The sequence below is a fragment of the Undibacterium sp. Di26W genome, assembly GCF_049340265.1.
Classification (GTDB): domain Bacteria; phylum Pseudomonadota; class Gammaproteobacteria; order Burkholderiales; family Burkholderiaceae_D; genus Undibacterium.
The window spans coordinates 57672-115342 of the sequence record NZ_JBMPOR010000001.1 but is presented as its reverse complement, the minus strand read 5'-3'; the positions used below and the strand labels follow the sequence as shown (position 1 = coordinate 115342).

Below are 57671 nucleotides of genomic sequence, written 5' to 3'. Positions count from 1 at the left end.
CTCAGCGCTGCGGCACTGATCCAGCAGCCTCAAAGCAAGAATGAGGCAGCACCGTTGTCACCGAGCGCCATCTTTACTTCGGTACCGGCGGGTCTGGTGAAGTCGGCCAACCTGATCTTCATGATCCTGCTGCTGGGTGGCCTGCTGGGGGTGTTTCGCGCCACCGGTGCCTTCGACGCCGGTATTGAGCGGCTGCTGGGTTTGACTGGCGGTCGGGTGGTGGTACTGACGCCGGTGGTGATGGTGATTTTATCGGCTGGCAGTACCTTCCTGGGCATGATCACCGAATACCTGATCTTCATCCCGGTGGTGATTGCGATTGCCGAGCGCCTGGGCATGAGCCGGCTATATGGCTTTACCCTGCTAACCCTGGCTGCCAAGGTCGGTTACCTGGCATCGGTATCGAATCCGCTGGCTTTGCTGATTGCCCAGCCCATCGTTGGCGTGCCGGTATTCAGCGGTGCACTGGTGCGTTTGACTCTGTGGGCAATTTTCCTGACGCTGGCTATCTTGTTTGTACTACGCATGGAACCGCGCCCGGCCAAGGCTGCCGTGTTTGAAAGCAAGCCCTTGTCCAAACCACACTTCCTGGTGATCGTGATTGTCTGCATTGCACTGGCTGTATTGGTGTATGGATCAACCGCGCTGGGCTGGCGTGATTCGCAGTTTGCCACACTGTACATGGTGACTGCACTATGCATCGGGCTGGCCTATCGCATGAGCGCACGGGTCGGTGCGCATGCCTTTGTCGAAGGCATGAATTCGATGACGCTGGCGGCGCTGCTGCTGGGCATGGCGCGGGGTGTCGAGATTGTGCTGCGTGAAGGCCGCATCCTGGACACCATCATCGCCTATGCTTCCGCCCAGGTTGAACATCTGTCACCGATACTGGTCGCGCCTATCATTATGGGGCTGGAAATGGTCTTGACGCTGTTGATACCGTCTACCTCTGCCAAGGCCGCACTCAGCATTCCCATCCTGGGTCCTATCGGTGAAAGCGTGGGCGTCAGCGGGCAAACTACTGTGCTGGCCTTCATCCTCGGGAATGGCCTGGTCAACATGTTCTCGCCGACTTCGGGCATGCTGCTGGCATTCCTGGCGGCCGGTGGTATTCCTTACGGTCGCTGGTTCCGTCTGATCTTGCCGCTGTTCGGGGTGTTCACTGTGATTGCCGCAGTCGCCACCATGCTGGCCGTGGTATTGCACTACTGATCGCCATGAAAGAAGACTTGCTCAATCTAAAAGCCCTGCGGGCGTTTTACGAGATCGTCCGTACCGGTTCTGTGACTGCCGCTGCGACACGCATAGGCATGTCGCAGCCGGCCGTCAGCCGCCAGTTGGCTCAGTTGGAAGCGCTGATCGGTTTCGAATTATTCCATCGTGATCATGGCCGGCTGGTGCCAACGCAGGACGGGCTGCTGCTGTACGAAGAAGTGTCATTGTCGCTGAATGGATTCCAGCGCATCCAGAGCCTGGTCAGCGACATTTCCGGTTTCCGTATCGGGCACTTGAAACTGGTGGCACCACCGAGTTTTTGCGAAGGCATCTTGCCCGATATCGTCGCCGCATTCAGCGCCCGCTTCCCTCGCGTACGCATTTCGGTAGATTCGCACAGCCGTGAAGTAGCGAAATCGATGATCGCTACCCGCACAGTTGATGGCGGTTTCCTGATCGTGCCGGTCAATCGTGATGACTTGCACGAAGACCCGGTCTGCGCCAATGAAACAGTATGTGTGTTGCAGACAGACAATCCGCTGGCCCGTCACCGTACCTTGACGCCCAAGCTGTTACGCGGTGAGCCGCTGATCTTGCTAGGCTATGGACAAAATTCACGCGCCACCATTGATGCCACGTTTTCGCGCGCGGGTGTACAGCCGGACGCCCGCATCGAAACACATACGGTCAGTTCGGCCTGTGCCTTTGCCGCACGCGGGCTGGGCGTGGCGCTGGTCAACCGCTTGCTGGCCGCGTTTTACATGCGGCCAGGCCTGGTCATGCGCCGCTTCGAACCGACACTGAGCAATGAATATGCGTTCGTCACATCATCCCTGTCGACACCCAGTCGTCTGGCTACAGAATTCCTGAAAGAGACCAAGCGTTACTTTGCCAACAAGAATTTGCCGGAACTGTGATGCACAAGCATTTTCCTTGATTTCCGTGGCTTTGCTGTACTCGAACAGAACCAAATATTTGAAAGTATCTATGTTATTCAGACCCACCCATACCGCAGCCGGCCATACCGTCGCTGATGTGGTGCCGGTTGTCAGCCCTACCTCTGCCTCGATGGCATCTGACGCAATCACCGTAATGCGCAGTGTCATGGTGAGCATGCGTGACGGCATCCAACTGGCGACCGATATCTATCTACCTGAAACCAGCGGCCAGACACAAGGCTTTCCGGTCATACTGGAACGCACACCCTACGGCAAGACGCAACCCAGTCGCAGCGAACGTACGCTGACAGAGCAGCAAGCCATGGACCGTGCGACCATCGCCGCATTCTTCGTGCGCCATGGCTATGCCGTGGTCTACCAGGATTGTCGCGGGCGTTACGAATCAGAAGGGGTATTCGTCAAGTACACCAGCGATGGCGAAGATGGCTACGACACCTGCGCCTGGATAGTCGCACAGCCGTGGTCGAATGGGCGTATAGGCACCAAGGGCCTGTCGTATGCCGCGCACACCCAGGCAGCGCTGGGCAGTATGAATGCGCCTGGCGTGGTCGCCATGTTCCTCGATTCTGGCGGTTTTTCCAACGCTTACCAGGGTGGCATACGCCAGGGTGGCGCCTTCGAGCTGAAACAGGTCACCTGGGCCATCAAGCGGGCGATGGAAAGCCCAGGCATACTTGGCGACAAAGAAAAATATGAGGCGCTGGCCTCATTGGATATCGAAGCATGGTTTCATCGCATTGCGCAATGGCAGCCCGGTGCATCGCCGCTCAGTCTGGCACCCGAGTATGAAGATTATCTGTTCGACCAGTGGCAGCGCGGCCGCTTTGATGACTACTGGCGCCAGCCTGGTCTGTATGCAGAAGGGTATTATGCACAGTTCCCAGCGGCAGCCACGGTCCACATGTCATCCTGGTATGACCCGTATTCGCGCACTGCCTGCACCAATTACGCCGGTCTGATAGCAGCCGGCAAAGGGCCAGCCTGCCTGATCCTCGGCCCCTGGACGCATGGCAACCGCTCGCAGACTTATGCTGGCGACGTCGACTTTGGCCCTGCCGCAACGCTGGACAATAATCTGGCACCAGATTTCCTGAGCCTGCGCCTGCAATGGTTCGAACGCTATCTGAAAAATAAAGTGTCAGGCAGTGACGATGTCATGCCCAAGGTGTGCATCTTCGTGATGGGTGGCGGCAGTGGTCGCAAAAATGCAGAGGGACGCATGGAGCACGGTGGCAACTGGCGTGTTGAATCCGAATGGCCGCTGCAACGAGCACGTCAAACTGCCTATTACCTGCATCAGGATGGCAGTTTGTCGACCACCATGCCACGACAAGCACAAACGCAGGCGCAACTCGCCTATGATTACGACCCGCAACAGCCGGTGCCAACCATAGGTGGAGCTGTCACCTCGGGCGAGCCATTGATGGCAGGTGGTGCCTATGACCAGCGTTGTGGCCCCGGTATCTTCTTTTGCAATGGCTCCAGTGCGCCACTCCGGGAACGTGACGACATACTGGTATTCCAGTCGGCACCACTGAGCGCAGATGTTGAAATCACCGGCGCTGTCAGTGCAGTCTTATGGATAAGTTCAGATTGCGTAGATACCGATTTCACGGTCAAGCTGATCGACGTCTATCCACCCAATGCGGACTATCCGGATGGTTACGAAATGATACTCACCGATGGCATACGGCGCGCCCGCTACCGCGACTCATGGGAGCAACCTGAAATGATGGTGCCGGGCACCACCTATCAGGTCACGGTTGATGCCTTCCCTGTCAGTAATGTCTTCAAGGTAGAGCATAAGATACGCATCGATATTTCGAGCAGCAATTTTCCCAAGTTCGACTGCAATCCCAATACCGGTGCCGCAGAAGGTGTCAGCGGACCGGTAAAAATTGCTCATAATGTGGTATTTTGCGGCAACGAACGTCCTTCGCATGTCGTGCTGCCCATCATTCCCGCATAAAGACGATTTATGAAACAGCCTACGCGCTTCGCACGGTCCACCCTTTCTACGCTGGTACTGGTACTGGGCCTGATCTGCCAGGCCAGCCCGGCGCAGGCAGATGACAAACATGTCTTGTTGACTGGCCAGGTGATGCTACAACACAAGCTGGCCACCTATGACGCGCCTGAGTTTGCCAATAACGTCGAATTGCAAAAGATCAGGCATCAACTGGACCAGGTATTTGCTGTCATGCGCAGCAGCGACACCGTGATCCTGGAACTGGAATCAGCACTAAAAATTGGCGCAGAACGGGTAACAGAACCCGGACGCGACAAGGACAGTGACTTCTTTCACGAAGTGGACGGTGACAGCATCGTCGATCTGATTACCCAGAAAATCCGCTTCGCCCCTAATCAGGTGATGTTCACCGCTGCCAACAACCATGTCAGTGACAATGGCGTGGCAGGCATCACCTCGCTGATCACCCTGTTTCAGGATTTAAAAATCCCCCTGGCAGGTGTAGGTGATGAAACTGCCGCCAGCGCAGCGCGCTATTTGCCGGTTAAGTCCATTAATTCCATGAAGTCCAGCAAGTTGCCGGGTCAGCAGCTTACCTCAGTTGCCTTGCTTGCCTTTGCCACTGACAAGGTAAAACTGCAGGCAAAGAAAACAAGCGTGGGCGTGAATACTCTGTCCGTTGCTGACGATGCAGCCAACACCATCAATAGCGATGACCTGCAGCGCATAGAGCATAGCATTGCCGAAGCACGCAAACAGCAGGCAATGGTGATTGCCTACCACCACAACCACCACTGGAACCAGAAACAGGTCAACACGGCCGGTGGCATCGAGCAATGGCGTATAGACTTTGCACATCGTTGCATAGAACGCGGTGCCGACGTGTATTTTGCGCACGGTGAACCACGTTTGCAGGGGATAGAAATTTACCGGGGCAAACCGATTTTCTATGGTTTGGGCAATTTCTTTTTCCAGACCAGGAAACTCAATTTTTATCAGTCAGAAGTGTGGGAGTCGGTGATGGCTGAACTGGAATACGATGACCTGAATCCACAAGCCATCAAGTCCATCAAACTGACACCTGTTGTCCTCAATGAACATGGTGCCGAACCAGTGTTCATGCAAACGCGCGGCTTACCGGCACTGGCGAACAGTGCCCAGGCCAGAAAAATCCTTGTTACATTGCAATCGCTGAGCGAAAAATTTGCTACCCGCATCGACATCGACGACCGCAATCCGGCAGCCATCGTGGGACGTATCCACATAGCCAACTAATCTCGTCGCCAATACAGCACGCAATAAAAAAGCGGTTGATCTGTCCATATTCATGGACAGATCAACCGCTCACGGTATTACTAAAGCTTATTGTTTTAACTTATCTCAATCCCGGACATCTAGTGTATTGCTGCGGTTTTTTCCTTGTCTCAACGAAAAATTCGCGATTTTATAAGCGGCAATCTGCGTGCCACACTACACTAGTTAAAGGTTTTGCCTTCTGCCGCCAGTTTGGCCAGCAAGGGAGCTGGTTTCCAGGCATCGCCATGGCGACCTTTGGCATATTTTTCCATGGACATGACCACATTCGTCAAGCCCACTGTGTCAGCGTAGAACATAGGGCCGCCAGTATGCAGAGGGAAGCCGTAACCGGTCAGGTAGACCATGTCGATATCCGATGCCCTGGTCGCAATACCTTCTTCCAGGATATACGCCGCTTCATTCACCAGCGAGAAGATCAGGCGTTCGACGATTTCCTGGTCAGAAATCTTGCGACGCTCCACACCCAGATCAGCAGAATGCTTGATGATCATGTCATTCACGACAGTTGAAGGATAGGCTTTGCGGTCGCCCGGTTTGTAGTCATACCAGCCAGCGCCGGTCTTTTGACCGTAACGTCCCATTTCGCATAACAGATCAGCCGTCTTGGAATAAGTGATCTGTGGTTTTTCCACGTAACGACGCTTGCGGATATACCAGCCGATATCATTACCGGCCAGGTCACCCATACGGAACGGTCCCATGGCAAAACCGAGTTTTTCGACCGCCTTGTCGACCTGTTCCGGGGTGCAGCCCTCTTCCAGCAAGAAGCCGGCCTGACGGCTGTATTGTTCTATCATGCGGTTGCCGATGAAGCCATCGCAAACGCCGGATACCACACCAGTTTTCTTGATTTTCTTGGACAGGCCCAATACCGTTGCCAGCACATCTTTGGCGGTTTTCTTGCCGCGTACGATTTCCAGCAATTTCATGACATTGGCCGGGCTGAAGAAATGGGTACCGATCACATCTTCAGGGCGCTTGGTAAAGTCGGCAATCTTGTCGACATCCAGTGTAGAGGTATTCGATGCCAGAATGGCACCGGGCTTCATGACTTCGTCCAGTTTTTTGAAGACCTGTTCTTTGACGCCCATGTCTTCGAACACGGCTTCAATCACGATGTCTGCCTGTGCAATGTCTTCATACGCCAGCGTGCCAGTGATCAGGCCTACGCGCTGTTCAAACTTCTCTTGCGTCAGCTTGCCCTTCTTCAGGGTGTTTTCATAATTTTTACGAATGGTGGCCAAACCTTTTTCCAGCGCTTCCTGTTTCATTTCCAGGATTTGTACTGGTATGCCAGCATTCGCAAAATTCATTGCAATGCCGCCACCCATGGTGCCGGCACCAATGACAGCAACCGATTGAATCGGACGTGTCGGCGTATCTTCCGGTACATCAGGTAATTTGCTAGCGGCACGTTCGCCAAAGAAGGCGTGGCGCAAGGCCTTGGATTCGGTAGTCTGTACCAAGTCAATGAACAATTCACGCTCAAACTTGATGCCATCATCAAATTTCCTGGTAACAGCTGCGGCTACGGCTTCCACGCATTTCAAAGGCGCGGGGAAAGGCCCTGCCATGGCGCGCACGGTATTGCGCGAGAACTGCAGGTAAGCTTCATAGTTGGGGTAATCGATCTTGATATCACGCACACGGGGCAAGGGGCGCACATCAGCCACTTTGGCTGCAAAAGCCAGGGCCGCGGTCAGTACGTCGGCTTCCACCACTTCGTTGAAAATGGCTGTTTTCGCCAGTTTTTCGGATGGTACAGGTGTACCGGAAACGATCATGTTCAAAGCCATTTCCAGGCCCAGTACGCGTGGCAGGCGCTGTGTACCACCGGCACCTGGCAAAATGCCCAGTTTAACTTCAGGCAAGGCAATTTGCGCACCTTTGGCGGCAACACGATAATTACAACCCAGTGCCAGTTCCAGGCCACCGCCCATACAAACAGTGTGGATGGCCGCAACCACCGGTTTGGTGGAGCCTTCGACCACATTAATGACAGTGTGCAGGCTAGGTTCAGCAGATGCTTTCGGGGAATTGAATTCCTTGATATCCGCACCGCCAGAAAACGCCTTGCCGGCACCGGTAATTACAATCGCCTTGATGGCATCATCATTCAGGGCCTGTTTCATCCCGTTAACGATGGCTGTACGCGTGGAATGACCGAGGCCATTCACGGGGGGATTATTCAGGGTAATGACGGCAATATTGCCATTCACTTGGTATTCTGCGCTCATGTCTCTTCCTATATTAGAAATGCGGTTTGGATGCCCTTGGCCTGGCTTCATGGCTGGTTAACTGTCTGGTATCTGTAAAGCAGGATATAAAAGCGATGCTGTCCTTACTATACCTCAAAATAGAACGATCGTATTATTTTAATCTAAAATTTTTTGATAGCTATTCAATAATACGTCTGGCAAGTTTGAAGTGACCAGGGCAAGTTGACCTGGAACGCAGGCATCCGCATCGTCCAGACATGGCTGAATCCGACATGTCTGGACGATGCGGACAACAAACAGCCTGTCCCTGAACCCGAGGTCTACACCTCCAGCCACTCCTTGCGTATGTTTTCATTCGCCCGCAAATCTGCCGGGCTGCCTTCAAATACGATACTGCCATGTCCCATTACATACACCCGTTGCGAAATTTCAAGGGCAATCGCCAGTTTTTGCTCCACCAGCAAGACAGAGATGCCGCGATTTTTCAATTCTTTCAGATATTCAGCCACCTGCTCCACAATCTTTGGTGCCAGGCCCTCGGTCGGTTCATCGATCATGATCAGGTCCGGGTCCCCCATCAAGGTGCGGCACAGTGTCAGCATTTGCTGCTCGCCCCCAGACATGACGCCGGCCTGGGTGTTTCTGCGTTCACGCAGGCGTGGGAACATCTGGTACATGTCTTCCATGCTCCAGCGTGGTTTGCTGTTTTTATCACGACCGGATTTCTCACCCAGCATCAGGTTTTGTTCCACCGTCAAAGTTGGAAAAATATCCCTGTTTTCCGGCACATAACCCAGACCACGATGGGCAATCTGGAAGGCTTTCAAGCCGATGATCTCTTCCCCTTTGAATAGGATGGAACCCGTTGCATCCACCTGGCCCATGGTCGCTTTTACCGTGGTCGAACGCCCTACCCCGTTGCGCCCCAGCAAGCTGACGATTTCACCGGGGTTGATGTGCATGTCCACCCCATGCAGGACATGGCTCTTGCCGTAAAAGGCATTCAGATTTTTTATCGTTAGCAGGCTCATTCAACCTCCGCCGGTGCATGCCCACCTAAATAGGCATCTTTGACTTTTTGATTATTGCGGATATTGGCTGGTGTGTCGCAGGCAATGATTTCACCATATACCACCACGGCGATTTTATCGGCCAGGCCAAACACAACGCTCATGTCATGTTCGACCATCAACAGTGTCTTGCCGACGGTGACTTTGCGTATCAATTCCACTGCGGCATCCGATTCAGAGCGGCTCATACCGGCGGTTGGTTCGTCCAGCAAAATGGCGTCGGCGCCACCGGCAATAGTGATGCCGATTTCCAATGCCCGCTGTTCAGCATAGGTCAGCAAGCCAGCGGTGATATTGCGCCGGCGTTTCAAGCCGATTTGCTCCAGCACTGCTTCTGCCCGTTCGTGTGCATCTTTCAAGCCGCCCAGCCGGTGCCAGAAAGAATATTTATACCCAAGCGACCACAATACGGCACAACGCAGGTTTTCATATACCGACAGCCGATGAAAGATATTGGTGATCTGAAAGCTGCGTGACAAACCACGACGGTTGATTTCATACGGTTTCAGCCCGCTGATGCTTTCGCCATTCAGCAGTATATCGCCCGAGCTAATCGGGAAACGGCCTGAAATCAGGTTGAACAGCGTGGACTTACCCGCGCCATTCGGACCAATGATGGCAAAACGCTCGCCTTTTGGTACTTGTAAAGTGGCGCCACGAATAATTTCTGCACTTCCAAAAGACTTGCGTACCTCTTTTAATTCCAGCGAAAAGCCACTCATGCTTGCGCCCTCCGCATCTGTTCTTCAATCTCCGTATTCACGTCGCCCCAGTGATGGCTAAAGCCTCCTTTAAGTCTGATGCAGGCAAAGATACCCACTGCAATGATGACGACAGTGACCAGCCATGCCGTGTGGCTGGCCGTATCCACGGTTACGCCAAACAGGTTGATGACAGAGCTTTGGGTAGCTTCCAGCGTGCGCTGATACAGCATTTCCACCCCGAGCACCACACCAAAGGCAGTGAATGCAGCGGCCAGTACCAGTTTCCACATGGCAGGCCAGACCCGTTTGAACATGCCAAACTTGGCCACCCGCAGATTCATCATGATCAGGCTGGCGACACCGCCGGGGGCATACATCACGATCAGGATGAAAAACACACCCAGGTACAACTGCCATGCCTTGGTCAGGTCAGACAACATGACCGTCAGGAACACACCCAGCACCGCACCGATCATGGGACCGAAGAAGAAACCTACACCGCCGATGAAGGTGAATAGCAACACTGCACCGGAACGCACGGCACTGACATTTTCAGCAGTGACAATCTCGAAATTAATCGCTGACAATCCGCCCGCAATACCGGCAAAAAATGCAGACAAAATCAAGGTCAGATACCGTACCCACTGAGTGTCATAGCCGACAAACTCCACCCGTTCAGGGTTATCACGTACCGCATTCACCATGCGCCCCAATGGCGTTTGGGTAAACGCATACATGCCGATGGTGCTGATAAACAACCAGAAAGCAATCAGGTAATACACCTGGATTTGCGGTCCATAAGTGATGCCCATGAATGACTGGCCAATCACCCTGTTGGTGGAAATACCGCCTTCACCACCAAAGAAGCTAGGGAACATCAACGAGCAGGCAAACACCAGTTCCACCATACCCAGGGTAATCATGGAAAACGTGGTCCCTGACTTTTTGGTCGTAACATAGCCAAACAGGATGCCAAAGCACATGCCGGCAATACCACCGATCAAAGGTATCAGGGTAATGGGAAATACCATGCTGCCAGCCGCGACCAGATTCATGGCGTGGATGGCAAAAAAAGCACCCAGTCCGGAATACACGGCATGGCCAAAAGACAGCATGCCACCCTGTCCCAGTAACATATTGAACGACAGGCCAAATATCATCAGCGTGCCGATCTGGGACAACAATGACAATGAGCCACCAGTACTGAAAACCACAGGGGCGATAACCAGCAGGATTGCGAAGCTGCTCCAGATCAGCCAGCGGGCAATATTGATGGGTTTGAATACTAAAGGTTTGCTCATCTTTTATCCTTCACGCGTACCGAGTAAACCTCTGGGCCTGAAAATCAGGATGAGTACCAATAACAGATAGGGCAATATGGGCGCGACCTGGGCGATGGTCAGGCTCAGCAGTGAATAGCCTGGTGCACTGCTGGTAATCAACATGCCAAACTTGGCAAACAGCGACACAAACGAGTAATCCAGTGCCACGGCAAAGGTTTGCAAGACTCCAATCAGCAAGGAAGCCACGAAAGCACCTGCCAGCGAGCCCATACCACCAACCACCACTACCACAAAAATGATGCTGCCCAGCGTGGCCGCCATGCCCGGCTCAGTGACAAAGGCATTGCCACCCACCACACCGGCCAGCCCTGCCAAAGCACAGCCACCGCCAAATACCAGCATGAAAACCCGTGGCACATTGTGCCCCAGTGCTTCTACCGTATCCGGATGGGTCAGTGCTGCCTGTATCACCAGACCAATGCGGGTACGGGTCAGCAACAGGTAAATCGATACCAGCATCAATAAGGCCACCAGCATCATGAACCCGCGATACATGGGAAAGGTCGTGGTATACAGCGTGAACAAAGGCCCATCCAGCGCCGCCGGAATAGGATACGGCACGGTTGAGCGCCCCCAGATCAGCTGCACCAGTTCCACAATCACATACGACAAACCGAAAGTGAACAACAGTTCCGGGATGTGACCGTATTTATGTACTGAACGCAGACCATAACGTTCCACCATGGCCCCGAGAAAACCAACCACCAGTGGTGCGAGAATCAAGGCAGGCCAGAAACCGATTTTGACACTGATGGCATAGGCAAAATAGGCTCCCAGCATATAGAAGCTGGCATGGGCGAAATTAAGTACGCCCATCATGCTGAATATCAGGGTCAGTCCGGACGACAGCATAAACAACAGCAGGCCGTAACTGACGCCATTCAACAAAGTGATCAGTGTGAATTCCACAGCAAAGATCCTTTTCAGAAAATTCTTGAACGATCGTACTATTTATAGGAAAAAAAAGAGAGTGCACTCTACAAGTGACTCTCTCTTTTTGCGTTACTTAGCCAGGTCGTTTCATTTGGCAAGAAGATGGTTGAGACGCGACAAAAGAATCGATCTTCTGATTGGTTTTCCAACCCATGCCGGTATTTTCCTGATCAAACTTGACATCCTTGCCATTGGTTTTGACCCAGGTGGCAATATACAGCGGCTGCTGGATCTGATGATCCAGCTTGCGCATCACGTCGTCGCCATTAAGGCTCTTGAAATTCAGGCCTTCCAGGGCAAAGGCCACTTTCACAGGGTCAATGGTCTTTGCCTGTTTGACAGCCTGAGACATTGCCGAGATCACCGAATAGGTTGCAATGGCGTAGTAATCATCCTTGTACTTGGTCTTGAAGCTTTCAACAATATCCTTGCCAGAGAAAGTTTCGTTATTCGCATTCCAGTACGCCACGTATTTCACGTGATCTATGCCGGCGGCACCCATGGCAGTTGCCACGCCGGTCGTGGCTGCATAGTAAGTATAGAAGTTGGCTTTGAGGTCAGCATCTTTAGCTGACTTGATCAACAGGGCCAGATCGGCACCCCAGTTACCGGTAATGATCGTGTCAGCACCGGACGCCTTGATTTTCGCTACATAGGGAGAGAAATCCTTGACCTGGCCGATAGGATGCAAATCGTCACCAACGATTTGTATGTCCGGACGCTTGCGCGCCAGGTATTCTTTGGCGGCACGTGTTACCTGATGGCCGAAGGAATAGTTTTGGCCGATGATATAGACTTTTTTAATGTTCTTGTCGGCCGCCATGAAGGTGGTCAAGGCTTCCATCTTCATGTCCGAATTGGAATCGAAACGGAAATGCCAGAAACTGCATTTGCTGTTGGTCATGTCCGGGTCGACCGCAGCATGGTTAAGGTAGACAATTTCCTTGCCTGGATTACGTTCATTGTGTTTGTTGACCGCATCCAGCAGCGCCAGGCCTACGCCGGAACCATTACCCTGCGTAATATAGCGAAAACCTTTGTCAATGACGGTTTTCAGCACGTTCAGGGATTCCTGTGTGCTGCCTTTGTTATCGAAACCGACTATTTCAAATTTATGCTCGCCAGCCCATTTCTCTGCATTCGCTTTATCCGCAATGAGTTGGTAAGAATTAAGGATGTTTTGCCCTACTGGTGCAAACGCACCTGACAGTGGATCGATATAGGCGATCTTGATGGTATCTGCCATGACCGCTGGTACGGCGAAGGTTAAAGCAACTGCTGCAAGGCTTGCACGTAAAGGAAATTTCATTTGTCTCTCTCCGGTATTCTCGTAGTTTGGAATCTAGATTTTTTTCGTTTTATCGCCACTTCACAGGCCGCAACAGAGTTCAAAGAACCACGTACAGCCTGCCACTTCCTATGCAGTTGGTAGTTTATATTCCTTGAATTGCTCCCTGAGTTTATTTTTCAAAATTTTGCCGGTCGCGCCCAAAGGCAGGCTGTCGATAAATACCACATCATCCGGCAACCACCATTTTGCGACCTTGCCATCAAAATATTGCAATAGCTCTTCTTTGCTGACTTCCGCTCCCGGCTTTTTCACTGCCAGCAACAATGGACGCTCATCCCATTTGGGATGGAACACACCTATGCATGCTGCCTGCAAAATTGCAGGATGTGACACCGCCACATTTTCCAGGTCTATCGTGCCTATCCATTCTCCGCCAGACTTGATTACGTCCTTGCTGCGGTCAGTGATCTGCATGTAGCCATCACCATCTATGGTTGCCACGTCACCGGTTGGGAACCAGCCATCTTCAAGTACGTCACCACCTTCGTTTTTATAATAATGGTCAATAATCCATTGTCCCTTGACCAGCAAATTGCCATAGGTTTTACCATCCCATGGCAATTCCTTGCCAGCGTCGTCCACGATTTTCATGTCAACGCCGTACAATATGTGTCCCTGCTTTTCCAGTATGGACTGTTTTTCGTCTTCACCCAGATCTGTGTGCTTGGCCATCAGCGTGCCCGCCGTGCCCAATGGCGACATCTCTGTCATCCCCCAGGCATGTACCACTTCCACACCATAGGTATGGCGCAGGGTTTTCATCATCGCTGGCGGGCAGGCTGAACCGCCGATCACCGTACGCTTGAAACTGGAAAACTGCAGCTTGTTTTGTGCCACGTAAGTCAGCAGACCCAGCCACACCGTTGGCACACCAGCCGAGAACGTCACTTTTTCCTGCTCAAACAATTCATACAGGGATTTGCCATCCAGATGCGGGCCGGGGAATACCAGTTTAGAGCCATTCAGCGGCGCAGAATAGGGCAAGCCCCAGGCATTCACATGGAACATCGGCACGACCGGCAAGATGGAGTCACGCGCAGAGACGTTCAAGCCGTCAGGCAATGAAGAAGCATAAGAATGCAGGATGGTGGAACGATGTGAATACAGTGCCCCCTTTGGGTTACCCGTGGTGCCCGAGGTATAGCACAGGCTGGAAGCAGAATTTTCGTCAAATATTGGCCAGGTAAAATCATCGCTATTGGCGTCGATGACATCTTCATACGCCATCAGATTAGGTATTTTGCTGTCCGCCGGCAGTTTGTCACGGTCACACATCATGATGTAGCCCTTGATGCCGGGACAATGGCCGACGATAGCCTGCACGATGGGCAAGAAAGTCATGTCGAACAGCAGATACTGGTCTTCGGCATGATTGGCGATGTAGGCAATCTGTTCGGGATGCAAGCGCGGATTGATGGTATGCAGGACAGCACCCGAGCCAGATACGGCGTAATAGGCTTCCAGGTGGCGGTAGCCATTCCAGGCCAGGGTGGCAATACGGTCACCCATTTTGACACCCATGCCGGCAAACGCGTTCGCCAGTTTTTTGGCGCGCTTGTGACACTCGGTGTAGTTATAGCGATGGATATCACCTTCAACGCGACGGGAAACGATTTCGTTTTTTCCGAAATAACGATCTGCATGCTCGATAAGGCTGGAAATAAGCATGGGCTTGCTCATCATTTGCCCCATCAAAGGGCTCATCGGGTAAGACGACATTTGTTCTCCTGAAAGATGCGACGTTATGGATTGCTTTGCTGATCACCTGTTAGGTTGAATTTTATTCTTTACCGATTTTTGTACGACCGTACTAATTCGTCAATCAGTATTTCTTTTGCAATGCACAACCAGGCCTCTCCATGAGTTTCCGGTTTCTCGTTCTCCATAACAAAAATGCGGAAGAATCTATCTCCCGCATCGCAACAATCATGAATTTGGACTTGTATCGCAAAAGCGAGTTTTACTCTTTTGCCTGTCGTTTTTTGCCCGCTTCCACCGTACTTAATTTAGCATCTATTTCTTTTAGAACGTGGTTACGATCTGTAGCGAGCGAGCGTCAGCGGGGTGAAGAGCCGCGCAGAAAGCGGAATGGTCTTAAGACCATGAGCATTTTGAGCAGCGCATGAGCCCCGCGTGGACTACGATTGCGCCCGCGCAGTAAGATCGTAAACAGGTTCTTAGCGCTTGCTTAACACTGGTCCGTCACCGGACTCCAGCACAAAGCTGGCGCTGCCATCCCTGCCCAGTACGCTGACCAGGTAGGGCATGACTTCCTTCAGCGTAGCAACCAGGGTCCACGGTGGATTGAGGATGAACATGCCACTGCTGTGCAAGCCAAAACCGTCTGGTGATGGACCGCTGATGGACAGTGTCACGTTGAGCCAGCTATTCGCCTGCAGGCGTTTGAGTTTTTCGGGCAGGCTGCGTGACTCCTGTCTTTGCAATACTGGATACCAGACGGCAAACGTACCTGTAGGGAAACGCTTCAGTGCATCCTCCAGGCACACCTTGACGCGGCGGTAGTCATCCTTGACTTCGTAGGGCGGGTCGATCAGCACCAGGCCGCGACGTGACGGTGGTGGCAACAAGGCCTTCATGCTTTCATAACCGTCACCGGCAGAAATGATCACACGCTTGCCGCGCACGGTTGGACGCCTGCCCTGCTCGGCAGCATGGGCATCAAGCTTGCGGAAATTTTCTGCGAGTATCTTGATTTCGCTGGGGTGCAATTCGAACAGGCGCAAACGATCCTGCTCGCGCATGATGCTATTGGCGCAATACGGCGACCCCGGGTAATAGCGCATCTTGCCACTGGGGTTCAGGTCCTTGATCAGCTTCATGTAGGAAGCCATCGCTTCGGGCAGGTCTTTCCTGTCCCACAAGGGGGCGATACCGGTTTCAAATTCTGCATTCTTGCTGGCATAGCCGCTGTCCAGTGAATACAGGCCAGCCCCCGCATGGGTGTCGATATACGTATAGGCCGTGTCTTTTTGCCCCATGTATTCCAGTAACTGGATCAAGACAAAATGTTTAAGTACATCGGCATGATTGCCAGCATGAAAGCCGTGACGATAGCTGAGCATATTGAAAAACCTTTAAAAAATAAGAAACAATGACTTGCATCGCAAGTCATTCCTAAATGACAACAAGCAGAAGTTTCTGGAGCCGTGTGGACGATACAGACAGGCTCAGGCTACACGCTTGCCAAGAATGATTAAATCGCACTCTATGCCATCCAGTGTGGCGACGCGTGGCATATTGGCCCAGGTTTCAAAGTCAAATGCAGCGAATAATTTCAGGCTGGGTACATTATGACCGAATATAAAACCAAGCAAGGTATGCACATGAATGGAAGGTGCAAAGGCGATGGCCTGGCTTAAAAAATATCGCCCCAGCCCTTTCCCTCTGGCTGCTTCATGCAGGTAAATCGACAATTCGGCAGTACCTGAATAAGCCGGCCTGCCGTAAAAGTTGGAAAACGACAGCCAGCCTACGACCTGCCCATCCTGCTCGCAGACCCAGAGCGGGCGCGATTCAGGGTGATGATCATGAAACCAGGCATGCCGGGATTCAACACTGACCGGTTCGGTATCGGCAGTGACCTCACGCGAGGCTACTGTGGAATTATAAATGGCAACGATTTGCGGCAAGTCTTCAAAGCATGCCAGACGGTGTGTAAATGCTTGCGACATCTGCTCAGACTCAAAGGGTATGGGTCGCTCTGGACGAACGTATCGCTGCGCCAAGCAGTTCTTCCACACGCAGCCGTATGCGGGTACCACTTTCATCATCCGGAAAATGCACGCCTATGCCTTGCGACTTGTTGTTACCAGCTCCGGCTGGCGTAATCCACGCCACTTTGCCAGCGATAGGATATTTGCTCGGGTCATCAAGCAACGTCAAAATCAGGTAAATCTCTTCGCCCAGGCGATAGGTTTTATTGGTAGGAACGAAAATCCCGCCATTTTTCAAGAATGGCATATAAGCAGCGAACAGGGCTGCCTTTTCCTTGATGGCCAAAGACAGCACTGAAGGACGATTGGGTGAAGGTGCACTGAGCGGAACACTGGGATCTGCTGGTAAATCTGACATTTTCTGGCTTTCGCGATGCTTTAATCAAATACTGCCGAGTATTCCAGCAACATATCTTCCAAAAATAATTTGGCAGATAAAGGGTGGCTGGCAATGGCCTGTCTTTCATTACAATTCTTGATGAGTTTCTGCAAAACAGCTTCATCCGCCTGCAATGACAAGGCGCGCAACTCCTTTTCATAGCGAGGATGATACCGGATTCTGCCACTTTGTTTATAGGAAAATATATCGTACAGCCAACGCTGTAGCCATCCAACGACGACCGGCATGTCCATTTTCTGCATTTTATCGGCGGCCCTGAGGCTAAGTTCTGTACTTGGCTTGCTCAGATACCCCAAAAACTCATCCAGATCCGCACGCAAATCCGATTGCGCCATCTCAAAGGCAGCTAACGGTGCCCCGCCCTGCTGCGCCAGCCACACATCGGCTTCCCTTACACCTTGCTGTTGCAACCATTGCAGGGCAATGGCTGGATCGGGCAAGCCCAGCGGAAATTTATGGCAGCGCGACAGTATCGTCGGTAACAAACGGTCTATGCTGTTTGATATCAGGATAAACACGGTATTCGGATTCGGCTCTTCCAGCGATTTCAACAAGGCATTGGCCGCCGGCACATTCAGCGCCTCTGCCGGATACAGCACAATCACCCGCCTGCCACTGCGATGCGTGGATATATTCATGAAATCCGACAAGGCGCGAATCTGATTGATGACGATCTCTTTCGATGGTGCCTTGCTGGCTTTGGCCGATTTGCTGACCGGTTCTGCTTCTGCCTCGCCAGACTGGGCTTCATCTTCGTCCAGCAATTCTGGTCGCACGCGGCGATAATCAGGGTGGCTGTATTGTGAAAACCAGCCGCAGGAACCGCATTGCTGGCAGGCGTGACCGCCCTCGCCCGGATTTTCACATAACAGTGATTGCGCCAGATGTTCAGCAAATACGGTCTTGCCTATGCCTTGCGGGCCATGCAACAGAAAGGCATGCGGCAGACGCTGGCCCAGAGCCTGCAACTGCTGCCAGGCATCTTGCTGCCAGCTGTAAAGTGGGTGGGTCATGATGTCAACCGAGCGCTATCCAGCAACGCATCCATCAATTGATCAAGTTGCAGACGGATGTCAGCAATGCTTCGGGTCGAATCGATTATTCTGAAGCGTTGCGGAAATTCTGCCGCACGACGCAGGTATTCCTGTCGGGTAGCGGCAAAGAAATCTGCTTTTTCCTGTTCAAACTTGTCCAGGTCGCGGGTGGCGTCAAGGCGCGCCCTGGCGACCTCCAATGGTACATCAAACAACAGGGTTAGATCTGGTTGCAAATCGGGATGCACCCACTGTTCCAGTGCATTCAATTTATCCAGGGGCAATTTCCTGCCACCGCCCTGATAGGCAAAGGTGGCGTCAGTAAAGCGGTCAGAAATCACCCAGTCACCACGTTCCAGCGCTGGTTGTATCAATTGCGCCAGGTGTTCACGTCTTACGGCGAACATCAACAGCGCTTCGGTTTCCAGATGCATCTTGTGTTGCAACAGCAGTTCGCGCAGAGTTTCACCCAGGGGTGTGCCGCCGGGCTCGCGGCTGCAAATGACTTTTATGCCACGCTCTTGCAGCTTTTCCTGCAGACGCCCGGCGACATAGGCGATATGCGTCGATTTGCCGGCACCGTCTATGCCTTCAAAGGTAATGAATTTTCCTGTTTGGTTCTTGCTCTGCATATTTCTGATAGTTATCTGGCATTGATACTTCAACGCCGGTGTTTCAACGTTGGCATTTCAACGCTGGTACTTCAACGCTGGTACTTCAACGCTGATATTTATTCACGGCCCGGTTATGCTCATCCAGATTATTTGAAAACTGGCTGGTACCATTGCCACGTGCGACAAAGTATAAGGCATCACTCCTGGCCGGGTTAAATGCGGCTGCCAGCGACTCCATTCCCGGCAAGGCAATCGGGGTGGGTGGCAAACCGGCACGGGTATACGTGTTATAGGGGGTGTCCGTCAACAAATCACGTTTAAAGATTTTGCCCTGGTAACGCTCACCCATGCCATAAATGACCGTAGGGTCCGTCTGCAACAGCATGCCAGTTCGCAAGCGGTTGATGAAAACTGCAGCGATCATATTACGCTCCGACTTTTGGCCTGTCTCTTTTTCTATGATAGAGGCCATGGTCAGCGCTTCGTAGCGGTTTTTATATGGTAAATCAGATTGACGCTTCTTCCAGGCCTCATCGAGTTTCTTCAACAACTGCGTATGCGCCTGCTGATATAGCTGCACATCCGAGCTGCCTTTGGCAAACCGGTAAGTATCAGGAAAAAACAAACCTTCCGCCTGACTGAATTCGGGGCTGATCTTGCGCATCAGTTCGGCTTCGCTCAAGCCCACAGTCTCATGCTTGATCGAAGGATGGGCATCGACCAGCTTGCGCATCTGCTGGAAGGTCCAGCCTTCGATGACCGCCAGACTGGCCATGGAAAATTCGCCATTGACGATTTTATTCAGCAAATCCTGCGGGGTCTTGCCCGCTTCGATCTCATATGATCCGGCCTTCATCTTGTTGGCTTTACCCAAAACGCGGGCCAGCGCTTCCAGCAAGATGGGATTCACCGGCACACCGGCATCCCGGATCTGACGTGCAGAAGCGCGCACACTGCTACCCGGTTTGATCGCAAATTCTATCGTCGGCCCGTTCTCAAACAGGGCTTGCTGCATCCAGGAATAAAATCCGTAGCCGGCAGCGCATGCCAGCAGTATCAGCAAGAAAAAAAGTTTTTTTATGAATCCCATGCAGGCAGCTTATTTAGAAATTGAGTGTGTTCTGACGCAATTTGGCGGACGCTACTATAATTCGCCTGAACAGGTGCAGGCGGTATTGTAAAGCCAGTGCGGACAATAAGCGAATAAGCAAAGAAGAGTGAGTATATTGATATGACATGGGAAGAGTTTTTGTCCAGCCAAGGTGGCGTTATTGAAAACGGCGATACCCGGGGATTTGCGCCTCACTGGCAATCCCATGCCTTGCAAACCGGTTTTGTCGCCCCTTTGACAGATCTGGGCCTGATTCTGGCCACCGGCGAGGATGCGGCCAGCTTTCTGCACAATCAATTAAGTAATGACGTTGAACACCTGAATGCTACGGATGTGCGTCGCGCTGCCTATTGCACCCCCAAAGGCCGCATGCAAGCCAGCTTCCTGTACTGGAAAAACCAGCAAGGCATTGTCTTGCAGCTATCCCGCCCTCTGCAGCCTGCCCTGCAAAAACGCCTGCAAATGTTTATATTGAGAGCCAAAGCCAAACTGCTGGATATCAATCCCGAACAAATCGTGCTTGGTCTTGGTGGCGCCGCCGCTGCCGCTGTGTTGCAAAACTGGTTTCCCCAGCTACCTGCCGCCGTCAATACGCAGGTCACGAATGCAGCGGGCAGCCTGTTGCGTTTGCCTGATGCTGAACAGCATGCGCGTTTTCAATGGATCACTTCGCCGGAATTGGCGCAGCAAGCCTGGGCCACGCTCAGCAGCCAGTTGCAGATCGTGAACACGGCAGCTTGGCGTCTGACCGATATCCAGGCCGGCATTGCGACCATCCTGCAAAGCACGCAAGAGCAATTTGTTCCGCAAATGGTCAACTTTGAATTAATAGGTGGCGTTAACTTTAAAAAAGGATGTTATCCCGGGCAGGAAATTGTGGCACGCAGCCAGTATCTGGGCAAGTTGAAGCGCCGCATGGGCCTGGCCAGGATAGCCGCTGAGCAGGTGTTGCCGGGCACGGAAATTTTCCACAGCGATGATACCAGCCAGCCTTGTGGCATGGTGGTCAACGCCGAACAAGAGCAGGCAGGCAGCAGTCTGGCATTGGTAGAAATGAAATTGAGTGATCAGCAAGAAGGCAAGCTGCACCTGACTTCTGCTACTGGCACAGAGATTGCATTGCTACCCTTGCCTTATGAAATTTTGGACATTACGCAATAACTAACAACACTGACCACACTGACTGCATCCATGAAGCATGCGACAGCAAAAACGATAAAGACCGCCGATATGGATTGTTATATCTATTTTAAAACCATGAGCAGCCAGGAAACTGAAGTCATCCTTCAGGAGCAACTGTTGCAGTCCCATATGCAGCAACAATCCGGGCTTGCCCATGGCGTGCAAAGACGGCCCTCTGCACAAGATGGCCTGCACACCTGGATGGAAATCCATCGTCAGGTCAGCCCTGATTTTGAACAGCAACTGGCACAGGCCTATGCCCAGACCCGTTTATCCGAATTGCTGCAGGGTGAACGACACATGGAATATTTTATGGACGTGAGCTTATGTGCCTGATTGTTTTCGCCTGGAAGCTGATACCTTGCACGCCGCTGATTTTTGCCGGTAATCGCGATGAATTTTATGAACGCCCCGCTGCCGCTGCGAGATGGTGGGAAGACAATCCCCATATTTTTGCAGGCCGTGATCTGCAGTCGGGCGGCACCTGGATGGGTATCACCAGCCAGAACGGCGCGGACAGCCTGACCACCAAATTTGCCGCCATCACCAATATCCGCGCCCCTGGCGAACGTCGCGAAGACGCGCCGTCGCGTGGTGAGCTGGTCGCCAATTACCTGAATAGCGCGCTCAATGCCAGGGACTATATCGCCAGCATCCGTGACGAGGTAGCTGACTATAACGGCTTCAACCTGGTGCTGGGTGACCAGGAAGATTTGATCTGGTTTTCAAATCGCCATCAGGATGATGTCCGCAATGGCCAGCCACTGCCGCCCGGCATTTACGGCATTTCCAATGCTGCGCTGGATACGCCCTGGCCAAAAGTTGTCAGGACCAAGGCAGAATTTGCCAGCATGATTTGTCAGCGTGCGCCGGTAGATGCCTATTTTGAAGTATTGGCCAACACCACACCTGCACCTGACTGCCGCCTGCCGGATACCGGTGTTTCGTTTGAGATGGAAAGATTATTGTCATCGCCCTGCATCGTGTCACCTGACTATGGCACCAGGGTCACGACCGTGCTGAAGGTCCACAAGGACTACCCGGCAGAATTTCATGAGAAACTGCTGCGCTGATACCATCTGGCGTGCAGCTTCAGACCGTTCGCAAGGGCGCACGCCACAGCAGGACGGCGGCAATCAGCTTCAACATGCAGGGTAACACTGCATAAGCGACGGTCAATGCCTGCAAGCCAGTTTGGGTGCTGATGCCTGGGACATAACCCAGGAATTCCAGCAAGGGCAAAGACAGCCCGGCAGCAAGGGCGAGATTCATTTTTGTAGCCCAGTTCCACACACCAAAATAACTGGCTTCGTTCTTTTCACTATGGCCTGCCGCGTGGATCACACCTGCCAGGATGGCAGGTGGCAAGGCCAGGTCAGCCCCCAGGCTCATACCAGAAAAAATACAGATGACTGAAAATGCCAGGCTGTCACCCGCGCCCAGGCCAACCACACCCATGAAACTGACGATGGACAATAGCATGGCCATCAACCACGTCCTGACCTCCCCCTGCTTTTTTGCCAGATAAGCCCACAGCGGCATGGACAGGGCCGCCGCCAGAAAATACAGTAAAAGCAGGATGCCGGATAAATGCACGATCTGCAATCTGTCTCTGGTAAAGAATAAAAACAGGGTTGCCGGTATCGCGGCGGCAATGCCGTTCACCACGAAAACCGAAAATAATGCACGAAAACTGCGGTCCGCAAATAATTCCCGCAGTGTCAGTGCACTGTGCGCTGCCGTCTGGCTTCTGGTTATGACAGGTGTCTTTTTGGTCAACAGCCAGCCTGTCGCCAGCAAGGCCAGTGTCAACACTGCTGCCAGCATACTGACATTGGCGAATTGCGTGATCAAGGCAGTGACAATGACACCACACAAGCCGAAAGCTTCGCGCAACGCGGTCAGTCTGACCCTTTGTCCTGACTCCTGGGTCAATGCGGCACCCCAGCTTTGATGTGCAATGCTGGCAATGCTAAAACCAAAATAAACGACGATCAGGGTCAGGAAAAACCAGCCAAAGGCCAGACGCTGAATAACAGGCGGCGGATGAAACAGACCAATAAAACCCAGTATCAGCAAAGGCAATGCCACCACAATATACGGGGCAAAACCACGTCCATGCGGACGGCGGTCTATCAGCTTGCCGATATACGGATCAATGAAAGCATCCATTACCCGGGTCAGCAGCAAGGCTGTTCCTATCATAGTCAGGGACATGCCAAAACGGTCGGCATAAAATTGCGGGACGTAGACATAAATAGGCAGTGCCACCATCGCCAGCGGGAAACCAAACAAGGCATAGGCCAGCAAATGGAACAGCGAAAGATTTTTCATGTCATCCAGTCTGGAAAAGAAAACGGCGTGACCATTATTTCATGGTCACGCCGTTTTGGCAGAATGCAATTGACGGCCATGTCTTGCGTGGCCACTAGTAACTATCAGCTCAACTCTTCCAGACGCAATTTGGTGACGGCACCAAAGATCGTATCAAGCTTCTCGATTTTTTCTATCGCTGCAACGATATTTTTCTCTTTGGTCTGATGCGTCAAGATGATGATGTCGGTCTGGGTTTCGCCTTCTGCCGGTTCTTTTTGCAGCATGGCGTCGATAGAAATCGTCAAGTCAGCCAGGATGCGCGTGACATCGGCCAAGACACCCGGCTTGTCCGCAACATGCATGCGCAGGTAATAGCTGGTAACAATCTCTGCCATCGGCAACACTGGCAAATCACTGAGGGAATGCGGCTGGAATGCCAGGTAAGGAACCCGATGTTCCGGGTCTGCCGTAGCCAGGCGGGTGATATCCACCAGATCGGCAATCACCGCCGATGCCGTTGGTTCAGAACCTGCACCTTTACCGTAATACAGGGTGGCACCGACCGCATCGCCCTGCACCAGGACGGCATTCATTGCACCTTCGACATTGGCAATCAGGCGTTTTTCCGGAATCAGCGTAGGATGCACGCGCAGTTCGATGCCGGCGTCAGTACGTTTGCTGATGCCCAACAATTTGATGCGATAACCGAGTTCTTCAGCGTAACGGATATCACTGGCTTGCAGCTTGGTGATACCTTCGATATGGGCTTTGTCAAACTGCATCGGGATACCATAGGCGATCGATGCCATGATGGTCGCCTTGTGTGCTGCATCCACCCCTTCGATATCAAAGGTAGGGTCAGCTTCGGCATAGCCCAGTTCTTGCGCCTGTTTCAGTACAGTGGCAAAGTCCAGGCCCTTGTCCCGCATTTCAGACAGGATGAAGTTGGTGGTGCCGTTAATGATACCGGCGATCCACTGTATGCGATTGGCGGTCAGGCCTTCGCGCAAAGCCTTGATGATGGGAATGCCGCCAGCGACCGCTGCTTCAAACGCCACCATGACAGATTTTTCTTGTGCTGCCTTGAAAATTTCATTGCCGTGAGTCGCCAGCAAAGCCTTGTTGGCGGTAACCACGTGCTTGCCATTGGCGATAGCTTTCAATACCAGGTCTTTGGCAATGCCATAGCCACCTATCAGTTCGATGACGATATCGATATCCGGATTGGTGACAACCAGGTTGGCGTCGCTTACCACTTCGCATTCGCCATTGGTCAATTCGCGTGCCCGCTCAACATTCAGGTCTGCCACCATGGCAATCTCAATCGAGCGACCTGCGCGACGCGTAATCTCTAACTGATTACGCTTCAAAACGTTGAAAGTGCCGGAGCCGACGGTGCCTATGCCTAACAGGCCTACTTTGATGGGTTTCATATGATTTCTAAACAATAAATGGATGTTAATCAGGACTTGGGCAAAACCTTGACAACTGTTTTGCACCTATCCCATTAATTGGTGCCGTGACGTCGTCGATATCCTTCAAGGAAATGCGCAATACGTCCGAAAGCTTCAGTCAGATCATCCGTGTTGGGTAAGAACACAACACGGAAATGGTCGGGATTGATCCAGTTGAATCCCGTTCCCTGTACCAGTAACACGCGCTGCTCGGTCAGCAGTTCGTGGATAAATTCCTGGTCATCCTTGATCGGGTACATCAAGGGATCCAGTTTTGGAAACATATACAGTGCAGCCTTGGGTTTGACGCAGCTTACACCAGGAATACTTGTTAACAGCTTGTGGGCCAGGTCGCGCTGTTTCAACAACCGCCCGCCAGGACCTACCAGGTCATTGATACTCTGGTAGCCACCAAGGGCAGTCTGAATCGCAAACTGACCGGGGGCATTGGCACACAAACGCATCGAGGCCAGCATGGTCAGGCCTTCGATATAATCTTTTGCATGGCGCTTTTCACCAGATACCACCATCCAGCCAGCGCGGTAACCGCAAGAGCGGTAATTTTTCGACAGGCCGTTCAGGGTCAAAAACAGCACGTCATCCGCCAGCGACGCGATCGATGTATGTTCTTCGCCGTCATACAGGGTCTTGTCGTAAATTTCATCGGCAAAGACGATCAGTTGGTGCTGGCGTGCGACATCGACAATCTGCTGCAAGATTTCTACCGGGTACAGCGCACCGGTAGGATTGTTCGGGTTGATGACCACGATGGCACGGGTGTTCGGCGTGATCTTGCTCTTGATGTCATCAATGTCCGGCATCCAGTCAGCCGATTCATCGCAGATATAATGCACAGGTTTGCCACCCGACAGGCTGACTGCGGCTGTCCACAAGGGATAATCAGGGGCCGGTACCAGCACTTCATCGCCGCTGTTGAGCAAGGCATTCATGCCCATGACGATGAGTTCAGAGGCACCATTGCCGATGTAAATATCTTCGATGGTCACACCACGGATATGTTTTTCCTGGGTGTAATGCATGATGGATTTACGCGGGGCAAACATGCCTTTGGAGTCGGTATACCCGGCGGCATTCTGCATATTGCGTATCATATCCTGCACGATTTCGTCAGGCGGATCAAAGTTGAAGACGGCCAGATTGCCTATGTTCAGCTTGATGATCTTATGTCCCTCGTCCTCCATCTGCTTGGCTTTTTCCATGACAGGGCCACGGATGTCATAACAAACGTCTGCTAATTTTTGTGATTTTTGTATGGGTCGCACCGCTGCAATCCTTGATAATATTCACAGGACTTCCAGCAAGTTGTTCCAGGCTCACATGGCGTCACGCTGCGTGACACCGCGTGACATTGAATGATTGGAATCCACCCGCATCTATCCTGATTAAGCCGCAATACAGAAAATGCTGCACTGCCGAACGTTCCATTCTGCACAAAGCGCCGGTTTTTATCAATGATAACTTCGTAATCGTTGCGAAATTAATATTGCATTAATGCGCAATCTGTTAATACACCATAGTTACCATGCAAAGATGGGCAAAACAAAACCAAGAACAAAAGTGTAAGCTACTTGTCTATCTTTACAGTATTGCTTGAATAAAAAGACCATGTCCATGAAAAAATTGTTTACTTCCCTGATGATGTCCATCAGCCTGTCGCTGGCTGGCCATGGCATGGCGGCCGCGCAAAATGTGCTGGAAGCTATCGCCATGGATAGCGGTGGCAAGCTGTGTGCCAGCCTGCTGGTGTTGGAAACCGGACAAAGCCTGTGGATTTTCCCGGATGCGGCGGCACCTATGCAAAGTGTGTATAAATTCCCCATCGTCATGGCTGCCCTGGCGGCAGTAGATCAGCACAAACTCAAATTCGAGCAAAAAGTGCTGGTCACGCCGGAAGACCTGGTTGGCGATGGCCAACACAGCCCGATTCGCGACGAGTATCCACAAGGAAACATCAACATTCCTTTAAGGAAACTAATGCGCCATGCCATTGTCGATAGTGACGGCACCGCCAGTGATGTCTTGCTGCGCCTGCTGGGTGGCCCTGCGGCTGTCATGCAATATCTGGAACAACTGGGTATCCAAGACATCAAGGTGATGGATACAGAAAAGGAAATGGGCAAGAACTGGACACTACAGTACCGCAATTCCGCCACACCGAAAGCCATGATCAAGCTCTTGCAGGTTTTCCAGCAAGGCAAGGGACTGAGCTCAAAAAACCGTGAATTACTGATGAAATGGATGCAGGAAACCGATCGCGGCGCCGAGCGCATCAAGGGTTTATTGCCGCCAGAAACCCTGGTTGCCCACAAGACCGGCACATCCGGCGTCCGCAACGGCTTTACCGCAGCCCATAACGATGTTGGGATAGTCACTTTACCCAATGGTAATCATATGGCCGTGGTGGTTTTTTTAACAGACAGCTCAGCCCCCCATCGATCCAGGGATTTGACCATAGCCAAGATCACCCGCGTCGGTTGGGATGCGTGGGCTGGCAAATAAGTGTGCAAACCGAGCCAGCACGGCCCATCGCATGAAACGACACAAAAAACGTTACAATGCGCCTCTCATTCAGCCCGAAACCTATAGAGCCATATAGATGAAGTTGCATTCCACCGCCACTCAGCAATACCAGACCATCACTGCTTACGACAAAGCCAGTGTGGAAATCAATGCGATCAGCTATAACTACAGCCTGATTGTACTGCCCGAAAGCAAGCCCCAGGCATGGTCAGCGCAGAGCTTTGATCAGTTGAACCCCACCGATTTTGCCCAAATCGAAGCGACCGAGCCAGACGTAGTGATACTCGGTACTGGCAACCGCCAGCGCTTTATCCACCCCAAATTGACCGCCACACTGGCCGCCAAACGCATAGGGGTGGAATGCATGGACAATCAGGCCGCCTGCAGGACCTATAACATCCTCATGGCCGAAGGCCGCAAAGTTGCCCTCGCCCTGATTATGGAAACTGCATGAAGCATCAATCCCCGTACGATTCACCGCGCACCCTGTGGGCTATTGCCCTCGCCTTCCTGGCGGTCTGGCTGTATATGCTGGGGTCGCGTACCCTGGTGCCTACCGATGAAGGTCGTTATGCGGAAATGGCACGTGAAATGCTTGCCACCGGCGACTGGATCACCTTGCGCCTGAATGGCATCAAGTATTTTGAAAAGCCGCCGCTACAAAACTGGATGAATGCCCTGACCTTCGCCCTGTTCGGTCTGGGCGACTGGCAGGCACGTCTGTGGACAGGTCTGTGCGGGCTACTGGGCGTGGCTGCAGTCGCCTACACCGGCAGCAAGGTGTTCAGCCGTCGCATCGGCATCAGCGCTGCGCTGGTACTGGGATCCAGTTTTTACTGGGCTGGCATGGGTCATGTCAATTCCCTCGACATGGGCTTGTCGGGCATGATGACTTTAAGCCTGTGCGGCCTGCTGGTCGCGCAAAACGCCAGCAAAGACAGCGCAACGGGAAGAAACGCCATGCTGGTGTGCTGGCTGGGCATGGCGCTGGCAACCATGTCCAAGGGCTTGATTGGCTTTGTGCTGCCTGGTGCCGTGCTGGTTCTGTATACGATATGGACGCGTGACCTGGGTTTATGGACGCGCCTGCATATGGGCAAGGGCCTGGTGCTGTTCTTCGCTGTCACGGCCCCATGGTTTATTTTGATTGCGCTGAAAAACCCGGAACATCCGCAATTCTTTTTCATCCACGAACATTTTGATCGCTTTACCAGTAATGTGCACAAGCGTGGTGGTGCCTGGCATTACTTCATTCCCCTGCTGATTCTGGGCATTATTCCGTGGATAGGCATGTTGTTGCAAGGCTTGAAGACTGGTCTGGGTGAAGCTGCCGGACAATTCCAGCCACGCAAAATGCTGCTGATCTGGTCGGCGTTCCTGTTTTTCTTTTTCAGCATATCCGGCTCCAAATTGCCGGGTTATATCCTGCCTATTTTTCCTGCCCTGGCATTGTTGATCGCAGTCCATATCGAGGCCGCAGGCAATAAATCAGTGAAAATCAGCGCGGCGCTTTTGATACTGGTCGGTATCGCTGGCCTTGGCGCTCTTGCTTACTTCCTGGGCAATCTCGATCCGGTAAAGCAAGCCTATGACATCCCGCTGTATCACGCTTACGTACCGTGGCTGGTGGCCGCATTTTCGATCGCCATTTTTGGTGGTGTCTGGGCCTGCTTACTGTTGCGCAGAGGTGAGGCAGGAAAAGACTGGGCTATCATCACCATCGCTTGCGCCGGCTTCTTGCTTGGCCAGATCGCCTTCCTGGGGCATGATCCATGGGGTAAATACATCGCAGGCACAGCCCATTTACCAGCCATGCAGGCCGAACTGAAAGACCCTGCCACGCCATTGTATGCAGTGGGCCGCTATGAACAGGCTTTACCGTTTTACCTGCAACGCACCACAATACTGGTTGAATTTCCTGACGAAATGGAATTCGGACTAAAGCAAGAAAAGCAATTATGGATACCCAAGCGTGAGGATTTCATCCAGCAATGGCAATCCCATCAAGACAAAGGCGAACCTGCGGTAGCGATATTACGTACTGATATCTATGAAGAGTTAAGGAGCACCAGCTTCCCCATGCGGGTCATAGGCCAGGATCCTCGACGTATCATCGTTGCCAATCTGGTAAAACCCAAATAAATTTAACGCCAATGAACAAGCATTGGCTGCATCCAACATTCCAAAAGAATCATATCTTTTACGCATAGCATAGAGAGGATCACCATGAGTGAAGCGTCCACATTTCTGCCTTTTACCAAACCCAGCATCGATGAAGAAACCATCGCTGCTGTCGCAGAGGTACTGCGTTCTGGCTGGTTGACCAGCGGCCCCAAGGTCAAGGCACTGGAAGAACAACTGTCTGAATATTTCGGTGGCCGCCCCGTACGCACCTTTAATTCAGGCACCTGCACCATGGAAATCGCGTTGCGTATCGCGGGTATAGGCGCAGGTGATGAAGTCATCACCACCCCTAATTCTTGGGTGGCGACCGCCAATGTCATCATCGAAACCGGGGCTACCCCAGTGTTTGCCGACATTGATGCGAAAACGCATAATATCGATCTGGACAAACTCGAAGCGGCCATCACCCCGCGCACCAAGGCCATCATCCCGGTCCACATGTGCGGCCTGCCCTGCGACATGGACAAACTGTATGCCATTGCCGACAAATATAAATTGCGCGTGATTGAAGATGCGGCACAGGCCATAGGTTCAAGCTGGAAAGGCAAGCGCATCGGTTCTTTTGGTGATTTTGCCTCGTTCAGTTTCCAGGTCAACAAAAACATCATGACCGGCGAAGGCGGTTGCCTGGTCTTGAACAATGCAGAAGAAGCACGCCAGGCAGAAAAATATCGCCTGCAGGGCGTGACCCGCAGTGGCCTGGACGGCATAGATGTCGATGTGCTGGGTGGCAAATACAATATGACCGATATCGCCGCCGCCATAGGCCTGGGGCAAATGAAGCATCTGGCAGAATTCAATGCCAAGCGCGCAGCATTAGCAAAACATTACTTCACCTGCTTCGGTAGCGACTTCGAACAAACAACAGGCGCAGAACTACCCATCGCCGATTTTGAAAACAGCAACTGGCATATGTTTCATGTTGTATTGCCGGAAAGCGTGAATCGCGCCCATTTCATGCAACAAATGCTGGACCAGCAGATTGGCCTGGGTTATCACTATCGTGCCATCCACCTGTTCAGCATGTACCGTCAACGCGGCTTTACCGATGGCATGTTCCCTATCGCTGAACGTATAGGAAAACAGATTGTTACTTTGCCATTATTTCCAGCAATGAATACAGAAGATGTCGAAAGAGTCGTGTCTGCGGTAAAATCCTGCCTTCTTTGAAATCGGTCAAAACAATACCAATGAAACCCGAACTCTCTGTCGTCATTCCCGTCTACAACGAAGAAGCTGGCCTGTCCAAGCTGTTTGCCAGGCTGTATCCGGCGCTAGACAATCTTGCCGCACGCGGTATCACCTATGAGGTGGTATTCATCAATGATGGCAGCCGTGACAACACGCCTGCCCTGCTGGCAGACCAGTATCGCCTGCGCCCTGATGTAACACGGGTGGTGCTGTTCAATGGTAATTATGGCCAGCATATGGCGATTTTGGCCGGCTTTGAAGCAACGCGTGGCGAGATCGTGGTGACGCTGGATGCAGATTTGCAAAACCCGCCAGAAGAAATCGGTGCGCTGGTTGATAAAATGCGCGAAGGCTATGACTATGTTGGCTCCATACGGCGCAAACGCCAGGATTCGGCCTGGCGTACCTATGCGTCCAAGGCCATGAACCGCTTCCGCGAGAAAATCACCCGCATCAAGATTACCGATCAGGGCAATATGTTGCGCGCCTATGGTCGCAATGTCATCAACCTGATCAACCAGTGCAGCGAAGTGAATACCTTCGTCCCTGCGCTGGCGTATACCTTCGCCCGCAAGCCTACCGAAATCATCGTTGAACATGAAGAGCGCTCTGCCGGCGAATCAAAATATTCGATTTACAGCCTGATACGCCTCAACTTTGATTTGATGACCGGCTTTTCCATCATGCCGCTGCAATGGTTTTCCATGCTGGGGATGGTCTTGTCAGCCCTGTCGGGCGGGCTGGTATTGCTATTGCTGATACGCCGCTTTGTGCTTGGGGCCGAAGCAGAAGGCTTGTTCACCCTGTTTGCCATTGCCTTTTTCATGATGGGTGTGATTCTGTTTGGCATCGGCTTGCTGGGTGAATACGTTGGTCGCATCTATCAGCAGGTACGTGGCCGTCCGCGCTATGTGGTGCAGACCATACTGGAGCAATCCAGCCCCGATTTGCCTGACGCGAACTGAGGCCGGCACCATGACTGCATCCCTTTCCCCTGCCAGCGCAGTAGTGTTCGCCTATCACAATGTCGGCGTGCGCTGCATCAAGACTTTGCTGGCACGCGGCATACAGATCAAACTGGTAGTCAGCCACCAGGACAACCCGGCAGAAACCATCTGGTTTGAATCGGTTGCAGATTTATGCCGCCAGCAAGGCATACCCTGCATTACCCCGGATGACCCCAAAGCACCTGAACTAAAGGCGCAATTGGCCGACATCGCCCCGGATTTCATCTTCAGCTTTTATTACCGCCACATGCTGCCGCTGGATCTGCTGGCACTGGCCAAACGCGGTGCCTACAATCTGCATGGCTCACTGTTACCTAAATACCGTGGACGTGTGCCAGTCAACTGGGCAGTACTGCATGGTGAAACCGAAACCGGTGCCACACTGCATGAAATGGCATTGAAACCGGATGCTGGTGCCATTATTGCCCAGACTGCTGTCCCGATTTTGCCGGACGACACGGCATATGAAGTATTTGGCAAGCTGACCGTCGCCGCCGAACAATGCCTGTGGAATGCGCTGCCTGACCTGGTGGCGGGAAGTTTCAAGGCCTTGCCGAATGATTTGTCAGTCGGCAGCTATTTTGGTGGCCGCAAGCCGGAAGATGGCCGCATTAACTGGCAGCAAACCGCCCAGCAAGTCTACAACCTGCATCGCGCAGTCGCCCCGCCCTATCCTGGTGCATTTACCGATCAGGCTGGCCAGCGATTTGTGATAGGAAAGGCACGATTATTCCATGGCGATGCGGCAAATTTGCCGACAGGCTTACATGTGGTGGATAATGTCGTCCTTGGCGTGTGCGGCGATGGTTGCGCATTGCACATTATTGAATTGTTAATGAATGGCAAAGTCGTTACGGCACAGGAACTGGCAGCCCATTTATCACTGGCAGCATAAGTGCAGTAATTGCAAATTCTGAACTGACAAGCAACATTTACTTAAGAAGAACTCACTATGAAAAAAGTCCTTATTCTCGGCGTGAACGGTTTTATCGGTCACCATCTGTCCAAGCGCATCCTGGAAACCACAGATTGGGAAGTGTATGGCATGGACATGCAAACCGAGCGTTTGGGCGACATGATCAATCATCCACGCATGCATTTCTTTGAAGGTGACATCACCATCAATAAAGAATGGGTGGAATACCATGTCAAGAAATGTGATGTCATCCTGCCACTGGTAGCGATTGCCACACCGTCCACTTACGTAAAACAGCCACTGCGCGTGTTTGAGCTGGATTTTGAAGCCAACCTGCCTATCGTGCGTTCTGCTGCCAAGTATGGCAAGCATCTGGTGTTCCCATCCACGTCCGAAGTCTATGGCATGTGCCATGACGAAGAATTTGATCCGGAAGAATCTGAACTGATCTGCGGCCCGATCAACAAACCACGCTGGATTTATTCCTGCGCCAAGCAGTTGATGGATCGCGTGATCTGGGGTTATGGCATGGAAGGCCTGAACTTCACTCTGTTCCGCCCATTTAACTGGATCGGTGCCGGCCTGGACAATATCCATACACCGAAAGAAGGCAGCTCACGCGTCGTGACGCAATTCTTTGGTCATATCGTTCGCGGTGAAAACATTTCCCTGGTCGATGGCGGCGCGCAAAAACGTGCTTTCACGTATATCGACGACGGCATCAACGCCCTGATGCGGATTATCGACAATAAAAATGGCATCGCTACTGGCAAAATCTACAACATCGGTAACCCGATCAATAATTTCTCCATCCGCGAACTGGCGCACATGATGCTGGATCTGGCGGCCGAGTATCCTGAATATGCAGAAACTGCGAAAAAAGTCTCCCTGACTGAAACCACTTCTGCTGCCTACTACGGCAAGGGTTATCAAGACGTACAGAACCGCGTGCCTAAAATCACCAATACCTGCGAAGAATTGGGCTGGAAACCGGTCACGACCATGCCCGACACCATGCGCAATATTTTCGACGCCTACCGCAGTCAGGTAGCCGAAGCACGCGCCTTGATGGACTAAACCGGGATTACATGCCTACCATCGTTCTCAAGATCGACGTCGATACCTTTCGTGGCACCCGGGAAGGCGTACCCAATCTGGTACGCCTGCTGAAAAAACACCAGGCTGGCGCGACTTTCCTGTTCTCACTGGGAAAAGACCACACCGGCTGGGCCCTGCGCCGCGCTTTCCGTCCTGGTTTTTTTCAAAAGGTATCGCGTACCTCAGTACTTGAGCACTATGGCTTGAAAACCCTGATGTATGGCGTATTACTGCCGGCACCGGACATAGGTAGTTGCACAACAGAAATGCAGGCAGTGCGCGATGCCGGGTTCGAATGCGGTATTCACACCTGGGATCATGTCGTCTGGCAAGACAATGTACGCCAGCGCGGCCTGGACTGGACGCGAGACCAGATGCAGCAGGCACATCAACGCTTCCAGCAGATTTTTGGCGACACACCCAAAACCCACGGTGCAGCCGGCTGGCAAATGAATCCGCACGCCTTTGCCCAACTCGACCAGTTCGGCATGCAGTATGCGTCCGATGGCCGGGCCATGCTGAAGGACGATGGCAGCCTGCAAGACCCGACAGCTGGCCCCTATCGCTTGCAAACCGATGGTGCAGTGCGCGCCTGCATACAGATGCCGACTACCCTGCCCACCCTGGATGAGTTGTTGGGCCGCGACATTAACGGACTGGTCATTTCCGAGTCAAATATCGCTGCCAACATCCTTAAATTGACAGCGATTCCAAAAGATCATGTATTTACTCTGCATGCAGAGCTTGAAGGACAGAAACTTGCCCCCATATTCGAGGAATTGCTGACAGGCTGGCACAAGCAGGGATATCGATGCATCTCCATGGCGGACTATTATCAGTCCATCAAGGATAGTGAATTACCAGTACGCCCGTTATCGTGGGCAAGCTTGCCAGGTCGCTCCGGAGAATTGGTCGCCCTGATCTAGTCTGTCAGCAACATTTCTCCACCCCTAACCAAGGAGATGACAGTGGCTGACACCCCCTCTGCACTAAATTGCCAGGTACCAGAATTTTCCGCTGCCATGACAGGCGGCAAAACGTTTCATTTAACTGACTATCTGGGTAAAAAGATCGTCATTTATTTTTACCCAAAAGACAACACCCCTGGCTGCACAACAGAAAGCATTGCTTTTCGTGATCTGTATGCGCAATTGCAACAGGCGAATACCAAAGTGCTTGGTATCAGCCGCGACAGCCTGCGCTCGCACGAGGGTTTCAAGAGTAAACTGGCTCTGCCCTTCGACCTGATTTCCGACCCGGACGAGACTTTATGTACCCTATTTAACGTCATGAAAATGAAAAACATGTACGGTAAACAGGTACGTGGCATCGAACGCAGCACATTTGTGATTGACGGCAACGGTAAATTAGTGAAAGAATGGCGTGGAGTCAAAGTAGCAGGACACGTTGATGAAGTACTCGAATTTGTGAGCGCCCAAACTTAATTGAACACTCTAGAATTACTCTTGATAAAAGCCGCGAAAGACAGTGCCAGCAGCAATGCTGGTATGTCCTTAGCGGCTTTTAACTTTTCAGCTCTCACTTTTTGATTGAGGTTTTCATGCCATTGCCAAAAATGCCGACCAAACCAGCAGCACTGCTTTCGCCTAAAGATTATCCCAAAGCAGAAAAAGGCAAACCAGCCAAAACAATAAAATCCGCAACGCCAGAGAAAATCAAAGCTGTAGAAGCTGTCCAGGTTCCTCAAAGAAAGAAAAACACAGTTACCCCTATTTCTGCAGCCAGACCCGTCGCAGAAAGACCGGCACCAGTTATCAGTGTCAAAGCCGCACCGCCAGCCGCTGCCAAGAGCAAGTTGCCAGACACCCGCGTGAAATCTGGCACCAGCCGTGCTGCGGACAAATCCGGTGTCAAAAAGCTGTTTGTGCTGGATACCAATGTGCTCATGCATGATCCTTCATCCCTGTTCCGCTTTGAAGAGCATGACATCTACCTGCCCATGATCACGCTGGAAGAACTGGATGATCATAAAAAAGGCATGTCTGAAGTAGCACGCAATGCACGTCAGGTATCCCGTTCACTGGATGCGCTGGTAGGTGATATTGACCACCACGATATCGAAAAAGGTATCTTGCTGTCCAAATTGGGCAACAAGGACGCCAAAGGAAAGTTGTATTTCCAGACCAAGTTGCAATCCGGCGAATTGCCGGTAGGCCTGCCTAAAGGCAAGGCTGACAACCAGATCCTGGGTGTCGTCACTGCGCTTGAAAAGGACATGCCTGGCCGTCCGGTGGTTCTGGTATCGAAAGATATCAATATGCGCATCAAGGCGCGTGCCATGGGTTTGCCAGCAGAAGATTATTTCAATGACCATGTACTGGAAGATTCTGACCTGTTGTATTCCGGCATCGTGCAATTGCCCGATGACTTCTGGAACAAGCATGGCAAAGGCATAGAAACCTGGCAAGAAAACCGCAATGGTCTCAGCACGACTTTTTATCGCATCACCGGGCCGGTCATCCCTTCCCTGCTGGTAAATCAGTTTGTCTATCTCGAACCCAAGAACGGTGAAGCTTCTTTCTACGGTCAGGTCAGGCAGATCAATGGTAAAACTGCCGTGCTGCAGACCTTGCGTGATTATGGTCATATCAAGCACAGTGTCTGGGGCATTACCTCACGTAACCGCGAGCAGAATTTTGCACTGAATCTGTTGATGGATCCGGAATGCGATTTCGTCACCCTGCTGGGTCAGGCCGGTACCGGCAAGACCTTGCTGGCATTGGCAGCAGGCCTGGCGCAGGTACTGGAAACCAAAACCTATAATGAAATCATCGTCACTCGCGTGACGGTGCCAGTAGGCGAAGACATTGGTTTCCTGCCAGGTACAGAGGAAGAAAAAATGTCGCCATGGATGGGTGCCTTTGATGACAACCTGGAAGTGCTCAACAAGTCAGACAATGATGCCGGTGACTGGGGGCGTGCAGCGACGCAAGACCTGATACGTTCGAAGATCAAGATCAAGTCCCTGAACTTCATGCGTGGACGTACCTTTGTCAATAAGTTCCTGATCATCGATGAAGCGCAAAATCTGACGCCGAAACAGGTCAAGACCCTGGTGACACGTGCCGGCCCCGGCACCAAGATCATCTGCCTGGGTAATATCGCACAGATAGATACACCGTATCTGACCGAAGGCTCCAGTGGTCTGACTTATGTGGTGGATCGTTTCAAAGGCTGGGCGCATAGCGGTCATGTCACACTGGCGCGCGGCGAACGTTCCCGCCTCGCCGATCACGCGAGCGAAATCTTGTAATTCGTTCTTTCTGCAGTAATAAAAAATGGCGCATATATTATATGCGCCATTTTTTATTGGAGATTCACCTGAATGAATACTGCCTTTACTTCCATTCACCACGCAACTGACTGACCTTTTCCTGCAAGATCTGCGGTGTGATGTCTGCCGGCTGCATCACCTCACCCACGACCAGTTCAAGCTTGGAAAACGGGCCACGACTGAAGGCACGTTCAAAAGGATTGCTTTTGTCGCGCGACAGGAAACTGCCCCACAAACCGCGCAAGGCCAGTGGGTAGACGGGAACCGGCGTACGTTCCAATATCTTCATGACGCCACCTTTAAATTCGTTCAATTCGCCTGTAGCTGTCAGCTTGCCTTCCGGGAAAATACAGACCAGCTCACCCTCGTGCAAAGCCTGGGCCACATCGATATAGGCTTTTTCCATCAGCCATGGGTCTTCCTTGCCAGGAGCGATAGGAATTGCCTTCGCTGTCCTGAACACCCAGGACAAAAATGGAATTTTAAAAATACGGTGATCCATGACAAAGCGAACCGGACGCGGGCTGGATGCCATGATCACGATCGCATCCATATAACTGACATGGTTACACACCAGTATGCCGGCACCTTCATCCGGTAAACGGTCAGTATTGACACCTTTAACCTTGTATATCGTGTGTATCAGCAGCCAAGCGATAAAACGCATCAGGAATTCTGGTACCAGACTGAATATATACACCGCGACGATTGCGTTCAGAATCGCGGTAGCCATAAAGATTTGCGGGATCGTGAAGCCTTTTTGCAACATCACCATCGCCGCCAGTGACGCCACCACCATGAAGATGGCATTCAGGATATTCATGCCGGCGATGGTGCGGGATAAATGCTTAGGGTCGCAACGTGTCTGTATCAGAGCAAACAGGGGAACGATATACAGGCCACCAAAAATACCTATCAGCGTGATATCGAACAAAATATGCAGACTGCCTGTCTGTTGCAGAAAGGTCTGCATGGTCACCGTTGCCGTGTTGGTATAGGCGACGCTGGACAAATACAAATCAAATCCGAATACGGACAAGCCTATGGCACCGAATGGTACCAAGCCGATTTCCACCTTATGGCCGGACAATTTTTCGCATAACAGAGAACCGGCACCGATACCGAAAGAAAATATAGTCAGCAACAACACAAAAACGCTATGGTCACCATGCAGGTAATTTTTGGCATATAAGGGAAATTGCGCCAATACGATAGCGCCATAAAACCAGAACCACGAATTACCCAGCAGCGACAAGAATACCGGGCGATTCTGTTTGCTGAAGCTGATATTCCGGATGGTTTCTGTCGCCGGGTTCCAGTTGATTTCCAGTTCAGGTTCAGGTGCAGGCGAATCAGGAATGCGCAAACTGGTCAAATAACCCATGATGGCGATGACAATCGCACCGCCAGCAACCAGTTCTATACCCCAGGGTTTGTGCACTACCAGCAAGGCTCCCAGAATTTCACCCAGCAAGATGCCGACAAAGGTCCCCATTTCTATCAGGCCATTACCGCCCACCAGCTCATCGGTTTTCAAATGTTGTGGCAAGTAGGCATACTTGACCGGACCAAACAGCGTGGAATGGATGCCCATGCCGGCTACCGCCGCAATCAGCAACCACAAGTTGTGCGTCATCCAGCCGGCGGCGGCGATGAGCATGATGACAATTTCCAGCAATTTGACATTCCGCGCCATCCTGCCTTTTTCAAACTTGTCGGCCAGTTGCCCCGATGTGGCGGAAAACAGCACGAATGGCAGGATGAACAATCCGGGGATCAGATTGTTCAGCAGGCCAATATCCATATCGGTCCAGGTCAGCGCATCATAGGTCAGGACGGTAAGCAAAGCCGTTTTAAACACGTTGTCATTGAATGCCCCAAGAAATTGCGTCCAGAAGAAAGGCGCAAAGCGGCGCTGTGTCAGCAGAGTGAACTGGCTATGTTGGCTCATGGATAATGTCGGTTACCGAAAAGTTAAAATTCAGGACTTACGCAAAACCACCCCAGTTGCGTTGTAGCTCCTCCCCGTACCATTCGTACTACTCGTACCATTCGTACTGTCTTCGTTGCTACACCTTGCTGTAACGATTTACGTAAACCCTCAGATTAATACCGCAAGAATGCGAAATACTCAAGCTCAATTACCAGAAAACTTGTCTTGCTCAAGCTGTGTTGCTCAGGAAAGAAAATAATCAATCGCTCTATGCACAGGCAAAAGATGACAACCTTCCTGGGTTGCCAGGCGCAATGCCGTTTCCAGTAAAGCCGGGCTGGTTCCCCACGGACCGGGATGATCGCTGACTTCATGAGAATACAGGATTAACCACCCACCTTCCTTCGCCGTATGCTGGATCAAGGCATGTAGTTCGTCCACATTGGTTTTGGAAGAATACAGCGCCTGTGCCTTCAAGGCATTCAGGTCAGCGCGGCCAGTCTGGGTACCGCCACCGGTGATACGGGAATAGGGAAAACCTTTGGCAGCAGCCAGTTTGCTCCCCAGGTCATACGCACCGAAGGGAAAAGCAAATCCCTGGTTGTGAATGCCATGCTGTTGGAAAAAAGCCTGGTTGCGCTCCCAGTCACGAGCCAGGTCAGCAGCGGAAGCATTTGCACAATTGGTATGTGAAAACGTGTGGCAGCCGACTTCATGTTCATTCTCGATCAAGCGTTTCAAATCGTCGACACTGTGACAGGGCTGATTTTGCTCCACGCCATCGGTCAGGCCACCACAGACATAAAAAGTACCACGCGCCTGGTACAACTCCAGCAACACCGCCCCTATATGGCAGGCGCTGGCAGGCACGTCATCGAAGCTGAAGCTGACCACGCCCCGGCCTTTTTTTAAGGGCAACCAGCGGCATCCCAGATGGCGCGCAGCAAAACGACTGAGTCTCTGAGCTATTCCCATATTGATCAACGCAAACTGTCCGAAGCGCTAAGGGAATGCTGATAACGTTTCAAGCCCATGCGTGAACTACTCCCCGGTAAATTTTCGTAAGTATATTCCAGCCCCAGCTTGATAACCGCCTGCTTCAGGTTGATGCCATCCGATTCGCGCCGGACTTTTTCATAAAAGCTGTCCAGCACCACACGAAAGCCACGTTCAAATTCATAGGCACCACCAAAACCGATGCGCAGCAACTGTTCTTTACGGGACGATCCATCATTCAGACCTGCCAGTCGTGGCACCAATACGTTATCGCTATTCTGCAGCAAGGTGGAGAAATTCATTTGCGACTTGTCCGAATATTTCCACTGGGCGTCGAAACGCAGGGCCTTGGTGATCACATACAGGACAGACCGGTCAACGATAGTGAAAGGCCGGTCCCACAGTTGCAGATCCAGCCTTAACTTGGGTGAATAATGATACGTGCCGCGCCATAAGGCATTGAAGAGATTGGTATCGCGGTCGGTCAAATTATCATAGCGACGGCGTATGATGCCCAGATGCGTGCTGGTGACAGACTTGCTGCTATAACGCCATTCCGCGTCGAGAAATACTTCGGATTCTTTATATGACTGATCCAGGTCAGCAATCTCCTGGGCATTACGGTCAGGGAAATTGCTATCCGATAGCCGCGTACCGACTTCTACACTGGAGCCGGTTGGCGAGTAATAGCGGCCACTGAACTGGCGGCCGCGTTCATCAAAATTGTATAGCTGATTCACAAGCAAATCGTAATTCAGCGCTGCCCTGTCAACTTTGAGATTCAAAGACCATTCATCCGTGAATTTCATATTCACATCGGCAGAGGCCCGTTTTTGATGGGAGATATCTTTGTCAGTGAAAGTACCGTTGATGTACTGAAAAAGCCGGTCTTCTTTACCCGCGGACACATGCCCGTTGAAAATCTGGCCTGCGGCCCATTCCAGGTTGGCATCACCAGCGACGATATGGTGATCCAGGTCTTTATAGTTTTTGTAAAACCGGTTGCCCAGAGAGCCGGTCAGCGTCAGCCGCGTACGATCTGACAGCAAAGGGATAATGGCACCGGCACGTAGGTCGTCGCCTTTGACCGTATCACGTTCACGTGTCTTGATGCCGGGAGGCGTGTTAGTGGCATCCGGGGTAGTGGCAGGATCAGGATTAAGCGGCTGCTCATAAAAGCGGAATGGATTCGAATCGCTGGTGAGCGAGGTTTCCAGTTGCAACACCAGCTCTACCGTATCCGCAGCAAAAACCGGTGGGGCAGCGGCAGGCAGCAAACCTATCAGCACGCAAGCACAATGATTGCCAGAAAAATGAAGTGAGCGATATGCTTTGCCTTTCACTTTTCTGCCTCTCTTATTGAAGTTGCAAACCATGTCCAGACAGGCGGAACACGCGATCGCAGCGGCCAGCCAGTTCCGCATCATGGGTGACGATCACGAAAGCCGTACCTAAAGTGCGTGACAGCTCCAGCATCAATGCAAATACCTGTTGCGCCGTGCTGCCGTCGAGGTTGCCGGTCGGCTCATCTGCCAGCACGCACGCGGGCTGTGTCACCAGGGCGCGCGCCAGCGCCACGCGCTGTCTTTCGCCGCCTGACAATTCACCAGGAACATGTTTGAGCCTGTGGCCGAGGCCGACTTTTTCCAGTATCAACTGGGCGGCCTGCTGGGCATCAGCACGCTTCATGCGCCGTATCATGAGCGGCATGGCAACATTGTCCAGTGCCGAAAATTCCGGCAACAGGTGATGGAACTGGTACACAAAACCCAGTGCCTGATTGCGCAAATTGCCCCTGGTGGTTTCATTCATGCTGGCAAAATTCTGCCCTTGCAGTATCACGCTGCCTTGTGTCGGCGTATCCAGGCCACCCAGCAAATGCAGCAAAGTCGATTTACCGCAACCGGATGCCCCGATGATGGCAACCCGCTCGCCCCTGTAGATGCTCAGATTGATATCGCTGAATACTTTGACCGAGTCCGGCCCCTCTGCAAATACCTTGCTCAACTGATTGCACGACAAAATACTGTCTGCCGGCTGTAAATTTGGATTACTCATAACGCAAAGCCTCCGCAGGTTTGGTTCTGGAAGCGCGCCAGCTAGGATAAATAGTGGCGAGCAAAGCCAACACCAGAGAGACAGAACCGATGGTCACGACATCCAGCAATTGCACATCGGAGGGCAATTTGCTGATCACATACACTTCCTTGGAAAGTACCTGTATCCCCAGAATGTGTTCTATGAAAGGCACAATCACATCAATATTGAAAGACACCAGCAGACCGGCCCCGACACCCAGCAAGGTACCAAACAGACCCACGATGGCGCCCTGGATCACGAATATCTTCATGATTGATGAAGGTGCAGCGCCCAAAGTGCGCATGATGGCAATATCCGCCTGTTTTTCTGTCACTGTCATGACCAGTGTCGACACCAGATTGAAAGCAGCAACCGCAATGATCAGCGTCAAAATAATGAACATCATGGTTTTTTCTGCTTTGACGGCGGCAAAATACGTCTTGTTTTGCTGCGTCCAGTCACGTATCAGCAAGTCACCCGACAGGCTGCGCGACAATTCCAGGGCAATCTGGGGGGCTTTCAGCATTTCTTGTATGCGCAAGCGCAGGCCGGAAGGTGCATTCAGGCGAAAAAACTTTTGTGCATCTTCAATATGCATGAAAGCCATGCCCGAATCATATTCATAGTGACCGGCCTCAAAAATACCCACCACATTGAAGGCCTTCAGGCGCGGCACCATGCCGGCCGGGGTCATCTGTCCCTCAGGAGCTGCCAGCGTGATTTTTTCACCGATGCGTACGTGCAGGCTGTTTGCCAGCGCCACACCCAGCACGATATTAAATTCGCCCGGCCTTAAATCTGCCCATTTGCCATATTTAACCTTGCTGGCAACGTCCGATACCCTGGGTTCTTCCTCAGGCAACACACCGCGCAAAATGACGCCACGCATGACATCTTCACGAATGATCATGGCCTGGCCATCCACATAGGGTGCCGTGCCGGTGACTGCCTTGTTTTTTTGCACTTCCAGCGCAGTTGATTTCCAGTCCGGCAAAGCACCGCTGGCATCAAACACTTCTATATGTGCCAGCACTGACAGCATGCGGTCACGGACTTCTTTTTGAAAACCGTTCATGACCGAAATCACGATAATCATCGCGGCCACGCCCAAACTGATGCCCAACATGGAGATCAGCGAGATAAAAGAAATAAAACTGTTCCGGCCACTACGCCGTCCCGCACGGGTATAGCGCAGGCCAACCAGCCATTCGAAAGAAAGATTTTTCACTACAAGTTCACTTCATTGAGTTCATTGAGATACGGCAGCCCGCAGTTTGCCACACTGTGTTTGATGTGAATATTCTTTTTTCAATAACCCGGCAGGATTATGAATAGTTTCATTTTTTACAGAAAGCAGTATTAATTTCTGGGCCTTTTCCCAAAAAGATCTGAAATATACCAGCACCGCTGTTATCACGAAAAGCATGTTGATAATTCACCGCCGAGCTTATCAAAAAACTCAATAATGGCCCGCATGTTACGAAACATAATATAGCGACAAGTAAATATCCACCATATTTCCGATTGTTACTCATTGATTTTGCTGCGTATAGTGAAAATCCAAGCATCCCCATCGTCACACCAGGTATTAAAAATCTACTTAGCTCCCATTTATATCCATTAAGCATAATTGTAAAATTAATAAAAAATCCAATAAAAAACAGGTAGGCTGCACTTAATCCTAATAGCTTAAATGATGGCGCATTCTCTGAATTTTGTTCGATTTCTGGTGTTTTTAATTGCCATTTAGAAAGAAAGAAAAATCCGATGATACCGATAATAGGGAAAAACAAAACTCTGATCGATGTTATAAACATCTGTTCCAATATCCAAATGAAAGCAGCAAAATTTTTCTGCCAGCCCATCATGTAGACTTGTCCTTCCTTTATAAACGACAATTGTCCAGCTTTCCAATCTGCGCCTGACCATCCGAAATGGAATGGGACACCGGGAACAAACATTAGTCCCGCATGATGTTGCTCCGCCTTTACACCAGCAGTCGTCATCAATCCTGGCACATCAAGTGCCACTTGCATGGATTTCGGTGTAAGCATTCCGCCCAAAGGAATTGCGATCAATGCGGACACCATCAACACAGATGCCCAAAAAAAGGGCGCTCCCATTGAATTATTCGACACCCTAGCACTAATGATTAAGACCGGCATAAAAGCAAACAGATAAAGCAAATTCTGTGGAGCAGAAAAGAAGTTGCTTATACATATGATCGATGCCAATACAAATAACGGCATCTGTTTCGTCTTCAATCCATTCAAACTGGCATGAATCAAGAACAGCATTAAAATTGAAAACACACCGAGCAAAGTATCCGTATAGCCGTTAAGAGCAAATGGGCTTCCCGAATCGATAGTAAGAACATGCGTTAAGGACAGCGCTGAATTTCCCATTAGCAGCACAGCAACTGAGAAAAAAACCAATCGTGTACGTCGCTCATAAAGCGAAACGACCCCAAAGAAAAAGATTCCTAGAAACAGTATTGATGACACCAGCCAAAAAAACAGGTAGGCATAAGGTGCTTTTTGAAATATCCAGCCAGCCATAAAAGTTAAAATTGACTGTCCAGTATTTTGTCCCAATACTGGAACCGCCCCACATTCATTAATGTAATTGGCAATCCAGGCATATCTCACTGAATGCAATGATCCAAAAATTGCGAATGGATCACTGATGTATCTATTATTCGGAAGCCAGAAAAATAATATTACTGGGATGAAAAGTAAGGAAGAAATCCTTACATATTTGAACAATTTCTCCTGCCGTAATTCATGGATAAAACCCCACAGTTGTTTACGAAAAGTCAGAAAAATGCAAAAAGACAATAGCAACGTTATTACGACGGCCATATCCGACCGACCAAGTATGGCTGACAATATACGGACAGACGAGATATTAAAAGCTATTCCAACAAAAAAAGATGCGCCTGAACGTAAAGATAAAGAGCCAATTCCATCCCATTTCATAGACCACACCAGAAGCGCATAGCCAGTGCCAGCAGATAACGCTGCAAGCAGCAAAAATACGATGAGAATCATTTTTATTCAATTTAATATGTGAGCTGCCAAATATAAGGAGAACTCTCTACATGCTTGTTTTTTGCCTGTATTTCTCAGCGTCCCAATTAAATAGCTCATCAATCTGAAAATTATTTAAAGCTTTCAATCTGCTAATCATGGGCTGACGCATCATCACATCGTAGTAACATCCCAGTTGGGCTCGTTGCGCAAAGCTAAAGCTCGGTATTGAAAATACACCTAGACCTTTTATGAAAATTAATTCTGGTACGAGCCCGCTTTCGATGAAGGCAAGAAAACTTGATAAGTCATCGAAAGAATGAGGATTTTTTCCCAAAAACACAATATGGTCAGGGTACAGCGCCCACTTTTGTTCGAGGGCATTAAAAAGTACTGTATTGCATGCCAAACTATGAATACCTGGAATGTTAACAGGTACGTATTGCGCAATACCTGGAATATTAATCATTGTGGGGGTAGCAAATTCAAGCACACCATAAAGCTTTGGTGCGGCCAATAAATTTAGCAATTCCGCTAACTCATCAATTACATCTTCAATGCTGTCACCACCAATAACAATGCCATGATTTCGCAACAAAATTATGTTTATGTTTTGGTCTCTGGCGATGACATCAGCAACAGCCTTTGCCAATGCATCACCGGGTTTCTGATACTCGATAATTGACCAGGCTAATTTAGTCTTTAATCTCTCTTGAATTTCGTCCTCTGCATTCTCTCGTACAAGATATGCAAGTGGTTCGATAGCATGTAAGTGCACAACAACAGAATGTGGCATCACCGCATGTAACAGGGTTTCAATTGATGGCTTTAGTTGCGTCTCTTGCTTTAAAACTGGTTTTGCTGAAAAATTTCCGTCACCAATGGCTTTCTGCAACAATAGCAAATCAACGCCAACAAAAACATCGCGATCCAATGCATCTGCAAGTCGGGTTCCAGACGCCTTCACCCATAAGGTGTCACCGTCTTTCCAGGATACATTTCCTCCGGCCCCTTGAACCAGCAGTGAATTTTTGCCAGCATCAGCACAAAACTTAACTACAGACTCTCGAAAAGGCATCGAATTAGGAATCATTTGATCGCCCAAGCTCAGAAATTAATTTACGTAATTGAGCGAATTCTTCAAAAGCGGCATCAGGGCATTCCAACCCAGTTCCAATTTCCGCTCCTTTATGAATTTTCTGCAAAGTGACTGCATTGATTTTTTCTCTGGCACCACGAATATCATTGATCGGATTGTCACCGATCATCCAAATACAGTTTCCTTTCGGACGCATTTTTTCACATGCAATAAGAAAAGGCGCTTCGTGTGGCTTATCGAATCCAGCTTCTTCGCTAGTCACAATGTAGTCGAAGTAATGATCAAGTTTAAAATACACCACTTTACGGAATTGTATCTGGGCAGTTAAATCAGTCACGATAGCTGTTGGTATTCCCAAAAGTCGAATGTCGTCCAGCAACTCTTTCACATCGTCAAACAACACTGCATTACTCAAAAAAGTGCGCCAGTATGTTTGTTCGAAATCTAACGCTAACAGTACTTGTGATCCAAGCCCCATAATCTCAAGCATGCGTTGAAGATAGAGAAGACGGCTATGCGAGGAAGCAGTATGTAGTAGACGATCCTTTATCTGTTGCCTGGCTTCTTTGAATGCCTTGTCAAAATCTGCGGGAGATATAGAGAATGTGTTGACAACTTTCTCCCGCACTGCATTTTGTGCTGCGCTGTGTGCTGGCTCATAGGGATAAAGCGTGTTATCCGTATCAAAAAGAATAGCGTCTGGTAATCGATCAAATCGATTTTGGTTGATGATTTTCACTATAGAACCCGTCTTGTCATAGCTTGACTAATATGAGCAAGCGTAATTAATTGCATTAACCCCAAGATACCGTCATCCCATTTTGGTTGGATATCCAGAAATTCAAAAATATTAGGACACAACATCTGCGCCGCCAAATGTATATCTTCCGAAGAGGTTTCCCCCTCTATAGTAAGTACCATTTCTGAACCGTCAGCGCTCGCTGCGAAATCTACGTGCAATCCACAAACACCAATAAGTACTCGAATAAGAGCTAACTCATTTAGCCCGTGGCGAGTGCGTGCAATCAATCTTAAACGTGGGTCACTATCGCCATCGAAATCCAATAATTCCAAAGGGTGGATAGGTTGAAGTGATAAAACAAAGTCTGCATGGATTGCCTGTGGACGGACGAAATTGGCAGCGTCGTGCTCTCGTTTTTCAAGACTATTCAATACACTTTCAACTGTTTGCCCACGTTGCAATACGTCACGACGAAGTTTGAAATGCCGCCGTAGGGACTCATCAATATCAAGGTAAATACTTAAGTTATAGCAGTCACGCAAGATAGGTAAATATAAAGTGTGAAGACCACTCGCAATAACAAAGTCATTGCTCTTCATTTTATATGGCTTCGTGAACTTACCTATACGGTGATCGTAATGTTTTGACTGTACATTTTTTCCATCAATGAGAGCGACGAGATCATTACTAAAACTTTCCAAATCATTCGCCATCGGATTCAGATGCGTCATGACTTGCCATATAGGTTTTTGCCTATCCCATAAGTGATAATTATCCCCTGACAAATTGACTACTGAATGTTTACCAAACAAGCCAGTTATTGAAGATGAAAACGTATCTTTTCCTGATCCAGAATCTCCGGCTACGGCTATGACAAACGGCTTCCTCGTAAGCCGAAAATAGTTATTGCGACTTACTGTTTCTCGCCAAATACGCAATATCAGAATGATTCCGATTGACGCCATTGCCGTATGCAATAATGACGAAGCATGATTTCCGAGTTGCGTTGAAAATAGAAGTACATTTAGCACTTCATGTCCAATATAATCAAAATGCAACGGCGTAGAGATCAAAGTACTGAGGGCGTACAAACCAGAAAAAACAACGGTGATCGAAACTGCCAGGCGACCGCCTGTTACCTGATAACTCACTAAAAATGGAATCGCCCATATAAACCACCCTGGCGAAGAAGGTGTCATCAGTACAACTAATAAAAATGCCATTCCCAAGGTGTTGTGAAATAAATCGTAATTAATACGGCGAACTCGCCACACCATGTAGAGCATCACCGAATAAATCAGTGGAACAATGTAAATCACTAACTTGTCACCGATATTCATGGATAAATAATAGATTTTCCCCAATTCAGGATTGTTAAGCAACATTTTCAAAGCACTATCAGATGCTATAAAAGGTAATCCCAATAATATAAATCCCAAAAGCAGGCCCCCAGCAAATTGAGGGAACAATTGACGTAAAGTGCGGTTATTGAACAAATAGACAAAGAAAAAAGGAAGCGCTAATAACATGCTTAACTTGGCAGAAATAGCAGCCATACATGCAAAACCAGCAAACCTTAAACGCATGCAACGAAGCAAATACAAAGCGAAAGTCAATAGGAGTGCTGGAAGAATGTCATTTAGTCCAAAGCCATAGCTAGCCAGTATGACTATCGGCGAAAGCCAATAAACCATCAATAACAATCGATCCTGTCCGGGTAATAAGCGGCGCAGCAATAACAGCAGCAAAAAATCGGCAGCTAATAACGTGAGGGTGTATGCATACTCGATTGAAAAGCCAATCACTTTTGCTAGCGCTATTGCGGGTAAAAAGCTGCCCCACATAATATAACCATAAGGAAAAGCAAAGAGAGAACCTCCCTTGTTTAACCAAATGGCCCATGGATCGAACGTAAATTGACTGGTACTGGCATCCAGAAAGGGAGCATACCAGTCAACGACAGCTAGAGGACTGATGGCCCAAATCAGTATAAGGCGAATCAAAAGCCCCAAGAAAAAAAGAGGGTGAATAATTAATTTTTTCATTTTCATCCAACTAGTTTTCCCATAGATCTGGACGTTTCGTGCAAACGGCATCAGCCTGAATATGTAATTGTGCGAGCAATTGACGCAGTTCTGGAATTTCTGTTTCGGCATTCCTTCCCTGCAATTCTGGTGAGACAATGCAAAGTTTAAAACCAGCCGTTACCAATTTTTTTGCGTCAGACTGAGATAACGGAAAACGCGAAAAACAGTCAATCCACACCCAGTCAACTTTGCCAGTGAGGCTCAATGCCGTACTGACAGATTCAAATTCAGATACACGCACAGCACATCGACGTTCACCAGCGTTGGCGAATCGGACAAGAAAAGGAAAGCTTTGGTCCAAAAAAAAATAATCGGCTATCTTTTTTGAATACATCAAGTCAATCAGCCTTCGCTCAAGACCCTCTTCTTTGACATTCAGGATCAAAGTATTATGTTGATAGGCATCTAGCCACACATCAAAAGATTCGCCCTCAGTAAAAGGATCGTGATGAATAATTAGTCGATCACCATGACTTCGAATATCTACCTCGACACCGTAATGATGCGGCGTTGCCATTAGGTCGCTTAATGTATTACGCCGATGTGAAATTATTTTCATGCTTTGACACGTTTTTTTAGTTGCAGACTGAATTCAACGGTTCGTCGAATAAATTTCCTTTTGGCAGCCCAGTTAATATTCCAACTTGAAGTACCATGCGCTCTCTTTCCAAAAAAAACTGGAAAGCGATGTATCTCAAGCCCCATACAACGAGCAGAATAATAGGCATAAAGATCGAGCGAAAAATCATGTGGTGGGTCGTTCCATTTTTCAAAAAAATTCCGTGAAAAAAGTGATGGCTGTGCGTTGATGTCCCACATTGGCTTCCTAAGAAGGACGAACTCAAAAAAACTCATACCCACACTGAACAATACATCTCCTAACGGCCTTCCAAAACGCCTGCCTTTGACAAAAATGTTGGGGCCATACTTGTCAAGCAACTTCAAACCCTCCATAACATCAAAAGGATCCGTCTGCAAATCGGCATGTGTCCATCCAATAATTTCACCTCTAGCTTCTCTAAGTCCTGCCAAAATACCAAAGCCATAACCCATGTTTTTCTCAACTCTTATGGAACGACACCCTTGGTATGCGGGAAGCAATTGCGCAAATACGTATGAACTATTATCTGTTGAACCGTTGTCTACCAAAATAACTTCAATTCCATCATGACATGTTAGCTGTTTGCATCGCTCTAACAGTAAAGGCAAATTGGCGGCTTCGTTGAAACATGGGATAACAAGTGAAAATTTCATGGTTTTGATTGGCCTACTGCGGCCCTAAATACAAATAGCTTCATACAAAAAAAATTAAGGCCTGCGGAAACGCCTGTTGCAAGTACGAATGCTATTTGAAAATTGAGGGCTGTATCCCTGAGTAAATTTAAAATTTGAGAATTGATGGACACATTTACCAACAGCGTACAAGAATATACAAAAACAAAGCGCCAAAAACTGCCCGCAAGCGATTTGTGTGCGGCAAACGTTAGCGACTTATTTGCAAAATAGGCAAATACTGTTCCGATACAAAAACTGATTGCCTTTGCCGCGTCTATGCCGACCAATTCCACGAACAACAAAGTTTTGTAACTCAAAAAATCAATCAGAACAGTGACGGTCCCAACGAAAAAGAACAGGGCTACCTCTTTGCGAAGCATGTTTATTCGCTTGGCAATTCAGGGACGATAGCCTGATATTGCCTGTCAAGGTTTGCAATTGAAATTTTAGAAATCCTTTTATCAAGTTCTAAACGATAAGGGTGTCCAGACCATTTATGAAAACAGGATTGCCAATATTCAAATGTACGCAAGTCATTCGGCGTCCCCCAAGACAAGTAGTTATCAACTTCAAATAAATAACAACGCAGACCAAGCGCAATCGCATCATTAATACACGAATCAATATAAAATTCACCATTAATTCGTCCTTCACGTTCAATCAATCTCTGAACTGCATTACGAAAGTCTTCTTTTCTGCGGAAAGTGAAAGTACCCAAAACAATTGGATCAATTGCAGGTGACTTCAGTGGCGATTTGACAGATATCTGACGAATCAAACCATTTTCTTCGTCTATCCATCCGAACATTCCGGGATGCCTTAATGCGTTGGCATGTCCTCGAACTCCCCAAACTATCACATCGATATCAAGATTTTCGACAAGTCTCAAGAAAGCCCTCTGGTCATATAACATTCCATTGTCACAGGTACCAATAGTTATGGGCTCGACTAACTCACCATTACTCTTTTCCAACACCTCCAAACCAAGCAGAGCCGTGCAAGCTTGTCCCTCAGTGACGGAAGAAATTCTGGTTATAGATGATTCGGAGTAGGTATGCTCAAGATAAGCGGATAATTCTACACAACCAATCATATCTTGACGCAGAACAAATGCATGATTTTTTACCTGCGGTAAATCACTTATTGCCTGAGCTACCATCGGTTTGCCGGAAACAGGAATTAATGGTTTTCCTAACGTATATCCCTCGTTGACAAAACGCTGCCCCAATCCGGCCATGGGAATGATCAATGAACCAGATACCGATTGAGTTAATTCATCTTCGGCCATTAATCTCTTGAATATGGCTGACCATTCATTGTATTCAAACAAATCCTCGGGAGTGCCCCACTGCATAAAATGTTGCAGAGGATAGACCGCTACCTTCAGATGCTTAACTAAGACTGATTTATAGGCAAGACTAGCGTAATACTCGCCACCAATATGCATACCTTGTTCGATGACTGAGCGAGTTGAGTCACTTAATAAACGTCCTGAATCGAAATAGTAAGTTCCACTGGAAGCAAACTCATCCATGCGATTAGAGGTAAATGCTTGTTTCTCCTGGATATCTGAGACCCATCCATTCTCCTCCCGGAGATAAGCATAATTGGTATCCCCCAAGCTGTGAGGGTGAAAACCTTTGTAAGCAGGAATAGCTCCTGCACATTTGGATCGATGTACGAACTGTTTGAAATGAAACCAGTCCCAGTAACAATTAAAATCACAGTAATTGATGACAACAGGAGACTCTGGATCAATTAAATGTTCCGCCTGCTGGATCGCGTAAAGTGGTCCAAGTTTATGAGGTGGAATTCCCAAAATTTGACCATTAGGACAATATTTCCGCAATATTTCTTCCATTCTAAATTCAGCGTTTGCCAAATGATCCTGGTTACAAATAAAGAGGAAATTTTCTTCCCCGGGAAACATGTCAATTACGTACGCAATAATTGGCTTACCATCTACTTCGATCAATGGTTTGGGAACGGTATAGCCCGCTTTGCGAAAACGCTCACCAAAACCAGACATGGGAATAACTATTTGCACAATATCTCTCTGCTAAGAACTATGTAAATAGACAATAAAAAATTTCCGGGCAACATTTATTGTAATTTATCATTAAAAGTAGGTATCCCCATTTCAACAAACATTCAGCGAATTACAAAATTACTATATGTAGTTGATTAAAAACAAAAAGATATGAAAGCGCCAAGTATAACTGAGAACCAATTTGACAATGCGCATGTGCGCTGTTGTCGTGTGCAAATGTATGAAAATCCATCTTGATTACCTTTTCACAAAGGTAGATTTGAATTTGCCCCTGAACTACGTATTTCTTAATCGGGCATATTATGTTGCTTTCCATTTGTTCGGTATTGACGAGTTAGACTGACACTGCGGTAAGTTTGCCTTGCTCATCCGCGTTTACTCAATTGTGTAACGTTTGATCGGTCACATCGAATGTATAAACGACTGCGGCAGCGCTCTGACAGCTACCTGATCGTCTCAATCTTGAATTCCAGCGTATAGGGTGCTCGTTTGTTTGGTGACATGTTTCTCTTCTTAATTGAATTTAAGCTTCTCCGCAAGGGATACGTTTTTCGTGGACAAGCTCGATTTGCCTCCTTCAGAGTTTTTTCATGTGAAACAGTAATGTTACTTACGGCCTGATATTGGTTTGCCTTACAATAACAACGATGAATCAACTAGAATTAATTATCCCTTTCAGCATCCCACCATCTGGATTAGCAAAAGACTTGGCGAGGGAAATGATTACTCCGGAACTTAGCCGCTTAATAGCTTGCAACAATAAGATCGAGATGCAATCTATTGACCAGTTCTCTTTTGCACTTGCGCACGAATTCTGGCTAGCAGGTAAATTTCCTCCCTCAGATCAACTAAATAGCCCGGCGACGTCTCAAACAAGCATGCAAAAGGCGAATTTACTCCTTGAGACGGGTTATTGGTTCACCCTGCAGCCTGTGCATATTCATATTGCAAGGGATCATCTGGTGCTGACAGATCAGCGTCGGCTGGAGTTTTCTGAAGAAGAAGCACGTACCCTGTTCGACATTGCCCGTAGCTGTTCTGAAGAAATCGGCCTGAAGCTGCTATATGGCGATGCCAAAACCTGGTTTTTGCGGGCAGATGACTGGTCAGCGCTGCAAACGGCGACCATGGATGCTGCCTGCGGTCACAATATTGATATCTGGATGCCCAAGGGCGAACATGAACGTGCCTGGCGCAAGCTGCAAAATGAAATCCAGATGCTGTGGTTTGGCCACGCCATCAATGAAGTACGTGAAATGCGTGGTGACAAAGTGATCAATTCAGTGTGGCTATCCTGCGGAGCAGATCAGACTCTTCCGTCGAGCAGACAAGCAGTGATCGCTCCCGATTTTTCTAACTGGCAGGACGCAAGCCATAGCGGGCAAGCAAAAACTACGGTGCTGTTGCCTGATCTTACAGAAGCCGCCATCAACAATGACTGGGGCTTATGGCTGGAGCAAATACATGTGATGGAGAAAAACTGGTTTTCTCCCGCCATGCTTGCCTTGAAAAATAAAAAAATCACTCATCTGGACCTGTTGTTTACCGATGCCCGCAGCATCGCAAGTTTCAGTCTGACGCCTTGGTCCTTACGCAAATTCTGGGTCAAACCTTCTTTACACCATTTGTTTTCCATCGCCAAATCATGACACGCATTACCACTCGTCCCTGCCCTTTCCGGGAATCTGAAATGTTGCGCCAGAATGGCTTGCATCCGGTTCTGGCACGTTTGTATGCCTCACGCGGCGCGACAGGAGACAAGGATTTGAGTACCGAGCTGAATGCCATGCTGGCACCTGCCGGACTATTGCATATAGCGCATGCCGCCCAATTTCTGGCAGATGCCATCGCGCAAAAGAAAAAACTTGTGATCGTTGCCGATTATGACTGTGACGGTGCCACCGCCTGTGCCGTGGGCTTGCGCGGCTTGCGCATGCTGGGCGCACAGGTCGATTACATCGTGCCGAACCGCTTTGAATATGGCTATGGCCTGACACCGGAAATCGTGGCCTTGACCATCAAAGAGAAATCGCCCGATATTATTGTCACCGTCGACAATGGCATCGCCAGTGTGGACGGCGTTGCCGCTGCCAATGCCCAGGGTATTGCGGTGGTCGTCACCGACCACCATTTGCCGGGCGACAGCCTGCCCGATGCAGCCGTCATTGTGAACCCCAACCAGCCAGAATGCGGTTTCCCCAGCAAAAACCTGGCGGGCGTCGGCGTCATGTTTTACGTATTGCTGGCCTTGCGCGCCGAACTGCGCCAGCGTGGGGTGTTTGATCAGCAAAACCAGCCCAAACTGGATGCCTTACTAGACCTGGTGGCACTAGGCACAGTTGCCGACGTCGTCAAGCTGGATGCCAATAACCGGATTCTGGTCGCACAAGGTTTGAAACGCATGCGCGCAGGCCGCATGTGCGCCGGTATCGCTGCCCTGTTTCGCGTCGCCGGACGCGAACCACATAATGCCAGCCCGTTTGATCTGGGTTTTGCCCTTGGCCCACGCCTGAATGCCGCCGGTCGCCTGGCCGATATGGCCCTGGGTATAGAGTGCCTGACGACCGATGACGAAGGTCGTGCCTGGCAAATTGCGCAAGAACTGAATGCCATCAATGCCGACCGCAAAGACATAGAACGCGAAATGCAGGATGTCGCCCTGCTGCATCTGGATGATTTCCAGCCACAAGACAGCAATACCATTACCGTATTTGATGAAAGCTGGCATCAAGGTGTCATCGGTATTGTGGCGTCCCGTCTCAAAGACAAGTTTTATCGCCCCACTATCACCTTTGCACCGGGGGGTGATGGCCTCATCAAAGGTTCTGGCCGATCCATTCCCGGATTTCATCTGCGCGATGCGCTTGATCTGGTGTCCAAACATGCGCCCAGCCTGATACAGAAGTTTGGCGGACATGCCATGGCAGCCGGCCTGACCTTGCGCGCAGAAGATTTTCCGGCTTTCCAGCAAGCGTTTGAAACAGTGGGCAAAAGCTGGTTGCAGGCACACCAACTGGAGCGCACGGTCGAAACCGATGGCCCGCTGGAAGATGCCTACTACACAACCGATTTTATTCGCCTGCTTGATACGCAAGTGTGGGGCCAAGGTTTTCCACCACCGATTTTTTGCGATGACTTCCGGCTGGTATCCCAGCGGGTTTTAAAGGAACGTCATTTGAAGCTGGTCCTGGAAAAAAACAAGCAAAGATACGACGCCATCTGGTTTGGGCACACTGATACCTTACCTGAAAACGTACATGTCGCTTTCAGGCTGGATGCGAATGAATACAATGGCGTTACCAGGGTACAGTTGATGGTGGAACATATAGAGTAAAAGTGGACGTGGCCAGTCCGTCCCAACTTTCCTGCTTAACTTTCCTGCTCAAGCCAGCAGGAAAGTACCTAGCTGCCGGACCAATAAATCCATAGTCAGCTGAAAAGCACGTTCAGACGAAACACCATCTTTTGACGGCATTTCAAAGCTGTGATTGCCCGGCAATACGGTTACTGTTGCGGGCCTCGCAAAACTTGCTGCATAAGGGTACAGCAGCGGTAACTCACAATACGGGTCCTGGTCACCGGCCATCATGGCGACTGGTCTGGACTCTTGTTCCACGCCGGTATAATTTTTCCTGACCGCATCCAATGCCTCATTCTCATTCGTCGCCTCGCTCTTGCATAAGGGCGTCATCAGGACGCAACGCTGCAAGCTTTTATCTGCCTGAAACACCTGCCAGGCAACCACAGAACCAAATGATTTACCGGCCACCGCCAATTGATGCGGATTCACACGAGCATCGTTTCTGGCAACTGCAATGATGGCCTGCATACTGGCAATTTCTGCCGACAGATCAGCAGAAGGATGACCGTTCTCCGCATCCACAGTATAAAAAATCCAGTTGAAGCGATATACGGCAATACCCTGTGCCACCAGATGGTCAGCACTTTGTGCGATGACGGGGCGATGCATGCCATAGCGCAAGCCTGGTGCCAGAATTAGAGCGGGGAAAGGCCCTGCACCTTCAGGAAAATCGACGCACACTTCCAGCACATGCGCATCACTTATTCGCAAATGTAATATCGAAGTTGATTTTATTTCTGGCGATAAATTCATGTCGTTCGAATGCGGGTTATCAGGATTCTTCATTGGCTGCAATCAATAAAATGGAGTACAGCTAAACTGATTCAAATACACAACAGTGGCAAAACTTCTTGAATGCAAAATCCATCGATTACTAACAACACTTGTTTGACTGTTTTATTTTCAAAATTTTCTTCAGCTGTGTAACAAAGTAATACAAAATTTATCGAATTGCTGCACAATACAAAAATCTGCACAAGTCGCCTGTGGCACAATCGACTTGTCAATTTTACTGGTACTTGTTCACTTTGGAGAGTCTGGATGAAAAAAGGTAAATGGTTGTTGAAAGCTGGCGCACTGGCGATTCTGGGTGCGTATGCAAGTGTTGCGATGGCAGCAAAAACGCTGGTTTTTTGCTCCGAAGGAAGTCCGGAAGGCTTCAATCCACAATTTTTTACGACAGGTACGACAGCAGACGCCGGTTCTGTACCCATGTATAACCGTCTGGTGGAAATGGAAACAGGCACCACCAATATCACTCCTGCCCTGGCAGAGTCATGGGAAATCTCTCCTGACGGCATGACTTACACCTTCAAACTGCGCAAGGGCGTGAAGTTCCACAGCAACGCCAAGTTCACGCCCAGCCGCACCATGAATGCGGACGATATTCTGTTCAGCTTCTATCGCATGGCCGATGAAAATCATCCTTTCCATAAAAATACCCCTGGCCAGACCTACGCGTATTTCCAGGATCTGGGCGTCAACAAAATCGTCGACAAGCTGGAAAAAGTCGATGACTTGACCGTGCGTTTCAAACTGAAACGTCAGGAAGCGCCTTTCCTGGCGACCCTGACCATGGATTTCATGTCCGTGCATTCGGCTGAATATGCAGAAAAAATGAAAGCGGCCGGTACACCAGAGCTGATCGACAAGGAAATCATAGGCACTGGCGCGTTCCAGTTTGTGTCGTATCAAAAAGATGCCATCATCCGCTACAAGGCACATGATGGTTACTGGGATGGCCGTCCAAAAATTGATAACCTGGTATATGCCATTACCCCAGATGCTTCGGTACGCTATGCGAAATTAAAAGCGGGTGAATGTCATGTGATGGCGCTGCCCAAACCAGCCGATGTCGAACTC

At 50.1% G+C, this 57671-nt stretch carries 50 protein-coding genes (2 of these 50 cut by a window edge); 20 read left to right on the top strand and 30 right to left on the bottom strand.

Features of this window, described 5'->3' with window-relative positions; genetic code table 11:
- The 4 genes from ACO0LM_RS00500 to ACO0LM_RS00485 all read left to right on the top strand — a co-directional run.
- Positions 1-1212, top strand: the 3' portion of a protein-coding gene (locus ACO0LM_RS00500) for a YfcC family protein (protein WP_423033282.1). The gene continues 225 nt to the left of window position 1, outside the view; 1212 of the gene's 1437 nt are visible here — the last part of the coding sequence; the start codon falls outside the window, past its left edge; it ends in the stop codon at positions 1210-1212.
- Between the two features lie 5 nt (positions 1213-1217).
- Positions 1218-2132 carry a LysR family transcriptional regulator gene (locus tag ACO0LM_RS00495; RefSeq protein ID WP_423033280.1) on the top strand — a complete coding sequence of 305 codons (915 nt, stop codon included), beginning with the start codon at positions 1218-1220 and terminating at the stop codon, positions 2130-2132.
- A 70-nt stretch (positions 2133-2202) separates the two neighbouring features.
- Positions 2203-4143 (top strand): CocE/NonD family hydrolase, encoded by a 1941-nt coding sequence (locus ACO0LM_RS00490; RefSeq protein ID WP_423033278.1) that lies wholly within the window; start codon positions 2203-2205, stop codon positions 4141-4143.
- 9 nt (positions 4144-4152) lie between these two features.
- Positions 4153-5418, top strand: a complete 1266-nt coding sequence (locus ACO0LM_RS00485) for a CapA family protein (RefSeq protein WP_423033276.1) — start codon at positions 4153-4155, stop codon at positions 5416-5418.
- Positions 5419-5618: 200 nt separating this feature from the next.
- On the opposite strand, the gene ACO0LM_RS00480 is transcribed toward ACO0LM_RS00485, so the two are convergent.
- From ACO0LM_RS00480 to mltG, 13 genes are all read right to left on the bottom strand, one after another.
- Positions 5619-7697 carry a 3-hydroxyacyl-CoA dehydrogenase NAD-binding domain-containing protein gene (locus ACO0LM_RS00480; protein WP_423033274.1) on the bottom strand — a complete coding sequence of 693 codons (2079 nt, stop codon included), beginning with the start codon at positions 7695-7697 and terminating at the stop codon, positions 5619-5621.
- A 302-nt stretch (positions 7698-7999) separates the two neighbouring features.
- Entirely contained in the window at positions 8000-8710 is a 711-nt protein-coding gene (locus tag ACO0LM_RS00475) for an ABC transporter ATP-binding protein (RefSeq protein ID WP_423033272.1), read from the bottom strand.
- Entirely contained in the window at positions 8707-9471 is a 765-nt protein-coding gene (locus ACO0LM_RS00470; RefSeq protein WP_423033270.1) for an ABC transporter ATP-binding protein, read from the bottom strand. Before ACO0LM_RS00470 ends, ACO0LM_RS00475 begins: the two co-directional genes overlap by 4 nt.
- Positions 9468-10754, bottom strand: coding sequence for a branched-chain amino acid ABC transporter permease (locus ACO0LM_RS00465; protein WP_423033268.1), 1287 nt, complete (start codon positions 10752-10754; stop codon positions 9468-9470). The genes ACO0LM_RS00470 and ACO0LM_RS00465 overlap by 4 nt, the downstream gene beginning before the upstream one ends.
- A 3-nt stretch (positions 10755-10757) precedes the next feature.
- A complete protein-coding gene (locus ACO0LM_RS00460; protein ID WP_423033266.1) occupies positions 10758-11705 on the bottom strand; it encodes a branched-chain amino acid ABC transporter permease in 948 nt (315 codons plus the stop codon).
- Between the two features lie 97 nt (positions 11706-11802).
- Positions 11803-13038, bottom strand: coding sequence for a branched-chain amino acid ABC transporter substrate-binding protein (locus tag ACO0LM_RS00455; RefSeq protein ID WP_423033264.1), 1236 nt, complete (start codon positions 13036-13038; stop codon positions 11803-11805).
- Between the two features lie 108 nt (positions 13039-13146).
- Positions 13147-14799, bottom strand: coding sequence for a 3-(methylthio)propionyl-CoA ligase (locus ACO0LM_RS00450; RefSeq protein ID WP_423033262.1), 1653 nt, complete (start codon positions 14797-14799; stop codon positions 13147-13149).
- A gap of 458 nt (positions 14800-15257) precedes the next feature.
- On the bottom strand, positions 15258-16163 hold the full coding sequence (locus ACO0LM_RS00445; protein WP_423033260.1) for a 23S rRNA (adenine(2030)-N(6))-methyltransferase RlmJ: 906 nt from the start codon (positions 16161-16163) through the stop codon (positions 15258-15260).
- 105 nt (positions 16164-16268) lie between these two features.
- On the bottom strand, positions 16269-16772 hold the full coding sequence (locus ACO0LM_RS00440; protein WP_423033258.1) for a GNAT family N-acetyltransferase: 504 nt from the start codon (positions 16770-16772) through the stop codon (positions 16269-16271).
- A gap of 10 nt (positions 16773-16782) precedes the next feature.
- The gene (locus ACO0LM_RS00435; protein WP_423033256.1) at positions 16783-17172 is read right to left on the bottom strand and encodes a PilZ domain-containing protein; all 390 of its coding nucleotides are present in this window, start codon (positions 17170-17172) and stop codon (positions 16783-16785) included.
- A gap of 20 nt (positions 17173-17192) precedes the next feature.
- A complete protein-coding gene (holB, locus tag ACO0LM_RS00430; RefSeq protein WP_423033254.1) occupies positions 17193-18227 on the bottom strand; it encodes a DNA polymerase III subunit delta' in 1035 nt (344 codons plus the stop codon).
- Positions 18224-18880 carry a dTMP kinase gene (tmk, locus tag ACO0LM_RS00425; RefSeq protein WP_422981988.1) on the bottom strand — a complete coding sequence of 219 codons (657 nt, stop codon included), beginning with the start codon at positions 18878-18880 and terminating at the stop codon, positions 18224-18226. The genes holB and tmk overlap by 4 nt, the downstream gene beginning before the upstream one ends.
- An 85-nt stretch (positions 18881-18965) precedes the next feature.
- The gene (mltG, locus tag ACO0LM_RS00420) at positions 18966-19952 is read right to left on the bottom strand and encodes an endolytic transglycosylase MltG (protein WP_423033252.1); all 987 of its coding nucleotides are present in this window, start codon (positions 19950-19952) and stop codon (positions 18966-18968) included.
- 141 nt (positions 19953-20093) lie between these two features.
- On the opposite strand from mltG, the gene ACO0LM_RS00415 reads away from it, so the two are divergent.
- From ACO0LM_RS00415 to ACO0LM_RS00405, 3 genes are read left to right on the top strand one after another with little or no spacing between them, the layout of a single operon-like run.
- On the top strand, positions 20094-21134 hold the full coding sequence (locus ACO0LM_RS00415; protein ID WP_423033250.1) for a YgfZ/GcvT domain-containing protein: 1041 nt from the start codon (positions 20094-20096) through the stop codon (positions 21132-21134).
- Between the two features lie 30 nt (positions 21135-21164).
- Positions 21165-21491 (top strand): DUF4936 family protein, encoded by a 327-nt coding sequence (locus tag ACO0LM_RS00410; protein WP_423033248.1) that lies wholly within the window; start codon positions 21165-21167, stop codon positions 21489-21491.
- Positions 21482-22228, top strand: coding sequence for an NRDE family protein (locus tag ACO0LM_RS00405; RefSeq protein ID WP_423033246.1), 747 nt, complete (start codon positions 21482-21484; stop codon positions 22226-22228). Before ACO0LM_RS00410 ends, ACO0LM_RS00405 begins: the two co-directional genes overlap by 10 nt.
- A gap of 19 nt (positions 22229-22247) precedes the next feature.
- On the opposite strand, the gene ACO0LM_RS00400 is transcribed toward ACO0LM_RS00405, so the two are convergent.
- The 3 genes from ACO0LM_RS00400 to ACO0LM_RS00390 all read right to left on the bottom strand — a co-directional run bounded on the left by ACO0LM_RS00400 (position 22248) and on the right by ACO0LM_RS00390 (position 26208).
- The gene (locus ACO0LM_RS00400) at positions 22248-23489 is read right to left on the bottom strand and encodes an MFS transporter (RefSeq protein ID WP_423033244.1); all 1242 of its coding nucleotides are present in this window, start codon (positions 23487-23489) and stop codon (positions 22248-22250) included.
- A 104-nt stretch (positions 23490-23593) separates the two neighbouring features.
- On the bottom strand, positions 23594-24904 hold the full coding sequence (locus tag ACO0LM_RS00395; RefSeq protein ID WP_422982000.1) for a homoserine dehydrogenase: 1311 nt from the start codon (positions 24902-24904) through the stop codon (positions 23594-23596).
- A 74-nt stretch (positions 24905-24978) separates the two neighbouring features.
- Positions 24979-26208 (bottom strand): pyridoxal phosphate-dependent aminotransferase, encoded by a 1230-nt coding sequence (locus ACO0LM_RS00390; protein ID WP_422982003.1) that lies wholly within the window; start codon positions 26206-26208, stop codon positions 24979-24981.
- A gap of 349 nt (positions 26209-26557) precedes the next feature.
- On the opposite strand from ACO0LM_RS00390, the gene bla reads away from it, so the two are divergent.
- The 10 genes from bla (at position 26558) to ACO0LM_RS00340 (ending at position 37136) form a co-directional block, all read left to right on the top strand.
- Complete coding sequence (bla, locus tag ACO0LM_RS00385) at positions 26558-27445, top strand: class A beta-lactamase (RefSeq protein ID WP_423033242.1); 888 nt, start codon at positions 26558-26560, stop codon at positions 27443-27445.
- A gap of 97 nt (positions 27446-27542) precedes the next feature.
- Entirely contained in the window at positions 27543-27920 is a 378-nt protein-coding gene (locus ACO0LM_RS00380) for an Mth938-like domain-containing protein (protein WP_423033240.1), read from the top strand.
- Positions 27917-29608, top strand: a complete 1692-nt coding sequence (locus ACO0LM_RS00375; protein ID WP_423033238.1) for a glycosyltransferase family 39 protein — start codon at positions 27917-27919, stop codon at positions 29606-29608. The genes ACO0LM_RS00380 and ACO0LM_RS00375 overlap by 4 nt, the downstream gene beginning before the upstream one ends.
- Positions 29609-29692: 84 nt before the next feature.
- On the top strand, positions 29693-30820 hold the full coding sequence (locus ACO0LM_RS00370; protein ID WP_423033236.1) for a DegT/DnrJ/EryC1/StrS family aminotransferase: 1128 nt from the start codon (positions 29693-29695) through the stop codon (positions 30818-30820).
- Between the two features lie 20 nt (positions 30821-30840).
- Entirely contained in the window at positions 30841-31806 is a 966-nt protein-coding gene (locus ACO0LM_RS00365; protein ID WP_422982013.1) for a glycosyltransferase, read from the top strand.
- Between the two features lie 10 nt (positions 31807-31816).
- Positions 31817-32743 (top strand): formyltransferase, encoded by a 927-nt coding sequence (locus tag ACO0LM_RS00360; protein ID WP_423033234.1) that lies wholly within the window; start codon positions 31817-31819, stop codon positions 32741-32743.
- A 57-nt stretch (positions 32744-32800) separates the two neighbouring features.
- Positions 32801-33841: a bifunctional UDP-4-keto-pentose/UDP-xylose synthase gene (locus ACO0LM_RS00355; RefSeq protein WP_423033232.1), complete on the top strand. Its 1041-nt coding sequence runs from the start codon at positions 32801-32803 to the stop codon at positions 33839-33841.
- Positions 33842-33852: 11 nt separating this feature from the next.
- Positions 33853-34788: a polysaccharide deacetylase family protein gene (locus tag ACO0LM_RS00350; protein ID WP_423033230.1), complete on the top strand. Its 936-nt coding sequence runs from the start codon at positions 33853-33855 to the stop codon at positions 34786-34788.
- Positions 34789-34824: 36 nt separating this feature from the next.
- Entirely contained in the window at positions 34825-35307 is a 483-nt protein-coding gene (locus ACO0LM_RS00345; RefSeq protein WP_423033228.1) for a peroxiredoxin, read from the top strand.
- A 116-nt stretch (positions 35308-35423) separates the two neighbouring features.
- Positions 35424-37136, top strand: coding sequence for a PhoH family protein (locus tag ACO0LM_RS00340; protein WP_423033225.1), 1713 nt, complete (start codon positions 35424-35426; stop codon positions 37134-37136).
- Between the two features lie 85 nt (positions 37137-37221).
- Here the strand turns inward: ACO0LM_RS00340 and ACO0LM_RS00335 are convergent, their stop codons facing one another.
- The 13 genes from ACO0LM_RS00335 to ACO0LM_RS00275 all read right to left on the bottom strand — a co-directional run bounded on the left by ACO0LM_RS00335 (position 37222) and on the right by ACO0LM_RS00275 (position 52444).
- Positions 37222-39108, bottom strand: a complete 1887-nt coding sequence (locus ACO0LM_RS00335) for an MFS transporter (RefSeq protein WP_423033223.1) — start codon at positions 39106-39108, stop codon at positions 37222-37224.
- Between the two features lie 225 nt (positions 39109-39333).
- Positions 39334-40065 carry a polysaccharide deacetylase family protein gene (locus ACO0LM_RS00330; protein WP_423033221.1) on the bottom strand — a complete coding sequence of 244 codons (732 nt, stop codon included), beginning with the start codon at positions 40063-40065 and terminating at the stop codon, positions 39334-39336.
- A 5-nt stretch (positions 40066-40070) separates the two neighbouring features.
- Positions 40071-41429 (bottom strand): hypothetical protein, encoded by a 1359-nt coding sequence (locus ACO0LM_RS00325; RefSeq protein WP_423033219.1) that lies wholly within the window; start codon positions 41427-41429, stop codon positions 40071-40073.
- A gap of 13 nt (positions 41430-41442) precedes the next feature.
- A complete protein-coding gene (gene lolD, locus ACO0LM_RS00320; protein WP_423033217.1) occupies positions 41443-42144 on the bottom strand; it encodes a lipoprotein-releasing ABC transporter ATP-binding protein LolD in 702 nt (233 codons plus the stop codon).
- Complete coding sequence (locus ACO0LM_RS00315) at positions 42137-43393, bottom strand: lipoprotein-releasing ABC transporter permease subunit (protein WP_423033215.1); 1257 nt, start codon at positions 43391-43393, stop codon at positions 42137-42139. Before ACO0LM_RS00315 ends, lolD begins: the two co-directional genes overlap by 8 nt.
- 109 nt (positions 43394-43502) lie before the next feature.
- A complete protein-coding gene (locus ACO0LM_RS00310; protein WP_423033213.1) occupies positions 43503-45215 on the bottom strand; it encodes a hypothetical protein in 1713 nt (570 codons plus the stop codon).
- Between the two features lie 46 nt (positions 45216-45261).
- The gene (locus ACO0LM_RS00305) at positions 45262-46287 is read right to left on the bottom strand and encodes a class II aldolase/adducin family protein (protein ID WP_423033211.1); all 1026 of its coding nucleotides are present in this window, start codon (positions 46285-46287) and stop codon (positions 45262-45264) included.
- Entirely contained in the window at positions 46277-47032 is a 756-nt protein-coding gene (locus tag ACO0LM_RS00300) for an HAD family hydrolase (protein WP_423033209.1), read from the bottom strand. Before ACO0LM_RS00300 ends, ACO0LM_RS00305 begins: the two co-directional genes overlap by 11 nt.
- A complete protein-coding gene (locus tag ACO0LM_RS00295) occupies positions 47032-49080 on the bottom strand; it encodes a uridine kinase (RefSeq protein ID WP_423033207.1) in 2049 nt (682 codons plus the stop codon). Before ACO0LM_RS00295 ends, ACO0LM_RS00300 begins: the two co-directional genes overlap by 1 nt.
- Positions 49081-49090: 10 nt before the next feature.
- Positions 49091-49639, bottom strand: a complete 549-nt coding sequence (locus tag ACO0LM_RS00290) for a hypothetical protein (protein ID WP_423033205.1) — start codon at positions 49637-49639, stop codon at positions 49091-49093.
- A gap of 38 nt (positions 49640-49677) precedes the next feature.
- A complete protein-coding gene (locus ACO0LM_RS00285) occupies positions 49678-50376 on the bottom strand; it encodes a glycosyltransferase family 2 protein (protein WP_423033203.1) in 699 nt (232 codons plus the stop codon).
- Complete coding sequence (locus ACO0LM_RS00280; protein WP_423033201.1) at positions 50373-50777, bottom strand: GtrA family protein; 405 nt, start codon at positions 50775-50777, stop codon at positions 50373-50375. The genes ACO0LM_RS00285 and ACO0LM_RS00280 overlap by 4 nt, the downstream gene beginning before the upstream one ends.
- A 2-nt stretch (positions 50778-50779) precedes the next feature.
- Positions 50780-52444: a sugar phosphate nucleotidyltransferase gene (locus ACO0LM_RS00275; protein ID WP_423033199.1), complete on the bottom strand. Its 1665-nt coding sequence runs from the start codon at positions 52442-52444 to the stop codon at positions 50780-50782.
- Positions 52445-53325: 881 nt separating this feature from the next.
- Here ACO0LM_RS00275 and ACO0LM_RS00270 point away from each other — a divergent pair.
- Positions 53326-54096, top strand: a complete 771-nt coding sequence (locus tag ACO0LM_RS00270; protein WP_423033197.1) for a hypothetical protein — start codon at positions 53326-53328, stop codon at positions 54094-54096.
- On the top strand, positions 54093-55781 hold the full coding sequence (recJ, locus tag ACO0LM_RS00265) for a single-stranded-DNA-specific exonuclease RecJ (RefSeq protein ID WP_423033195.1): 1689 nt from the start codon (positions 54093-54095) through the stop codon (positions 55779-55781). The genes ACO0LM_RS00270 and recJ overlap by 4 nt, the downstream gene beginning before the upstream one ends.
- A 48-nt stretch (positions 55782-55829) precedes the next feature.
- On the opposite strand, the gene ACO0LM_RS00260 is transcribed toward recJ, so the two are convergent.
- Positions 55830-56594 carry an alpha/beta family hydrolase gene (locus ACO0LM_RS00260; protein ID WP_423033193.1) on the bottom strand — a complete coding sequence of 255 codons (765 nt, stop codon included), beginning with the start codon at positions 56592-56594 and terminating at the stop codon, positions 55830-55832.
- A 255-nt stretch (positions 56595-56849) separates the two neighbouring features.
- On the opposite strand from ACO0LM_RS00260, the gene ACO0LM_RS00255 reads away from it, so the two are divergent.
- Positions 56850-57671 carry the 5' portion of an ABC transporter substrate-binding protein gene (locus ACO0LM_RS00255; protein WP_423033191.1) on the top strand. It continues 786 nt past the right edge of the window, so only the first 822 of its 1608 coding nucleotides appear in the window; the start codon lies at positions 56850-56852; the stop codon falls past the right edge of the window.

Excerpts from the sequence above, each read along its gene's own strand:
- ACO0LM_RS00465 (WP_423033268.1), bottom strand. The coding sequence starts at position 10,754 with ATGAGCAAACCTTTAGTATTCAAACCCATCAATATTGCCCGCTGGCTG.
- ACO0LM_RS00345 (WP_423033228.1), top strand. The coding sequence starts at position 34,825 with ATGACAGTGGCTGACACCCCCTCTGCACTAAATTGCCAGGTACCAGAA.
- ACO0LM_RS00370 (WP_423033236.1), top strand. The coding sequence starts at position 29,693 with ATGAGTGAAGCGTCCACATTTCTGCCTTTTACCAAACCCAGCATCGAT.
- lolD (WP_423033217.1), bottom strand. The coding sequence starts at position 42,144 with ATGAGTAATCCAAATTTACAGCCGGCAGACAGTATTTTGTCGTGCAAT.
- tmk (WP_422981988.1), bottom strand. The coding sequence starts at position 18,880 with ATGCAGAGCAAGAACCAAACAGGAAAATTCATTACCTTTGAAGGCATA.
- ACO0LM_RS00260 (WP_423033193.1), bottom strand. The coding sequence starts at position 56,594 with ATGAAGAATCCTGATAACCCGCATTCGAACGACATGAATTTATCGCCA.
- ACO0LM_RS00365 (WP_422982013.1), top strand. The coding sequence starts at position 30,841 with ATGAAACCCGAACTCTCTGTCGTCATTCCCGTCTACAACGAAGAAGCT.
- ACO0LM_RS00350 (WP_423033230.1), top strand. The coding sequence starts at position 33,853 with ATGCCTACCATCGTTCTCAAGATCGACGTCGATACCTTTCGTGGCACC.
- ACO0LM_RS00405 (WP_423033246.1), top strand. The coding sequence starts at position 21,482 with ATGTGCCTGATTGTTTTCGCCTGGAAGCTGATACCTTGCACGCCGCTG.
- ACO0LM_RS00295 (WP_423033207.1), bottom strand. The coding sequence starts at position 49,080 with ATGAAAAAATTAATTATTCACCCTCTTTTTTTCTTGGGGCTTTTGATT.
- ACO0LM_RS00400 (WP_423033244.1), bottom strand. The coding sequence starts at position 23,489 with ATGAAAAATCTTTCGCTGTTCCATTTGCTGGCCTATGCCTTGTTTGGT.
- ACO0LM_RS00360 (WP_423033234.1), top strand. The coding sequence starts at position 31,817 with ATGACTGCATCCCTTTCCCCTGCCAGCGCAGTAGTGTTCGCCTATCAC.
- holB (WP_423033254.1), bottom strand. The coding sequence starts at position 18,227 with ATGACCCACCCACTTTACAGCTGGCAGCAAGATGCCTGGCAGCAGTTG.
- ACO0LM_RS00440 (WP_423033258.1), bottom strand. The coding sequence starts at position 16,772 with ATGTCGCAAGCATTTACACACCGTCTGGCATGCTTTGAAGACTTGCCG.
- ACO0LM_RS00470 (WP_423033270.1), bottom strand. The coding sequence starts at position 9,471 with ATGAGTGGCTTTTCGCTGGAATTAAAAGAGGTACGCAAGTCTTTTGGA.
- ACO0LM_RS00415 (WP_423033250.1), top strand. The coding sequence starts at position 20,094 with ATGACATGGGAAGAGTTTTTGTCCAGCCAAGGTGGCGTTATTGAAAAC.
- ACO0LM_RS00340 (WP_423033225.1), top strand. The coding sequence starts at position 35,424 with ATGCCATTGCCAAAAATGCCGACCAAACCAGCAGCACTGCTTTCGCCT.
- ACO0LM_RS00305 (WP_423033211.1), bottom strand. The coding sequence starts at position 46,287 with ATGATTCCTAATTCGATGCCTTTTCGAGAGTCTGTAGTTAAGTTTTGT.
- ACO0LM_RS00380 (WP_423033240.1), top strand. The coding sequence starts at position 27,543 with ATGAAGTTGCATTCCACCGCCACTCAGCAATACCAGACCATCACTGCT.
- ACO0LM_RS00280 (WP_423033201.1), bottom strand. The coding sequence starts at position 50,777 with ATGCTTCGCAAAGAGGTAGCCCTGTTCTTTTTCGTTGGGACCGTCACT.
- ACO0LM_RS00285 (WP_423033203.1), bottom strand. The coding sequence starts at position 50,376 with ATGAAATTTTCACTTGTTATCCCATGTTTCAACGAAGCCGCCAATTTG.
- ACO0LM_RS00395 (WP_422982000.1), bottom strand. The coding sequence starts at position 24,904 with ATGAAACCCATCAAAGTAGGCCTGTTAGGCATAGGCACCGTCGGCTCC.
- ACO0LM_RS00355 (WP_423033232.1), top strand. The coding sequence starts at position 32,801 with ATGAAAAAAGTCCTTATTCTCGGCGTGAACGGTTTTATCGGTCACCAT.
- recJ (WP_423033195.1), top strand. The coding sequence starts at position 54,093 with ATGACACGCATTACCACTCGTCCCTGCCCTTTCCGGGAATCTGAAATG.
- ACO0LM_RS00335 (WP_423033223.1), bottom strand. The coding sequence starts at position 39,108 with ATGAGCCAACATAGCCAGTTCACTCTGCTGACACAGCGCCGCTTTGCG.
- ACO0LM_RS00290 (WP_423033205.1), bottom strand. The coding sequence starts at position 49,639 with ATGGCAACGCCGCATCATTACGGTGTCGAGGTAGATATTCGAAGTCAT.
- ACO0LM_RS00330 (WP_423033221.1), bottom strand. The coding sequence starts at position 40,065 with ATGGGAATAGCTCAGAGACTCAGTCGTTTTGCTGCGCGCCATCTGGGA.
- ACO0LM_RS00485 (WP_423033276.1), top strand. The coding sequence starts at position 4,153 with ATGAAACAGCCTACGCGCTTCGCACGGTCCACCCTTTCTACGCTGGTA.
- mltG (WP_423033252.1), bottom strand. The coding sequence starts at position 19,952 with ATGGGATTCATAAAAAAACTTTTTTTCTTGCTGATACTGCTGGCATGC.
- bla (WP_423033242.1), top strand. The coding sequence starts at position 26,558 with ATGAAAAAATTGTTTACTTCCCTGATGATGTCCATCAGCCTGTCGCTG.
- ACO0LM_RS00435 (WP_423033256.1), bottom strand. The coding sequence starts at position 17,172 with ATGTCAGATTTACCAGCAGATCCCAGTGTTCCGCTCAGTGCACCTTCA.
- ACO0LM_RS00490 (WP_423033278.1), top strand. The coding sequence starts at position 2,203 with ATGTTATTCAGACCCACCCATACCGCAGCCGGCCATACCGTCGCTGAT.
- ACO0LM_RS00310 (WP_423033213.1), bottom strand. The coding sequence starts at position 45,215 with ATGATTCTCATCGTATTTTTGCTGCTTGCAGCGTTATCTGCTGGCACT.
- ACO0LM_RS00410 (WP_423033248.1), top strand. The coding sequence starts at position 21,165 with ATGAAGCATGCGACAGCAAAAACGATAAAGACCGCCGATATGGATTGT.
- ACO0LM_RS00455 (WP_423033264.1), bottom strand. The coding sequence starts at position 13,038 with ATGAAATTTCCTTTACGTGCAAGCCTTGCAGCAGTTGCTTTAACCTTC.
- ACO0LM_RS00270 (WP_423033197.1), top strand. The coding sequence starts at position 53,326 with ATGCAAAAGGCGAATTTACTCCTTGAGACGGGTTATTGGTTCACCCTG.
- ACO0LM_RS00375 (WP_423033238.1), top strand. The coding sequence starts at position 27,917 with ATGAAGCATCAATCCCCGTACGATTCACCGCGCACCCTGTGGGCTATT.
- ACO0LM_RS00495 (WP_423033280.1), top strand. The coding sequence starts at position 1,218 with ATGAAAGAAGACTTGCTCAATCTAAAAGCCCTGCGGGCGTTTTACGAG.
- ACO0LM_RS00475 (WP_423033272.1), bottom strand. The coding sequence starts at position 8,710 with ATGAGCCTGCTAACGATAAAAAATCTGAATGCCTTTTACGGCAAGAGC.
- ACO0LM_RS00480 (WP_423033274.1), bottom strand. The coding sequence starts at position 7,697 with ATGAGCGCAGAATACCAAGTGAATGGCAATATTGCCGTCATTACCCTG.
- ACO0LM_RS00445 (WP_423033260.1), bottom strand. The coding sequence starts at position 16,163 with ATGCTCAGCTATCGTCACGGCTTTCATGCTGGCAATCATGCCGATGTA.
- ACO0LM_RS00450 (WP_423033262.1), bottom strand. The coding sequence starts at position 14,799 with ATGTCGTCTTACCCGATGAGCCCTTTGATGGGGCAAATGATGAGCAAG.